At 60.8% G+C, this 54,938-nt stretch carries 58 protein-coding genes and 3 tRNA genes (2 of these 61 running past the window's edge); 27 read left to right on the top strand and 34 right to left on the bottom strand.

Annotated elements, in window-relative coordinates; all coding sequences use genetic code 11:
• Positions 1-405 carry the 5' portion of a ribonuclease P protein component gene (rnpA, locus tag F8A10_RS04875; RefSeq protein ID WP_010396877.1) on the bottom strand. Its footprint begins 33 nt before the window's first position, so 405 of the gene's 438 nt are visible here — the first part of the coding sequence; it begins with the start codon at positions 403-405; its stop codon lies beyond the left edge, outside the window.
• 29 nt (positions 406-434) lie between these two features.
• Positions 435-572 (bottom strand): 50S ribosomal protein L34, encoded by a 138-nt coding sequence (rpmH, locus tag F8A10_RS04870; RefSeq protein WP_010396879.1) that lies wholly within the window; start codon positions 570-572, stop codon positions 435-437.
• 247 nt (positions 573-819) lie between these two features.
• On the opposite strand from rpmH, the gene F8A10_RS04865 reads away from it, so the two are divergent.
• From F8A10_RS04865 to F8A10_RS04855, 3 genes are all read left to right on the top strand, one after another.
• Positions 820-2,250: a sensor histidine kinase gene (locus tag F8A10_RS04865; protein ID WP_010396882.1), complete on the top strand. Its 1,431-nt coding sequence runs from the start codon at positions 820-822 to the stop codon at positions 2,248-2,250.
• A gap of 91 nt (positions 2,251-2,341) precedes the next feature.
• Positions 2,342-2,418, top strand: a tRNA-Arg gene (locus tag F8A10_RS04860).
• Between the two features lie 340 nt (positions 2,419-2,758).
• Complete coding sequence (locus F8A10_RS04855) at positions 2,759-3,271, top strand: GNAT family N-acetyltransferase (RefSeq protein WP_010396884.1); 513 nt, start codon at positions 2,759-2,761, stop codon at positions 3,269-3,271.
• Between the two features lie 64 nt (positions 3,272-3,335).
• Here the strand turns inward: F8A10_RS04855 and F8A10_RS04850 are convergent, their stop codons facing one another.
• Positions 3,336-4,232, bottom strand: coding sequence for a LysR family transcriptional regulator (locus F8A10_RS04850; protein ID WP_010396886.1), 897 nt, complete (start codon positions 4,230-4,232; stop codon positions 3,336-3,338).
• Positions 4,233-4,395: 163 nt separating this feature from the next.
• Here F8A10_RS04850 and F8A10_RS04845 point away from each other — a divergent pair, with 163 nt between their 5' ends.
• Positions 4,396-5,937, top strand: coding sequence for an AbgT family transporter (locus F8A10_RS04845; protein WP_152366821.1), 1,542 nt, complete (start codon positions 4,396-4,398; stop codon positions 5,935-5,937).
• 15 nt (positions 5,938-5,952) lie between these two features.
• A complete protein-coding gene (locus F8A10_RS04840; protein ID WP_152366820.1) occupies positions 5,953-7,116 on the top strand; it encodes a M20 family metallopeptidase in 1,164 nt (387 codons plus the stop codon).
• A gap of 256 nt (positions 7,117-7,372) precedes the next feature.
• Here F8A10_RS04840 and F8A10_RS04835 read toward each other — a convergent pair whose 3' ends face one another.
• The 4 genes from F8A10_RS04835 to F8A10_RS21345 all read right to left on the bottom strand — a co-directional run bounded on the left by F8A10_RS04835 (position 7,373) and on the right by F8A10_RS21345 (position 10,154).
• Positions 7,373-7,756, bottom strand: a complete 384-nt coding sequence (locus F8A10_RS04835; protein ID WP_010400911.1) for an H-type lectin domain-containing protein — start codon at positions 7,754-7,756, stop codon at positions 7,373-7,375.
• 59 nt (positions 7,757-7,815) lie between these two features.
• On the bottom strand, positions 7,816-8,094 hold the full coding sequence (locus F8A10_RS04830; protein ID WP_010400914.1) for a hypothetical protein: 279 nt from the start codon (positions 8,092-8,094) through the stop codon (positions 7,816-7,818).
• A gap of 96 nt (positions 8,095-8,190) precedes the next feature.
• Positions 8,191-8,409 carry a hypothetical protein gene (locus F8A10_RS04825; RefSeq protein ID WP_152366819.1) on the bottom strand — a complete coding sequence of 73 codons (219 nt, stop codon included), beginning with the start codon at positions 8,407-8,409 and terminating at the stop codon, positions 8,191-8,193.
• A gap of 302 nt (positions 8,410-8,711) precedes the next feature.
• Positions 8,712-10,154 (bottom strand): Hint domain-containing protein, encoded by a 1,443-nt coding sequence (locus F8A10_RS21345; protein ID WP_227493419.1) that lies wholly within the window; start codon positions 10,152-10,154, stop codon positions 8,712-8,714.
• A 263-nt stretch (positions 10,155-10,417) separates the two neighbouring features.
• Here F8A10_RS21345 and F8A10_RS21805 point away from each other — a divergent pair, with 263 nt between their 5' ends.
• From F8A10_RS21805 to F8A10_RS04790, 6 genes are all read left to right on the top strand, one after another.
• Positions 10,418-11,431, top strand: coding sequence for a recombinase family protein (locus F8A10_RS21805; RefSeq protein ID WP_319805336.1), 1,014 nt, complete (start codon positions 10,418-10,420; stop codon positions 11,429-11,431).
• A gap of 280 nt (positions 11,432-11,711) precedes the next feature.
• A complete protein-coding gene (locus F8A10_RS04810; RefSeq protein WP_085502211.1) occupies positions 11,712-12,263 on the top strand; it encodes a thioredoxin family protein in 552 nt (183 codons plus the stop codon).
• Positions 12,264-12,947, top strand: a complete 684-nt coding sequence (gph, locus tag F8A10_RS04805) for a phosphoglycolate phosphatase (protein ID WP_010399119.1) — start codon at positions 12,264-12,266, stop codon at positions 12,945-12,947. It abuts the gene before it with no gap.
• A gap of 108 nt (positions 12,948-13,055) precedes the next feature.
• The gene (locus F8A10_RS04800) at positions 13,056-13,484 is read left to right on the top strand and encodes a TIGR01244 family sulfur transferase (RefSeq protein ID WP_010399121.1); all 429 of its coding nucleotides are present in this window, start codon (positions 13,056-13,058) and stop codon (positions 13,482-13,484) included.
• 249 nt (positions 13,485-13,733) lie between these two features.
• Positions 13,734-15,554 (top strand): translational GTPase TypA, encoded by a 1,821-nt coding sequence (gene typA, locus F8A10_RS04795; RefSeq protein WP_010399124.1) that lies wholly within the window; start codon positions 13,734-13,736, stop codon positions 15,552-15,554.
• 89 nt (positions 15,555-15,643) lie between these two features.
• Positions 15,644-16,279, top strand: coding sequence for a TetR/AcrR family transcriptional regulator (locus F8A10_RS04790; RefSeq protein WP_010399126.1), 636 nt, complete (start codon positions 15,644-15,646; stop codon positions 16,277-16,279).
• Positions 16,280-16,293: 14 nt separating this feature from the next.
• On the opposite strand, the gene F8A10_RS04785 is transcribed toward F8A10_RS04790, so the two are convergent.
• The 5 genes from F8A10_RS04785 to F8A10_RS04765 form a co-directional block, all read right to left on the bottom strand.
• On the bottom strand, positions 16,294-16,617 hold the full coding sequence (locus F8A10_RS04785) for a 2Fe-2S iron-sulfur cluster-binding protein (protein WP_010399129.1): 324 nt from the start codon (positions 16,615-16,617) through the stop codon (positions 16,294-16,296).
• A 165-nt stretch (positions 16,618-16,782) separates the two neighbouring features.
• Positions 16,783-17,991 (bottom strand): beta-ketoacyl-[acyl-carrier-protein] synthase family protein, encoded by a 1,209-nt coding sequence (locus tag F8A10_RS04780; protein WP_085502258.1) that lies wholly within the window; start codon positions 17,989-17,991, stop codon positions 16,783-16,785.
• 137 nt (positions 17,992-18,128) lie between these two features.
• Entirely contained in the window at positions 18,129-18,389 is a 261-nt protein-coding gene (locus F8A10_RS04775; protein WP_010399134.1) for an acyl carrier protein, read from the bottom strand.
• A 47-nt stretch (positions 18,390-18,436) separates the two neighbouring features.
• A complete protein-coding gene (lpxD, locus tag F8A10_RS04770) occupies positions 18,437-19,531 on the bottom strand; it encodes a UDP-3-O-(3-hydroxymyristoyl)glucosamine N-acyltransferase (RefSeq protein WP_152366818.1) in 1,095 nt (364 codons plus the stop codon).
• 28 nt (positions 19,532-19,559) lie between these two features.
• Positions 19,560-21,206: a L,D-transpeptidase family protein gene (locus F8A10_RS04765; protein WP_227493418.1), complete on the bottom strand. Its 1,647-nt coding sequence runs from the start codon at positions 21,204-21,206 to the stop codon at positions 19,560-19,562.
• A gap of 305 nt (positions 21,207-21,511) precedes the next feature.
• Here F8A10_RS04765 and F8A10_RS04760 point away from each other — a divergent pair, with 305 nt between their 5' ends.
• Positions 21,512-22,072, top strand: coding sequence for a YcbK family protein (locus F8A10_RS04760; RefSeq protein ID WP_010399140.1), 561 nt, complete (start codon positions 21,512-21,514; stop codon positions 22,070-22,072).
• Between the two features lie 70 nt (positions 22,073-22,142).
• Here the strand turns inward: F8A10_RS04760 and F8A10_RS04755 are convergent, their stop codons facing one another.
• Complete coding sequence (locus F8A10_RS04755) at positions 22,143-22,895, bottom strand: SseB family protein (RefSeq protein ID WP_152366817.1); 753 nt, start codon at positions 22,893-22,895, stop codon at positions 22,143-22,145.
• A complete protein-coding gene (locus F8A10_RS04750) occupies positions 22,879-23,496 on the bottom strand; it encodes a uracil-DNA glycosylase family protein (protein ID WP_010399144.1) in 618 nt (205 codons plus the stop codon). Before F8A10_RS04750 ends, F8A10_RS04755 begins: the two co-directional genes overlap by 17 nt.
• Positions 23,497-23,703: 207 nt before the next feature.
• On the opposite strand from F8A10_RS04750, the gene F8A10_RS04745 reads away from it, so the two are divergent.
• Genes F8A10_RS04745 through kdsA form a run of 3 tightly spaced genes read left to right on the top strand, consistent with a single transcriptional unit; the run spans position 23,704 to position 26,916 of the window.
• The gene (locus tag F8A10_RS04745) at positions 23,704-24,357 is read left to right on the top strand and encodes an ABC transporter ATP-binding protein (RefSeq protein ID WP_010399146.1); all 654 of its coding nucleotides are present in this window, start codon (positions 23,704-23,706) and stop codon (positions 24,355-24,357) included.
• A complete protein-coding gene (locus F8A10_RS04740) occupies positions 24,341-26,086 on the top strand; it encodes a capsule biosynthesis protein (protein ID WP_152366816.1) in 1,746 nt (581 codons plus the stop codon). The genes F8A10_RS04745 and F8A10_RS04740 overlap by 17 nt, the downstream gene beginning before the upstream one ends.
• Entirely contained in the window at positions 26,083-26,916 is an 834-nt protein-coding gene (gene kdsA, locus F8A10_RS04735) for a 3-deoxy-8-phosphooctulonate synthase (RefSeq protein WP_010399153.1), read from the top strand. Before F8A10_RS04740 ends, kdsA begins: the two co-directional genes overlap by 4 nt.
• Here the strand turns inward: kdsA and F8A10_RS04730 are convergent, their stop codons facing one another.
• Positions 26,917-28,146, bottom strand: coding sequence for a BaiN/RdsA family NAD(P)/FAD-dependent oxidoreductase (locus F8A10_RS04730; RefSeq protein WP_152366815.1), 1,230 nt, complete (start codon positions 28,144-28,146; stop codon positions 26,917-26,919).
• Between the two features lie 95 nt (positions 28,147-28,241).
• Here F8A10_RS04730 and F8A10_RS04725 point away from each other — a divergent pair.
• The 3 genes from F8A10_RS04725 to F8A10_RS04715 all read left to right on the top strand — a co-directional run bounded on the left by F8A10_RS04725 (position 28,242) and on the right by F8A10_RS04715 (position 30,038).
• A tRNA-Gln gene (locus F8A10_RS04725) sits at positions 28,242-28,316 on the top strand.
• 385 nt (positions 28,317-28,701) lie between these two features.
• Positions 28,702-29,157 carry a hypothetical protein gene (locus F8A10_RS04720; protein ID WP_010399162.1) on the top strand — a complete coding sequence of 152 codons (456 nt, stop codon included), beginning with the start codon at positions 28,702-28,704 and terminating at the stop codon, positions 29,155-29,157.
• A complete protein-coding gene (locus tag F8A10_RS04715; protein WP_152366814.1) occupies positions 29,154-30,038 on the top strand; it encodes a TerB family tellurite resistance protein in 885 nt (294 codons plus the stop codon). The genes F8A10_RS04720 and F8A10_RS04715 overlap by 4 nt, the downstream gene beginning before the upstream one ends.
• Before the next feature lie 151 nt (positions 30,039-30,189).
• Here F8A10_RS04715 and F8A10_RS04710 read toward each other — a convergent pair whose 3' ends face one another.
• The 5 genes from F8A10_RS04710 to F8A10_RS21050 form a co-directional block, all read right to left on the bottom strand.
• On the bottom strand, positions 30,190-31,713 hold the full coding sequence (locus F8A10_RS04710) for a hypothetical protein (protein WP_152366813.1): 1,524 nt from the start codon (positions 31,711-31,713) through the stop codon (positions 30,190-30,192).
• 96 nt (positions 31,714-31,809) lie between these two features.
• Complete coding sequence (locus F8A10_RS04705; RefSeq protein WP_152366812.1) at positions 31,810-32,097, bottom strand: hypothetical protein; 288 nt, start codon at positions 32,095-32,097, stop codon at positions 31,810-31,812.
• Complete coding sequence (locus tag F8A10_RS04700; RefSeq protein ID WP_011747547.1) at positions 32,090-32,278, bottom strand: hypothetical protein; 189 nt, start codon at positions 32,276-32,278, stop codon at positions 32,090-32,092. The genes F8A10_RS04705 and F8A10_RS04700 overlap by 8 nt, the downstream gene beginning before the upstream one ends.
• Entirely contained in the window at positions 32,269-33,483 is a 1,215-nt protein-coding gene (locus tag F8A10_RS04695) for a DUF6538 domain-containing protein (RefSeq protein WP_227493417.1), read from the bottom strand. The genes F8A10_RS04700 and F8A10_RS04695 overlap by 10 nt, the downstream gene beginning before the upstream one ends.
• Before the next feature lie 261 nt (positions 33,484-33,744).
• Positions 33,745-33,912 carry a hypothetical protein gene (locus tag F8A10_RS21050; protein WP_010400856.1) on the bottom strand — a complete coding sequence of 56 codons (168 nt, stop codon included), beginning with the start codon at positions 33,910-33,912 and terminating at the stop codon, positions 33,745-33,747.
• A gap of 235 nt (positions 33,913-34,147) precedes the next feature.
• Between F8A10_RS21050 and F8A10_RS04690 the strand changes: the two genes are divergently transcribed.
• On the top strand, positions 34,148-34,525 hold the full coding sequence (locus tag F8A10_RS04690; RefSeq protein ID WP_010400853.1) for a hypothetical protein: 378 nt from the start codon (positions 34,148-34,150) through the stop codon (positions 34,523-34,525).
• A gap of 486 nt (positions 34,526-35,011) precedes the next feature.
• Here F8A10_RS04690 and miaB read toward each other — a convergent pair whose 3' ends face one another.
• Entirely contained in the window at positions 35,012-36,352 is a 1,341-nt protein-coding gene (gene miaB, locus F8A10_RS04685; protein ID WP_193668158.1) for a tRNA (N6-isopentenyl adenosine(37)-C2)-methylthiotransferase MiaB, read from the bottom strand.
• A gap of 65 nt (positions 36,353-36,417) precedes the next feature.
• On the opposite strand from miaB, the gene F8A10_RS04680 reads away from it, so the two are divergent.
• Both F8A10_RS04680 and F8A10_RS04675 read left to right on the top strand, forming a co-directional pair.
• Positions 36,418-36,750, top strand: a complete 333-nt coding sequence (locus F8A10_RS04680; protein ID WP_010399661.1) for a TfoX/Sxy family protein — start codon at positions 36,418-36,420, stop codon at positions 36,748-36,750.
• A 132-nt stretch (positions 36,751-36,882) separates the two neighbouring features.
• Entirely contained in the window at positions 36,883-38,244 is a 1,362-nt protein-coding gene (locus tag F8A10_RS04675) for an aminotransferase (RefSeq protein WP_040602310.1), read from the top strand.
• Positions 38,245-38,262: 18 nt separating this feature from the next.
• Here the strand turns inward: F8A10_RS04675 and F8A10_RS04670 are convergent, their stop codons facing one another.
• Positions 38,263-38,532, bottom strand: coding sequence for a DUF3572 domain-containing protein (locus F8A10_RS04670; RefSeq protein ID WP_152366811.1), 270 nt, complete (start codon positions 38,530-38,532; stop codon positions 38,263-38,265).
• A gap of 115 nt (positions 38,533-38,647) precedes the next feature.
• Between F8A10_RS04670 and F8A10_RS04665 the strand changes: the two genes are divergently transcribed.
• The 3 genes from F8A10_RS04665 (at position 38,648) to F8A10_RS04655 (ending at position 41,298) form a co-directional block, all read left to right on the top strand.
• Positions 38,648-40,036, top strand: a complete 1,389-nt coding sequence (locus F8A10_RS04665; protein WP_152366810.1) for a diguanylate cyclase — start codon at positions 38,648-38,650, stop codon at positions 40,034-40,036.
• Between the two features lie 105 nt (positions 40,037-40,141).
• Positions 40,142-40,576 carry a DUF983 domain-containing protein gene (locus F8A10_RS04660; protein ID WP_010399669.1) on the top strand — a complete coding sequence of 145 codons (435 nt, stop codon included), beginning with the start codon at positions 40,142-40,144 and terminating at the stop codon, positions 40,574-40,576.
• Positions 40,573-41,298, top strand: a complete 726-nt coding sequence (locus tag F8A10_RS04655) for an NUDIX domain-containing protein (RefSeq protein ID WP_152366809.1) — start codon at positions 40,573-40,575, stop codon at positions 41,296-41,298. Before F8A10_RS04660 ends, F8A10_RS04655 begins: the two co-directional genes overlap by 4 nt.
• Positions 41,299-41,319: 21 nt before the next feature.
• Here F8A10_RS04655 and F8A10_RS04650 read toward each other — a convergent pair whose 3' ends face one another.
• From F8A10_RS04650 to F8A10_RS04620, 7 genes are all read right to left on the bottom strand, one after another.
• The gene (locus F8A10_RS04650; protein ID WP_010399674.1) at positions 41,320-42,090 is read right to left on the bottom strand and encodes an enoyl-CoA hydratase-related protein; all 771 of its coding nucleotides are present in this window, start codon (positions 42,088-42,090) and stop codon (positions 41,320-41,322) included.
• Positions 42,091-42,153: 63 nt separating this feature from the next.
• Positions 42,154-42,606: a cytochrome c-type biogenesis protein gene (locus tag F8A10_RS04645; protein ID WP_152366808.1), complete on the bottom strand. Its 453-nt coding sequence runs from the start codon at positions 42,604-42,606 to the stop codon at positions 42,154-42,156.
• A gap of 3 nt (positions 42,607-42,609) precedes the next feature.
• The gene (locus tag F8A10_RS04640) at positions 42,610-44,571 is read right to left on the bottom strand and encodes a heme lyase CcmF/NrfE family subunit (RefSeq protein WP_152366807.1); all 1,962 of its coding nucleotides are present in this window, start codon (positions 44,569-44,571) and stop codon (positions 42,610-42,612) included.
• Between the two features lie 88 nt (positions 44,572-44,659).
• Complete coding sequence (locus F8A10_RS04635) at positions 44,660-45,190, bottom strand: holin family protein (RefSeq protein WP_406611634.1); 531 nt, start codon at positions 45,188-45,190, stop codon at positions 44,660-44,662.
• Complete coding sequence (locus tag F8A10_RS04630) at positions 45,181-45,792, bottom strand: holin-associated N-acetylmuramidase (RefSeq protein ID WP_085502224.1); 612 nt, start codon at positions 45,790-45,792, stop codon at positions 45,181-45,183. Before F8A10_RS04630 ends, F8A10_RS04635 begins: the two co-directional genes overlap by 10 nt.
• A gap of 75 nt (positions 45,793-45,867) precedes the next feature.
• On the bottom strand, positions 45,868-46,311 hold the full coding sequence (gene ccmE / locus F8A10_RS04625; RefSeq protein WP_010399685.1) for a cytochrome c maturation protein CcmE: 444 nt from the start codon (positions 46,309-46,311) through the stop codon (positions 45,868-45,870).
• An 18-nt stretch (positions 46,312-46,329) separates the two neighbouring features.
• Complete coding sequence (locus F8A10_RS04620) at positions 46,330-47,142, bottom strand: glutamate racemase (protein WP_010399687.1); 813 nt, start codon at positions 47,140-47,142, stop codon at positions 46,330-46,332.
• A gap of 487 nt (positions 47,143-47,629) precedes the next feature.
• Here F8A10_RS04620 and F8A10_RS04615 point away from each other — a divergent pair, with 487 nt between their 5' ends.
• The 3 genes from F8A10_RS04615 to F8A10_RS21045 all read left to right on the top strand — a co-directional run bounded on the left by F8A10_RS04615 (position 47,630) and on the right by F8A10_RS21045 (position 51,864).
• Positions 47,630-48,550 (top strand): LysR family transcriptional regulator, encoded by a 921-nt coding sequence (locus F8A10_RS04615; protein WP_010399690.1) that lies wholly within the window; start codon positions 47,630-47,632, stop codon positions 48,548-48,550.
• A gap of 304 nt (positions 48,551-48,854) precedes the next feature.
• A complete protein-coding gene (purL, locus tag F8A10_RS04610; RefSeq protein ID WP_152366806.1) occupies positions 48,855-51,023 on the top strand; it encodes a phosphoribosylformylglycinamidine synthase subunit PurL in 2,169 nt (722 codons plus the stop codon).
• 682 nt (positions 51,024-51,705) lie between these two features.
• Positions 51,706-51,864, top strand: a complete 159-nt coding sequence (locus tag F8A10_RS21045) for a hypothetical protein (RefSeq protein WP_176224543.1) — start codon at positions 51,706-51,708, stop codon at positions 51,862-51,864.
• 147 nt (positions 51,865-52,011) lie between these two features.
• Here the strand turns inward: F8A10_RS21045 and F8A10_RS04605 are convergent.
• The 5 genes from F8A10_RS04605 to F8A10_RS04585 form a co-directional block, all read right to left on the bottom strand.
• Positions 52,012-52,088 (bottom strand) — tRNA-Arg (locus F8A10_RS04605).
• Between the two features lie 46 nt (positions 52,089-52,134).
• A complete protein-coding gene (locus F8A10_RS04600; protein WP_085502228.1) occupies positions 52,135-53,346 on the bottom strand; it encodes a cysteine desulfurase in 1,212 nt (403 codons plus the stop codon).
• Complete coding sequence (locus tag F8A10_RS04595; RefSeq protein WP_152366805.1) at positions 53,343-53,930, bottom strand: YIP1 family protein; 588 nt, start codon at positions 53,928-53,930, stop codon at positions 53,343-53,345. Before F8A10_RS04595 ends, F8A10_RS04600 begins: the two co-directional genes overlap by 4 nt.
• The gene (locus F8A10_RS04590) at positions 53,927-54,415 is read right to left on the bottom strand and encodes a hypothetical protein (RefSeq protein ID WP_085502230.1); all 489 of its coding nucleotides are present in this window, start codon (positions 54,413-54,415) and stop codon (positions 53,927-53,929) included. Before F8A10_RS04590 ends, F8A10_RS04595 begins: the two co-directional genes overlap by 4 nt.
• Positions 54,412-54,938, bottom strand: the 3' portion of a protein-coding gene (locus F8A10_RS04585) for a SufB/SufD family protein (RefSeq protein ID WP_010395186.1). The gene runs 820 nt beyond the window's last position; only the last 527 of its 1,347 coding nucleotides appear in the window; its start codon lies beyond the right edge, outside the window — the gene reads right to left on this strand; the stop codon is at positions 54,412-54,414. Before F8A10_RS04585 ends, F8A10_RS04590 begins: the two co-directional genes overlap by 4 nt.

The following is a 54,938-nucleotide window of genomic DNA, read 5'->3' as shown; positions in this document are numbered from 1 at the left end:
ATGAAGCAGATCCTGACGCAGATCGGCAAAGCCGCGCTCGACAGTCGCTTTAGGACGCCCGACCAGCACATAGTCCCAGCCGGGCCTGGCGGCTGTGGGCAGGATCTCTCGTGCCAGGGCGCGCAGCCGACGCTTCGCGCGGTTGCGCATCACCGCATTGCCGAGCTTTTTCGAGCAGGTGAAGCCGACCCGGATCAGCTGCCCCGCCTCTTCCCCGTCGCGGGGGCGTGCTTGCAGCAGAAAGCCTGACACCCCCTGCCGCCGGCCAGAGGCAACGCGCAGAAAATCGGCCCGCTTGCGCAGGGTTTCAAGCCTGAGGCCTGAAATGACGGAAGCCGCCCTGTCCGGTGTCGCATCAGCAACGGTCCGGTCAGCGGCGGCAGCTTCTGTGGCACTGTCCGTCACGGATAGCCCACGCCCTGCAACGCAGGAACTCAGGCGCTGAGAACTTTGCGGCCCTTGGCGCGGCGGGCGTTGATCACGCGGCGGCCGCCTTTGGTCGCCATGCGCGCGCGAAAACCGTGGCGGCGGGCGCGAACCAGGTTCGACGGCTGGTAGGTGCGTTTCGACATCTTTCAACTCCGGGTCATGGCGGGCCAGGGTATGGGCTATCGGCCCACGCAAGACGCGCCGGTCATTCGAGGCCCGCTGGATAGTCGCCCCCGCCGTCCAAGTCAACCGTCGAAGCAACGATATCGCAAGGTTTCCGGTATAGACACGAACAGCGGGGAACCGGGACCGTGTCACGCAGGTTTGAACTGCACAAAGCCAATCACTATGTGAAGCAGCGGCGAGACGAGGGGAATAACAAAGCTCATCATGTCCCTGAATACCTTATCAGGCCGGTTCGCGCTGATCACGGGCATTTTCGTGCTTTTGGCCGAGTTGCTGATCCTGCTCCCCTCAATTGCCAATTACCGGCTGGATTTTCTGGAATCGCGGCTGGAACGCGCGCAGATCGCAAGTCTTGCGCTGCTTGCGACGGATGAGTCGCTGGCCACAGATCTGGAATCAGAGCTGCTTGAGAATGCGGGGGTCTTTAACGTCGTCCTCAGGCGGAACGATGTGCGTCAGCTTGTGCTGTCTTCGCCGATTCCCGGCCCCATCTCGGCCACCTATGACCTGCGGGATCAGCCTCTGTGGACCTCGGTCCGCGATGCGATTGCCCAGATCGCTGATCCGCGCAATCAGGTGATCCGGGTGATCGGCGCGCCGGTGAACCAAGCCGGACAGCTTATCGAAATCACAACCGACACCCAAAGGCTGCGCACCGGGATGATTGACTACGGGCTGCGGATGCTCGTGATCTCAGCCGCTTTCTCGATCCTTACCGCGGTCTTTCTGAACCTCGCTGCGCAAAGACTGCTGCTGGTTCCGATCCGGCGCGTCATCAGCCACATGACCGCCTATGCTGCCTCACCTGAGGATGCCCGCGCCATCATCACGCCGAACGCTCGCCTGGCCGAACTGAACGAGGCCGAGACGGCGCTTGCAGCCATGCAGCGCACGGTGACCTCCTCGCTGAAGCAAAAGGACCGGCTGGCACAGCTGGGTCAGGCAGTGGCGCGGATCAGCCACGATCTGCGCAACATCCTGACGACAGCGCAGATCTTTGCCGACCGGCTAGAGACCAGCGCCGACCCTGCGGTTCGGCGCGCGGCGCCCAAACTGGTGAACTCGATCAGCCGGGCGGTGAACCTGTGCGAAACTACGCTGGCCTTTGGCAAGGCCGAAGAGCCGGCCCCTTCCCTGTCGCGTTTCAACCTGCTTGCGCTGGCGACCGAGGTGACCGAGGGCGAATCCATGTCCTCGGACCGTCAGGACGGCGCCGAGCCGATAGAATTTCTGACCGATATCCCCCCCAGTCTGACGGTCCGTGCCGACCGCGATCAGCTTTTCCGGGTGCTGTCGAACCTCGTACGCAACGCCCGTCAGGCGATCGAAGCGACGCGCCAGCCCGGCACAATCGAGATTGGCGCGGGCGAGGACGAATCGGAATGGTGGATACGAATCGGCGATACCGGCCCCGGACTGCCGAAAAAAGCGCGGGATTTCCTGTTCCAACCGTTCTCTGGGGGCTCGCGCAAAGGCGGCACCGGGCTTGGCCTCGCCATCGCGGCAGATCTGGTGCGCAACCACGGCGGCCGGCTGGAACTTTTGCGCAGCGATGAGGACGGGACCCAGTTCATCCTGCACCTGCCGCGCGAACTTGCAGGCATTTCCCCACAGGAAGAGGCAGCCACAACCTAAGGTTAAACAGAGTCGAGACGAAAATTTCTTCAAACGGTCATTTTTGCCCTTGCACCCCCCCGGCACTGTCTCTAAATCACCGCCTCACAGCGGACCCGTAGCTCAGCTGGATAGAGCACCAGACTACGAATCTGGGGGTCGGGCGTTCGAATCGCTCCGGGTCCGCCATTTAATATCCAGACATTATTGCGTCTTTTCACTGCTCTGCCCTTTTCCCGGGGCCGGTTTGCAAAGGCGGTGGCCGGGCTGATCTCGAAAGCCTGAATCGCGGCCCTCGAAAGCGCAGGCGTCATCACCATGTACTTCTCAAGAATACGGGTAGCCGATTGCAGCGTGTGCCCGGTGATCGACGCGATCTGAGGCACCTCGCGCCAGCCTTGGCCAACAACGTGACGGCTGTGCCTCGCAGGTCATTGAGCCGCGCGTACAAGGTCACAGACCGTCATTACCTCCTTGCGATGTTGGGCGTCATTGTCGAGGTTGTCAGGCGCGAGACAGGAGAAAACCCATGGACGATGTGCGGGTCGTAGAGCTGAAAGCCGAAGATCTGCCGATCTTTAAAAAGATCAGGCTCGAGTCGCTAAAGATGGCCCCCTCGGCCTTCGCCAACACATTCGCAGACTGGTCGTCTTTGTCCGACGAGGAATGGCAGAGCCGGATGAAGTGCCATGTCTTTGTCACGCTGAAAGGGCAAGAGCCGGTGGGAATTATGGGGCTATTGCCCCAGCTTGGGGAAAAGCGCTCTCACCGCGCAACTATCATCATGGTTTACATGCGGGAAAGCGAACGCGGCTCTGGCCTCGCGAGGCATTTGCTGCAGGTGGTCACAGATTTTGCCAGACAGATCGGGGTGCGCCAGCTTGAACTAAACGTCAACCATAGCAACGCCAGGGCCATTCGCTTTTACGAACGGCACGGCTTTGAAACGGTCGGCAGAATACCTGCAGCAACGATTGAGGACGGACATAAGGTGGACGAACTGATCATGGTGCATCAGCTAGACGAGAAAAGCCCAGGTTAGCCCGGTCGGCAGCCCATCTTGAATAGGCCATGCCCCCTGCCCTTTCCGCCCTGCACGCATCCACTCAGGCCAGCGGCTCGGTGATCCCGAAAGCGCTGGCAAGAAAGTTGCGCACCGGCTGCGGCAACTGGCGTCCCGCCATGGTCACGACCTGCAGCACGCTGCCCGAAAATACCTCATCCTCGACCGCGACCTCGGCATGGGTCTGGGTGATGCCATGCATCTGCCCACGAACCGAGGTCGAAAACATGACGCAGCCAGTCATGCAGGAAACGGTTTTCAGCATGGCCATCGAATTGGTCGAAAAGACGCGGTTCAGATTGAACCCCCGCGCCGCCAGAGCGGTCTCGATCAGCTTGCGCTGACTGCGGCTGTTGTCGGGAAAGGCAAAGTCCTGTCCACGCAGATCTTCCAGCGACACCGATGCCCGGCGTGCCAGCGGGTTGTCGCGCGGGATCAGCGCATAGATCGGCCGCACCTCGACAAGCTGGATTGTCAACCCCGGAGGCGAGCTGTGGCTATAAGTGATCCCGATATCGGCCTTGCCTGCCAGCACCCGGGCACAGATATCCTCGGAATTCCCGACCCAGGCATGAACCGTGACTTTGGGATGCTTTTCGCGGAAACGCGCCACCGCCTGGGATAGCGTTTCGATCGCGTAACCTTCGTAGCTTGCCAGCCTGATATGCCCATGATCCGCGGCCTGAAAATTCCGGATCTCGGTCAGCGCCATTTCGGTTTCCAGAGCGATGCGGCTGACATGGCGTGCCAGTTGCTGGCCCGCCTGGCTCAGCACCATACCGCGTGGATGACGCTCAAACAGCGTGGCGCTGAGGTTTTCCTCCAGCTTGATGATCTGGCGGCTGACAGCCGATGCTGAGACGTTCAGCCGTGTGGCCGCTTTGGTGATCGAGCCGGTCTCGGCCACCTCCTGAAAATAACGAAGGGCGATATGCTGCATTCCGCTTTGCGTTTAAAGCAATGATCCGTGAACTTAATGCTGCTTGTTGCACGGCTGGGGACTAAATACCAACACCCATTACACAATCACTCCTCCCGGCATGGGACCGCGCGGCAGCGTTTCCCCCTGTGCCATAACGCCGGTCGCATTTGGGTAGGTTACCATGACCAATGAAACGTTTGCGGAACCGTCCGCATCAAAAGGGCTGCAGCGCGCATTCCGCTTTTTTGCCATCGTCGAAAAAGTCGGCAACCTGCTGCCAAATCCGTTCTGGCTGTTCTGGATCCTCTCGATCCTTCTGGCGGGGATCAGCGCCCTTCTGGCCGGTGCCAGCACCACCAACCCCGCAACCGGCGAAGAAGTGACCGTGCTGAGCATGTTCACCGCCGAGGGGCTGCAGATGGTGTTGGGCACGGCAGTCAAGAACTTTGCCACTTTTCCGCCCATGGCCACGATCATCACCGTGCTGCTCGGTATTGCTGTGGCACAGAAATCTGGCCTGATCGACGCGCTGCTGCGGGGGATGGTGACCCGTGTTCCGGCCAAATACCTGACATTTGCACTGTCGATGGCGGGCATGGTCGGTCACGTCGCGGGCGACGCCGCTTATGTGACGCTGATCCCGCTGGGCGCGATGGTCTTTCTGGCAGCAGGGCGCAGCCCACTGATCGGGATCGTGGTTGCCTATGTGTCGATTGCCGCAGGCTATGACGCCTCGCCCTCGCTGACCACGACGGATGTGCTGCTGTCAGGACTGACCACGGCGGCTGCCCATACCATCGACCCGGCCTATGTCGTGACTCCGGTTGCTAACTATTACTTCGGCCTCGCCTCTTCGTTCCTGATCGCGCTGGCAATCACGGTAGTGACTGAAAAAGTGCTGGTCCGCCGTCCTGATCTGCAAGTGGATGACGATGTTGACCTGACCAACCCCGCCAAGCTTGCCACGCTTGAGACTACGCCCGCTACCCGCCGCGCAATGCGCCTGACCGGCCTTGCCGCGCTGGTGTTCGCGGCGGTGATCGTTCTTGCCTTGGTGCCTGCCAACTCGCCCCTGCGTGGTGAAGGCGGAGGCATCGTGAACTCGGTCGTGTTCAGCGGCATGGCGTTCATTCTTTGCCTGTTCTTTACCACTATTGGCCTGGTCTACGGCTTTGTCAGCGGCAGCTTTGCCAAAAGCCACGACATCATCGACGCAATGATTGATGGCGTACGTTCACTCGCCCCGATCCTTGTGCTGTTCTTTGCAATCGCGCAGTTCCTTGCCTATTTCAAATGGACCAAGATCGGCGAGGTCATGGCGATCACCAGCGCCGAATGGCTGGCAAAGATGAACGTGCCGGGCTGGGCAATCCTGCTTGGGATTGCGATCCTGATTACCTTCATGAACTTTGTCATCACCAGCGGATCTGCGCTTTGGGCGCTGGCCGCTCCGGTCTTCGTGCCGATGCTGATGCTGCTGAACATCCCGCCTGAGACGACGCAGGCCGTTTACCGGATCGCGGATTCCGTCACCAACAGCGTCACCCCGATGAGCCCGTATTTCGTCATGGCGCTTGGCTTTATGCAGCAATACCGCAAAAGCGCGGGGATCGGGACACTTGCCTCGTTCACCATCCCGATCGCCATCGTGGTCTGGATCGTCTGGATGGCCTTTTTCATGGCCTGGTATTTCACCGGCTTCCCCTTTGGCCCCGGCTATTGATCCTGAGAGCGCGCAATGAACGTTTCAACACCCTTTCCGTCAGCGGAAACCGTCCAACAGATCACAGCCGATATCATCGAGCTGGTCGAATGCGAAAGCCACAGCTACGACCGTCAAGGACTGGATGCCTGCCTGTCGCTGCTGATTGATCTGACAGAGCGACGCCTTGGCAAACCCGCCGAGATGCAGCGTTATCCCGGAGGAGAACAGGGCGATATCGTCACCCTGACCTATCCGGGCAGCGGAACCGGTCATATCGCCATCATCGGGCATTACGACACGGTCTGGCCCCGGGGCACGCTTGCCGCCTGGGGTGAGCGGTCATCGCAGGACGACACCGGGCGGCTGCGCCTTAGCGGCCCCGGGATTCTCGACATGAAAACCGGGGTCGTGCAGGGTATCTGGGCGCTGCGGCTGGCGCGCGAAAACGGTCTGCAGGTCCCGACCGTCACCTTCCTTTTCAACGGCGACGAAGAGATAGGCTCGCTCGCATCACGCAAGGTGATTGAAAACGTTACGGCACCACTTGATGCAACGCTGGTACTGGAACCCAGCCACCACGGTGCGGTCAAGACCGAACGCAAGGGCGTTGGCCTGTTCAAGGTCATCGCAACCGGGGTTGAATCGCATGCCGGTCTGAACCCGGCAGCCGGGGCCAGCGCGATCCACGCCATGGCCGAATTCATCACCGCCATCATCGCCGCTGCCGATCCCGCAAAGGGCACAACGATCAACGCCGGACTGATCGAAGGCGGTACCGGCAGCAATGTCGTCGCTGGCCGCTGTGCGGTTCAGTTTGACATCCGGGTGAGGTCTTTGGACGAGCAGGCCCGCATCGATACCGCCTTCGACGCAGTCACGGTCTCGGACCCCCGGGTCAAGATCGAGGTCAGGCATAACTGGAACCGCCCGCCAATGGAGCTGACCAAAGCTTCGCTGCCCTTGCTCGAACATGCGCGGCAGGTTGCAAGCGAACTGGGCTTTGCTTTGCAAAATGTCGCTGTGGGCGGTGCGAGCGACGCAAACTTTGTCGCTGGACTGGGCCGTCCGGTTCTCTGCGGTCTCGGCGCGGTCGGCGACGGTGCCCATGCCCGCAACGAGTTTATCTATGCAGATATGATCGGCAGGCAGACTGCACTGCTGACCGGCATCATCCAGCACCTCATCGACGGGATATGACCACCATACGGCCGCCACGCTTTCAGCACCAGCACCGGGGGGCACGCTGACCCTCGGCGTTGCCCGAAACAACTGAACCCCGTTCCCAGATCGCTGTGTGATCGGAACGGGGCTGTCTTTCGTTTCCACAAAACGGCTATGGTATCCCCGCCGCCCCAAATTGATCGGCACGAACGGGGCCGGATACACCCTTACCCCCGAGTTTTCCTGTAGTTAGGTTCCCCCCTTTTGGGGACCTTCTGTGTCGAAGGGAGGCTCAGTTACTCTGGACGGCATCGTGGCTGCCTGTTGAGGGGCCGATTGCCTGCCAGGTCACCGAGGCCCGCGCGATATGCGTGTCGCCCCAGGTCACAAACTCGACCACAAAACCAGAGCGTGTCACCTCCACCGCCTCGAGCCGGAAGCGCAGGTTCTGGTCATGCGCCGCATCAAGCCCGCTCAGCCCCAGGTTCACGCATGGAACCGCACCGAAAGGCGCGACAAATGAGGTGCTGATCCGGACACTCCGGTCACCACTGCCCGCCCACATCGGCAGCCCCGCATCAACATGGTTGAAGAGCTCGCCCGAGGCGCTGATCATCTGAAGCTCTCCGGTCCAGATCAGGTTCTGCGTAAAAGGAGAGCGCGTATCATCCAACATCTTCTGATCTCCGATCCTGATCGACCCCCGGCCGCGGCCGGGGCTTACGAAGCGCGGCTTCACAAGGACAAATCGGGTTCAGAGGCGCCGGCGGGACTGGTGCCCGCGGCCTTCTGACGCTGCCCTTCACTGAGGCAGATCTGATCCGCGGCAGCCACCGTCATATTCGCCGGGCGATCAATCGAGCGGTCCCAGGTGACGAGCGATCTGGTGTAAAGCTGGCAGGTGACCGGGCCCGAGGCCGTCTGGACCGTCACCGGCGCCGTTTCATAATCCTTGGGGTCGATCGAACAGGCCGCAAGCAGCCCCAGCGCCAGGACCGGCAGGAATTTGTTCATCTCTGGTTACCTTCTGCTACCATTACACAAGACAGGGCGCGGAACTCCCGGGCCCGCCGTTACTTCCGCCCCGCCCGACACGGGGCGGGACGGTCATCACAAACCGGTATTCCGGCCGGTCGGATCGCGGGCCTCAGCCGTCTGCGGCGCCATCAGGGCAATCATCGCACCCAGGCTGGAAACGATGCGGCGGGTTTCGCCCTCGGGCACCATCTCTGCCGTTGTCGAGAGAAGCTCCGAGACAACCTTCAGGACCGCCTGCTGCCCGTCTGCGAACCCGGCCTCGTACCAGGACCGATGACTGTCGGAATTCATCAGATACCTCCCCACCAAAGCACCCCATTGCGCATTCGGGCCAAGCAGATGCCGGCGCCCGCCTGCCAGTCGGATTGCGGGTACGTGCGACGGTTCATCCGACACGGGAGAGACCTTTACGGCGCATCATGCGACCCCGGGCCGGATGTGAAGACCGTGCACCACGCATGCCAATCATCCGGCACAAGGCCGCATCGGGCCTGCGGCCGGGCAGACAGGGCCCCGGCGCGCAGATCGGTCAGCCTGCCGCATGTGCCGGGACACGGCCCACGGGCGTGATCCCCGTCGGCATCCCCCGGCCCTTAGTGAAGGGCGCGCCCGACGGGATCATGCTCGACAAGCGGGCGGCTGTTCTGCAGATGCCGCACCCCCATCTTGCGCGCCTGACGGCCCGAGGGCAGAAACCGCGCCGGCTGCGGCACATGGGACGGATCCGCAAGCTCGGGGAAAAGCGCGCAGATCTCCTGCACCGCCTCGTCGCCGACGGATTTCAGCGCCTGCGGGCCGGTATAAAGCGACTCGGTCTCGGCCCCGTTCGAGATCACCACCTCGTGCCGGTCGAAGAGGATGTGGAAATACTCGACCTCCTGCACGTCGTCGGCGATGTCGATCCCGTCCAGCAGCACAAGCTGCTTGGCCGCGACCAGAACCTCCATCGCGCCGAACATCTTCTGCGCGATCTTCGAGCGCACCAGCACCCGATGCTGCGGCGAAACCATCAGATCGCTGGCAGGCACCCCCGGCCCCATCGCGCCGGCCCTGATGCGGACCGGACGCAGGTTCGGCATCGTCTCAAGCTCATGCGCCCAGAGCTGGCGCGAGCCGATCCAGCGCACAGGCTGAAGCCCGTGGTCCCGCGTCAGCACAAGATCCCCGACACAAAGATCCTCAACCGCAACCTCACCACGATCCGTCATGAGCAAGGTGCCGCGGACAAAACAGATGACCAGATCCTCTTTAAGATCGCCATAGCCCGAAGAAAATTTAAGCCATTTTCCGGATAGCGCATCCTCCACAAACCCCCGTCCACTTGTCGTAGCAAGGTCATTGGCAGCCTGTCTGAACACCTTAGAAGCTTCCTCAGCTTTGCTTTTTGCATAAGCAATCTTTTCCGCTTCGGTATAATAAGAGGGCGCTTCCTTATAAGCCTTGGCATAAGCATCGTCATAGACGTTCTTGCCATGCTCCCTGATTTTCATGGCAAGAGCATAAGGAATTTCAGAGGCAGGCGTATTATTGACGGAAAACTTCACTCCCCCGACTTCGCAGCTACCCGACGCCTTCATGTCATACCGGTAGAGACTTACATCAGTTACGAGATATACCTTCCCATCGGCGCCCCTGAGCACATGCCCCCTGATGGGAGGGATTACCAGAGATATCTTCACCCCTGAAGAGCCACCACCGGTCCCAGTCGCAGTGATGGCGGTGACGCCACCTGAGTTATCGCTTACGCCGATCGCCAAAGATCCGACATATTCTGCCGTAATCTTTTGCTCTCCCCCGCCAGAGATTTCACCGACCGGCTTACTTACAAGCGTTACATTTTCGCCCTTTTCAGCAATCAGCGGATCCCCGCCCGGCTTATTCTCCGCAGATATGCCATTGATATAATTGGAACCGTTACCGAAATATCTACTATTAAAGTTAAAACTGTTACTGTCCTTGTTTATTTCCCATCCATCCTTGCCTTCCCGCAAGAAGTCCTGATTCTCTTTAAGATTAAAATGGGTAACATAAGTCATTACTTTACCTCATAACCATCGGCACCGCCGTGCCGAGAAACTCGTTACGATCTTGACAAGCGCACTGCAGCCGCCAGCCGGATGAACTGGCAAACCAGCTATTTTCGAACAAACCATGTGGCGCCGTCAGAGCGAACCCCAAAAGATACCGATCGCCTGCAAGGTAAGGTCGGCATCCGTCCGCAGGCTCAACACCCGGAGCATTCATAAACGGTGGTTTTTGACAATTGGGAAAAATCAGGTGTCAGCGAAAGGAATCGCTTGTGAAAACCGAAATTTTGGCGCGCGCGACAAGGCCGCCAAAAACCACCGTTTATGTCAAGCTGCCCCCTCAATTTACATTCTTAAAATACTTAGTATTAACGATTTCCTTGCCCTTGCATGCTTTGAAGATATGCCGTGCAGTATGGAGATATTTCTCAATGATCATTGGTTATGCCCGTGTTTCGACCGACGACCAGCGCCTGGATTTGCAGCTTGCCGCGCTGAAAGAAGCGGGTTGCAAAAATATCTTCCAGGACCACGGCGCCACCGGTTCACACATGGATCGCCCGGGGCTGGAAAACGTGCTGAGAGCGCTGAAACCCGGCGATACGCTGGTGGTCTGGCGGCTCGACCGCCTTGGCCGGTCGCTGACCGATCTGGTGAAATTCGTCGAAGAGCTGGGCAGAAAAGGGTGCGAGTTCCGGTCGCTCAACGAATCCATCGACACCCGCACCTCGGGCGGGCGGCTGATCTTTCACATCATGGCCGCCTTTGCCGAGTTCGAGCGCAATCTGATCAGCGAGCGCACCCGCGCGGGCCTGGTGGCCGCCCGCCAGCGCGGCAGCCGGCTTGGCCGTCCGCGCATCGTGCTGACCGAGGCGGAAATCAACGAGGCACGGCGCGCCATCAAGGAAAAGCGGCAGACGTTGGACGAAATTGCCGCAGGTTATCAGATATCATCCACCACCCTGAGGCGGCGGCTGGAGACGGCTCTGACCCGAGAGCGTGGCAAGGATCACATCTTGGCAAAACATGCGAACAGCCCACGTATGGCGAAAAGCCGGGCTGAAAATGAGAAAGATGGATGCCGCGACCTCGAAATGAGCAAGGGCGCTATGGCAGACACGCAGCAATCCTTCGATCTCTGCACGTCTTCAGAAGACAGCCGGCAGTTGCTTGCGGACGCGAGAAAAGGCCCCCGCCTGTGCCCGGGTGACAGGTGGAGACGGCCCGCAAAACTGGATACCGGACGGACAGAGAGGACAAAGCCATGTGCTCCTCCGTCGTGCTGATCCCGTATCCCTTGGCGGTATCGGCTGCAACCGGCCACTGTTTGCAACAGCCCCGGCAATGGCCCGCATTATGGTCGATCGCAGGGACCGACCTGTGGCGGTTGTCAGTGCTGTTGCTGCCCCTTCATCCCCAATACACCGCCCGTACGAAGCTGCGGCAATAGGACGAACCGGGGACAAGCCGGGCAGCGCCCTTTCTTTCCCTGATGGCGCGGCATAGTCTGACCCGCGAATCCGCATGGGCGACAGCCCCGTCATCACCCACAAGAAAGGAGATCTCATGGCGGTCAGTCCTCCTGTCTGTGAATTTGGTGCCAAGGCGCCCGCCTTCACCCTGCCCGATCCCGATGGGCGCATGGTCTCATGGGCCGATATCGCGGGGCCGCGCGGGACGCTGGTGATGTTCATCTGCAATCACTGCCCCTATGTGCAGGCCGTCATCGACCGCATCCGGCGCGATGCAGCAGATCTGCAAAAACTGGGCGTCGGAGTCGTTGCGATCTCGGCGAATGATGTCAGCCAGTATCCCGAGGACTCGCCCGGGAAGATGAAGGCGATGGCCAAGGAGCACGGCTTTACCTTCCCCTACCTCTATGACGAAAGTCAGGAGGTTGCGCGCGCTTATGGCGCTGAATGCACCCCTGATTTCTTCGGCTACAATGCGGCCGGAGAGCTGCAATATCGCGGCCGGCTCGATGCCTCGGGCCGCAATCCTGCGCCCCCCGACGTAAGGCGCGAACTTTTTGAGGCCATGGTGCAGATTGCAGAAACCGGTCAGGGCCCGCGCGAGCAGGTCGCCTCGATGGGCTGCTCGATCAAATGGAAGGTGTGAATGAACGTTTGTCTTGCCCCCCGCCCGGTTATCTTTGACCTCGACGGCACGCTGATCGACAGTGTTCCCGACATTCATGCCTGTGTGAACGCGGTCCTGCGCCTGCATGACATCCGGCCGCTGACACTGGATCAGGTGCGCGGCTTTGTCGGCGGCGGCGTCGATCTGCTCTGGCAAAAGATCTCGGGCGCGACGGGCTTGCCGCGCGAGGCGCATCGCGACCTCGTCGCCTCATTCATGACCCGTTATCACGGCGCAACCAACCTGACCCGGCTTTATCCCCATGTGACCGAGGCGCTGGGAGTGCTGGCTGATCGCGGCTATCCTTTGGGGATCTGCACCAACAAACCGCTTGGCCCCACACAAAAGGTGCTTGACCACTTTGGCATCGCCCAGCTTTTCCGCGTGGTGATTGGCGGCGACTCGCTGCCCCAGCGCAAGCCCGACCCCGCACCGCTGCGCGCGGCATTCGCGGCGCTTGGTGCCGATTCCGAACAGCCACGCGGCGTCTATGTCGGCGACAGTGAATTCGACGAGGAATGCGCCCGCAATACCGGCGTTCCGTTCCTTTTGTTCACGCGCGGTTACCGCAAGACCCCGGTCGAGCAGATGACCCATCAGGCTGCCTTCGACGATTTCGCGACCCTGCCCCTGCTTGTCGAAGAGGCGGCCGCCATCGCCTGACATCCTGGTTCATGCGACGCTTGACAGTCGGGCGAAACAGGACGATCCGTCCTTCATGGCGCCTCGCGGCGCAACCATAGCCGCCCAATCGAAATCAGGGAGCCCCGCATGGACCTGCGTCAACTGACCCCCGATCTTGCCGTCTCGGCCCAGATCCAACCCGAGGATCTGCCCGCTCTGGCCGAGGCCGGGTTCCGTGTGCTCATCAACAACCGCCCCGATCAGGAAGTCGGACCGGACGAGGATCACGAGGCGATGCGTGCCGCAGCCGAGGCCGCAGGGCTTGCCTATCATTATAACCCCTTCGTTCCCGGCCAGATCACACCCGAAATGATCGCGGCACAGGCCGAGGCGCTGGCCACCCCCGGACCGAAACTTGCCTATTGTCGCTCGGGCAACCGCTCGACCGTCCTGTGGGCCCTGTCGCGCGCAGGCCAGGAACCAGTCGAGGATCTGCTGACCACGGCGGCCAAGGCGGGGTACGATATCTCAGGCATCCGGCCGCTGATCGAATCCCTCGCAAAACAAGAGGTCTAGGCGGCGACGGCCGGAACCTTTTTTACTTGCGGCGGGTTTTGTCAAAGACACCGTCCATCAACGGGATGGGGCATCTAACGGTCACCCAAGGGAGGGGAAACCGCCATGAACTCGATCATCTATCTTGTCGGCCTTGTCGTCGTGGTGCTGTTCATTCTCGGGCTTCTGGGACTGCGCTGACGTCGATTGGCGCTGGTGTTTTGCGGCACTCTGCGCTACCGGGGGCGCAAATTCTGACAAAGGCCCCCAATGGACATCCGCAATATCGCGATCATCGCCCACGTTGACCACGGCAAGACCACGCTGGTCGACCAGCTCCTGAAGCAGTCGGGCAGCTTCCGCGAAAATCAGGCCGTGGCCGAACGCGCGATGGACAGCAACGACATCGAGCGCGAGCGTGGCATCACCATCCTTGCCAAGGCCACTTCGGTCGAGTGGAAGGGCACGCGCATCAATATCGTCGACACCCCCGGTCACGCCGATTTCGGCGGCGAGGTCGAACGCATCCTCGGCATGGTTGACGGCGTCTGTCTGCTGGTCGACGCTGCCGAAGGCCCGATGCCGCAGACGAAATTCGTGACCTCCAAGGCGCTGGCGCTGGGGTTGCGGCCGATCGTCGTGCTGAACAAGGTCGACAAACCGGCCGCCGATCCTGACAAGGCGCTGGATGAGGTTTTTGACCTCTTCGCCAACCTCGGCGCAAGCGACGAACAACTCGACTTTCCGCATCTTTATGCCTCGGGCATCGGCGGTTGGGCGGATGAAGCCCTCGACGGGCCGCGCAAGGACATGTCGGCGCTGTTCGATCTCATCCTGCGTCATGTCCAGCCGCCCAAGCAGATCTCGCGCACGGACGAGCCGTTCCAGATGCTGGCGACGACGCTTGGCGCCGACCCGTTCATCGGCCGCATCCTGACCGGTCGGGTCGAGGCCGGCCGTGCACGTGCAGGCGACACTGTCAAGGCGCTGTCGCGCGACGGCCAGCGCATCGAACAGTTCCGCATTTCAAAGGTTCTGGCCTTCCGTGGCCTGACCCAGCAACCGATTGATGAGGCGGTCGCGGGCGATATCGTAACCATCGCCGGCATGTCCAAGGCAACCGTGGCAGACACGCTTTGCGCACCCGAGGTCGATGCCCCCCTGCCCGCCCAGCCGATCGACCCGCCGACGATCAGCGTCACCTTCGGCATCAACGACAGCCCGCTGGCTGGCCGCGATGGCAACAAGGTCCAGTCGCGCGTCATCCGCGAACGGCTGATGAAAGAGGCCGAATCAAACGTCGCAATCCGTGTCGAAGATACCCCGGGCGGCGAGGCTTTCATCGTCTCGGGCCGCGGCGAATTGCAGATGGGCGTTCTGATCGAAAACATGCGCCGCGAAGGGTTCGAGCTTTCGATCTCGCGCCCCCGCGTCATTTTCCAGGAAGAAGACGGCCAGCGGCTTGAACCGATCGAGGAAGTCATCATTGATGTTGATGACGACTACACCGGCGTCGTGATCGAAAAACTTACCGGCGACCGCAAGGGCGACATGGTCGACATGCGCCCGGCAGGCCATGGTAAGACCCGCATCGTCGCACATGTGCCGTCGCGCGGGCTTATCGGCTATCATGGCGAGTTCATGACCGACACGCGCGGCAATGGCGTACTGAACCGCATCTTCCACGGCTGGGCGCCATGGAAAGGCCCGATCCAGGGCCGCCGTCAGGGCGTGCTCGTCTCGATGGAGGACGGGGTCTCGGTCGCCTACGCGCTGTGGAACCTCGAAGAACGCGGCAAGCTCTTCATCGGCGCACAAGAACAGGTCTATCAGGGCATGGTCATCGGCGAGCATTCGCGCGACAACGACCTTGAGGTGAACCCGCTCAAGGGCAAGAAGCTCACGAACATCCGCGCCGCCGGCTCGGATGAGGCGGTGCGGCTGACGCCCCCCGTGCGGATGTCGCTCGAAGAGGCCATCGCCTATATCGACGACGACGAACTGGTTGAGGTCACGCCGAAAAGCATCCGTTTGCGCAAACGCTACCTTGATCCTCACGAGCGCAAGCGCCAGGCCCGCGCCGAAGGCTGAGAAAATAGTCTCCTGCAAAATCAGAATACAGGCTTCCGCAATAGCGGAAGTCTGTTAAGTTTCCAGATGCGTGGCGTCAGGAGTAAACGATGGAACGCCCAGGCAACCTCTATCAAAAACTGATTTTTGCAGCACAGTCATTTCTTGAAGAAACCGGCCGCATGCCTGCCGATGCAGGCGAGCTGGCCCGACACATTGATATGGATGAGGGGGAGATCCTTGAGGTCTTTCCCTCAGTTCAGGACCTGCACGAAGGTCTCGTCTACCACGCCGTGACACTGCTTAATGACCGGCAGAATCGCGACCTGGCAGACGCCAATATCACCGACCCAATCGAACAGCTGAACTGCTTTCTGCAGAGCTATCTTGACTGGGCCGACGAAAACCCGGTGTTTTTCGAGGTCATGGCCAGGGGGCTCAGCAGTCCGATCAAACCCGACGGCACGCTTCAACGTTACACCTTGTCGATGCGCGATCTCTGCCTACGCAAACTGCGCGAGGCACAGCAGCTCGGCATCCTGTCTGCGGATCTGGATATCGAAACCGCAGTGATGATGATGCACTACCTCGTCAAAGGCACAAACATGGTCTTTGCGACCCGCAGCATTGATCCATGGCTAAAATGTGACCCTCGCCCTTTCCGCGAACTGTCAGGGCACATCTTTTCCGAATTCATGCGCTACATGACCCAAGCCAACGCGCCGGCGAGTACCGAAAACGCGTAGGCCAAGGATCAATCTCAGATCTGGCGTTCGGGCAGGTTCACCACCAGCCCGTCCAGTTCAGGCGTCACCTTGATCTGGCAGGTCAGGCGCGAACGCACCGGATCAGGCTGCCAGGCAAAGTCAAGCATATCCTCTTCCATCGGATCCTTGGCCGGCAGGCGGTCTACCCATTCCGCTGCAACATAGACATGGCAGGTCGAACAGGCACAGGCCCCACCGCAATCCGCATCAATCCCCGGAACGCCATTGTCACGCGCTCCTTCCATGACAGTCATGCCGGGCTTGACGTCGATTTCATGGACGGTGCCGTTGTGCTCGATATAGGTGATCTTCGCCATGGGTGCCTTCCTTGGTTTTCCCTGCGCAAATAGGTCATCGCGCCAGCAGAGAAAAGCCCCAGATCGACGCACCCAGATGATTGAGCACAACCCCCGCTTCTTTCGTGCCCAAATATCCCGGGGGATGAGGAGCGGCAGCGACGAAGGGGGCAGAGCCCCCTTACCTCACGCCTTGCGCAGCGCGATCACCGCATTCAGCCCGCCAAAGGCAAAGGCATTCGACAACACCGCCTCAACCTTCGCCTCGCGCGCCTCGTTCGGAACCACATCCAGCGCACATTCCGGATCCGGCTCCTCATAGCCGATCGTCGGCGCGATCACCCCGTCGCGCAGCGCCATGATGCAGGCCAGCAGCTCGACCGCTCCCGTCCCGCCAATCAGATGACCATGCATCGACTTGGTCGACGAGATCATCAGCCGGTCGGCATGATGACCAAAAGCATGGGCAACCGCCGCGCATTCGGTCTTGTCATTGGCAGCAGTGCCGGTGCCATGGGCATTGATATAGCCGATCTCGTCGGGCCGTATATGCGCATCCAGCATTGCACCGGCAATGGTACGCTGCGCACCGATAGCTGAAGGCATGACGATGTCCTGCGCATCGGCCGACATAGCAAAACCCACCACTTCGGCAAGGATATCAGCACCACGCGCAACCGCGTGTTCCCAATCCTCAAAAACGAATATCCCGGCGCCTTCGCCCTGCACCATACCGTTGCGGGTGGCCGAAAAGGGCCGGCAGGCGTCCTTGGACATCACGCGCAGACCTTCCCAGGCCTTGACGCCGCCAAAGCACAGCATCGCCTCGGACCCGCCGGTCAGCATCACCGTCGCCGCACCCGAGCGCACCATGTTAAAGGCAAGCCCCATCGCGTGGTTCGAGCTGGCACAGGCAGTCGCAACAGTAAAGCTGGGCCCCAGCAGCCCGTACTCCATGCTCAGATGCGAACATGCCGCATTGTTCATCAGCTTGGGGACGACAAAGGGGTGAACGCGGTTCTTACCCTCTTCGTAAACGGTGCGGTAATTTTCGTCCCAGGTGTTCATGCCGCCCGCCGCGGTACCAAGAACCACGCCAGATTGCGTGCCCAGCTCACCCTCGAAAATCAGGCCGGACTGCGCCACCGCCTCACGCGCGGCCAGCAGCGTGAACTGGGTGAACTTATCGTAAAGAACGATCTGCTGACGGTTGAAATAGGTCTCTGGCTCCCAGTCGCGGACCTGACCGCCGATGCGGATCGCCAGCCGCTCGACATCGCGGAACTCCAACGGGCCGATGCCGCAGCGCCCTTCCCGCATGGCCTCAAGCGTTGAGGGCACGTCGCGTCCCAGCGCATTGATGGTGCCCATGCCCGTGATCGCAACGCGGCGCATCCCATTGGCATGGCGGCCCATGATGACGCGGCCCAACATGGCACGCGCCAGCTTGGTGGCGGTCTTGACCTTTCCCTTGACCTTACCGGCCTTGCGTTCGGACTTGGGCTGCTTTTCGCCCTTGATCTTTTTGGCGCTCATGCCTTTTCGGCAACCAGTTTTTCCACGGCGTCGATGATGGCGCCAAGGCTGGAAATGTCGAAGTCCGACTTTTCGGGTTCATTGGCGTTAAAAGGCACCGAGATGTCGAAGGCTTCCTCGATAGCAAAGATGGATTCGACCAGCCCAAGACTGTCGATACCGATTTCCTCCGGCGACATTTCAGGCTTCAGCTCGGACGGGTCCAGCATCGCCTGTTCTGCGATGATCTGGATGATGCGCTCGCGGATTTCTGTCATCTCGGCCTCCGTTCTGTCCCGGTCAGGGACGATTACCTGCGGAAATGCTATCCCGCGCCGCCCTTGTCGAGCAGTTTCTTAACAGTTTCACGAAGCTCGGCCACTTGCGCATAGAGTCGCGGCAAACGGCGGATGTTCTTTTGCGCCTCAACATGGGTTTCCATCTTTACCGCGGGACTGCCCAGCAGCACGCGACCGGCGGGGGCATTGGTAAAGATCTTGGTCGCTCCGCCCGCAATCACATCGTCACCGACAAAGATATTGTCCGAGACACCGACCTGCCCGCCCAAGACCACGCGGTTGCCGATCCGGGCCGAGCCCGCGATACCGACAAGGCCGCATAGCAGGCAATCCTCGCCCACGATGCAGTTATGGCCGATCTGGACAAGGTTATCGATCTTGGTGCCGCGCCCGACACGGGTCGCGCGGATAGTGCCGCGATCCACGGTCGAATTGGCCCCGATCTCGACATCATCGCCGATCTCGACCCCGCCCAGAGAATGAATGCGGGTCCAGTGCTGCTGGCGAATCTCGTTTCTCGCGCCAAGGGTCTCGCGGATTTCCTCCACCCCCGATTTCTCGGGCGTGACAAAGGAAAACCCGTCTCCGCCCAGCGAAACACCAGGGTTCAGGATCACCCGGTCGCCAAGGGTGACACCATGGGCAATACGCACACCGGGATGAATCAACACATCGCGGCCGATCACCGTATCGGCCCCGATCGAAACATGAGACGCGATGCGTGCCCCAGCGCCGATCCGCACACGTGGGCCAATCACCACAAAGGGTCCGATGGCCGCGCCTTCGCCCAGTTCGGCGGTCGGGTCGATCACCGCAGTGGGATGGATGCCGGGTGCGATCCCCGGACCGGGGTCAAAGGCGCGGGTCAGCCCGGCCATGGCAAGGCGCGGTCGCGCGACCAGAATCGCTGCGCGCAGACCCAGCGCCTCGGGGTCCGAGCAGTCGGCCAAAAGCGCCATGCCACCGGGGGCAAGCTTTGCGGCATAAGCCTCGGTCGTGGCAAGCGCGATCTGATCTTCACGCGCCTGCCCGGCCTCGGCCGCTCCACGGACGATCAGGCTTCCATCACCCCACAGGCGGGCATCAAGGGCGCGGGCCAGTTCCGAGATGGTCAGTGTCATGCGGAGACTCCCCCTTGGTTGGGTTCATCTATTCATCCATGGCAGCAGAATCCAGCCCGGCCTTGACCAGCGCCGCATGGATCAGCGCATCACGGCCATAGATGTCGGGGAAACGATGGATCTGCCCGGTTTCATCCGGGAAAGCGGTGAAATAGACCAGATGCACAGGCAACGGAGGCCTGATGTTCAGATAGGTCTCGCGCCCTGAACGCAGCGCCTTGTCAAAGACCGCCGCCGGATCGGCGACCTGTCCGCGCAGCAGTTCATGTGCAAGATCAATCGGCCGTCCGACACGGATGCAGCCATGCGAATAGGCCCGGCTCGACTGATTGAAAAGATGCCGGGTCGGGGTGTCGTGCAGGTAAATGTTCCACGGGTTGGGGAACATGAACTTGACCTGACCCAAGGCATTGTCGTCGCTGGGCTTTTGCCGCATGCGATAGGGAAAGGTCTTGGCGGTGTATTGACGGAAATCGATGCGGTCGCGCGGGATCACGTTCCCCGCCCCGTCCACCACATCAAGATGGCTGACCGCGTTACGATTCGCCTGCAACCGGGGCAGATACTCTTTGACGGTGATCGAGCGCGGAACGTTCCAGCGCGGATTGACCACCATATATTTCATCGTCTCGGTGAATTCGGGCGTCTCGAAATCAGGCTTGGCTTTGCCGATTACGACGCGGGTCTCAAAGATCTCTTGCCCGGCCTCATAGATGCGGGCGTTGAATTCGGGCAGGTTTACCCAAACGTGGCGGGCATTGAGGTCATGGCCGTACATCCAGCGCATCCGCTCAAGCGCGGCCAGGATCGGGGCCGCCTCGGCCCCCGGGCCACGGTTGATCCGCGCTACGGTCCGCGGGCCGGCCACCCCGTCAGCCGGCAAACCGGCCGCCTGCTGAAAACCGGCGACGGCTTGCGCCAAAGGGGCATCAAAGGTCAGCGGGCTGCCGGCTGGCACAGCCGCAAATCCGACCGAGGCCAGACGCACCCGCAAGGCGGCGATGGCCGGGTCGCTCATCCCCTCGCGCCACAGTCCTTCGGGCACCTGCGGCGCATCAGAAGGGGCGACCAGCCGCGATTGCTTCGCCAACGCCTTGCGCAGCGCCTCGTAACGGGGGTCTTGCGAAGGCAATGCGGCCAGCATCGCCGCCGGATCGGCGCTGGTCGCAAACTCACGCAGCAGATCGCCCGGGCGCGGACGCAGAACCTCACGCTTGATTCCCGGCTCAACCCTGGCCGGATCAAGGATACCGCCGGTGATGTCGTGGCTCCAATCGGCAAAGACACGGGCAAAGCGGATCTCTTCCTCAGCGGTATCAACCCCCTCACGGTCCAGCTGCCGCAAGAGCTGCGCCCGATAGCGCGAAGGCGGCAATCCGTGCGAGGCAGCCTCGTCAATAGCCGCGATCAGGGCCGCGCGGCGTACAGCGCCCTCCGGCCCCGAAAACAGCGGTTTCAACCCGTTCGTCCCATAGAAATCGGCCAGCCCCGGATAGGCAGCCGCCTGCCGGGCAAGCAGCATCTCTTGTTCCGAGAAGGTCAGCCGCGGCGCGGGCAACGCTGCTACGGGTGCGGTTTCCAGCGCCTGGGCAATCGCAAGACGGGGCACAGCCGTCAGAACAGCACCCAGAACGGTCGCGACAACCGTTGCGCGAATCAATCCGGAGAGACGCACCCGACACATCCTTTCCCTAGTGTTGGAAATCTTCGCACCAGCCTGTTTTACGGTCCAGCGAGCCGCGACGTTTTCCCTGATCAATGATGCAGCGCAAGCACAGCCATGCAGAAACGTGGAATCGGGTTCCATCGGGACTTTCATTCGGCGGATTCTTGCCGAGAATGGCAAGTATCCGCCGCGCCCTGAATCAAACGCTTCCCTCGGGTCGCGCGCTGGTGACATATTCTTCACAGGTTCCGGCTAAACCGGGGCAGCCGTTCAAACAGGCGGCAAAACAACGAAAGCAGGACAGGCGATCTGACATGACGTTTGAATCTATCTCGCGTCGGGGCATCCTAGGTGTCTTCGCGGCGACGACGGTGGCAGCAGCGCCGGTTATGGCCAATGCCTTCGGACTTTTGCGTGGCGCTGGCGACATCCGCCGCATCCGCATGTACTCGGGGCGTACGGGCGAAAGCCTCGACACGGTCTATTGGGTCGATGGCAAGTATATCCGGGACGCTCTCAATGAAATCAATATCTTCATGCGCGACTGGCGGACCGGTCAGGTGATCGGAATCGACCCGCGCACAGTTGATATCGCTGCAGCCTCGCACCGTCTGCTGCAAACCAACGAACCCTACATGATGTTGTCGGGCTACCGCTCGCCCAAGACCAATGCGATGCTGCGTTCGCGTTCGTCCGGCGTTGCCCGGAACTCGCTGCATATGGTCGGCAAGGCTGCAGACCTGCGGCTGAAATCGCGTTCGGTTTCCCAAATGTACAAGGCTGCTTCTGCCTGCCAGGCAGGTGGGGTTGGCAAATACTCGCGCTCAAACTTTGTCCACATGGACTGCGGCCCGATCCGCCATTGGGGCGCCTGACTCGCATCAGATCAACTTGCAGTGATCTTGCTAAGACCCGCCCCTTGGGGCGGGTTTTCGCTTTTACTCCCTACCGCAAACGAGGCGGGGCAGCAGGGTCGCGTCGCACCGGTTCAGGCGCAGGCGGGGGTGGCGGCGGCTCAATAACCAACGCGCCCGCCGGATAATCACCTTCAGAAAACCCGATATCAACGCCACCCGGCAGCTCTGGCAGAAAGGCCAGCAGTTCGGCCAGCGCCTTGGCCACAGCAGCTTCATGAGCCGAATCAACCCCACGCAAAATCAATGCGTGGCGCTGTCCATCGCCATCCCATTCGGCCGAAACCAGGGCGAGCTGCCCGACCAGCCCCGACATATCGCCCAGCCGCTGAGCCAAGGGCTCGGCCAAAAGCGCGACCGCTTCTGGTGTCGGCGCCCCCAAAGCACGCGCCGCCTCGGTCGTTGCCATGCTCGGCCGCGCCTGAAGTGCCTGCACCAGCCAGCCCAGCACCCCGGCATCAAGCATCAATTGCGAGGGATGGCCGGGATTGACCAAAAGCCCCCGCCCCTCTTCGGCCAGTGCACCGGCGAGTATCCGACCCGGCAATGCAACATAGGCAACCGGGGCGCCAATGAACCCTGCCAGCCGCTCTTCCTGATCACAGGCCAGTGCAAAGCGGCCCTCGGGCAGATCATAGATCTGCAGTTCGACATTATCCCCCACCGGCTCGGCCACCAGTGCCGCGAACAGTTCGGTGTCGGCAAGACGCGACAGGATACGGGCGCGCGCGGGGGCGTCGGCCTCGTGAAAGGGGACCTGGCAAAGCTCATCCAGCGGGGTCATCAGAACCTCTCAACAGCTTGGCAACGGCGGCGCGCAGCTCGGGCAACAGCTCGGCCTCAAACCAGGAATTGCGCCGCAACCAGCCGGTATTGCGCCAGGACGGATGAGGCAAGGGAAAGATCTGCGGCGCATGATCGCGCCATGCAGCAACAGTCCGGGTTACCCCCTGTCTCGCAGCAGCGCCCAGATGCCAGCACTGCGCGTGACCTCCGACAAGCAGAGTGAGCCGCGGACGCAGCTCAGTCATCACCTGCTTGCGCCATGTTTGCGCACATAGCGGCGGCGGCGGCAGGTCAGCCCCCCTGGCGTCATAGCCGGGAAAGCAAAACGCCATGGGCACGATGGCAATGCGGCTGCGGTCATAGAACTCGGCCTCAGAAACACCCATCCAGTCACGCAACCGATCACCCGAGCGATCTGCAAAGGGCCGCCCGGCCAGATGTACGCGCATCCCTGGTGCCTGACCGACCACAAGAAGCCGCGCCCCCGGCTGAAACCACACCACGGGCCGCGGGCTGTGCCGCGTCGCCGTTGCCGCAAAACGCGGCGCACATAGACGGCAGGCGGAAATTTCGCGGACAAGACCGGTCAGTTTCGACATGATTGGCACATAGAGAGCCAGGGGCAGCCAGAAAAGGGGGGAGCGTTCACTATATCTCAACCCTTGATCGCCATGGTGGACAGCGCAATTACCCGGACATATTGTGCCGACCGCGGCAGCCGGGCCGTTCAGGCTCGGTCAGAGACAGTGTATATAGTAGCTATTGTGAACCTGCACTGAGGCAGGCGAAGGGATCAGGCCGGCCAGATGATCGAATTCGATAACGTTTCCAAGTCGTTCTGGACTGGAACCCAGCGCAAGGTGATCCTTGACCGCGCCTCGTTCCGGATCGAGCTTGGCAAGTCTATGGGGATTCTGGCCCCGAATGGCACCGGGAAAACCACGATCATCAATATGATGTGCGGGCTGGAAAAGCCTGATGAGGGCACGATTCGTTCGGATTGTCGCGTTTCATTTCCACTGGGTTTCATGGGCGGGATCACATCAAGCCTGACAGCGACCGAAAACGCCCGCTTTATCGCCCGCATTTACGGGCTCGACCCTGACTATGTCGAAGCCTTCTGCCGCTGGCTTACCGATGTCGGCGAATATTTCGACATGCCGGTCGGCACCTATAGCGCCGGTATGCGCGCGCGCTTTACATTCTCACTGATGTTGGCGCTGGAATTTGATATCTACCTGATCGACGAGGGGATGCCCGCAACAACAGACCCGGAGTTCAACCGCAAAGCCGGATCGGTGCTATACGAACGCCTGAAATCCGCCACCGTCGTGGTCGTCTCGCACCAGGCGGAAACCATCGAGAAGTTCTGCAGTTCAGCTTCCGTCCTGCGCGACGGCAAGCTTTATCACTTTGAAACCCTCGAAGAGGCAAGGCAATATTATGACTACACCGCCTAAGGCGCGCGCCTATCGCATCAACCGCGAAGAATCGGTTCTGGCGACCGGCACGGCCTCGCGCGCAGTCGAAACGGCTCGCAAGGTACAGGTGCAGGTTCACAAGCACAATCCGCCCCCCGCGCCCGGAAAGGCGCCGGAGCAACTCTTCAGCACCAACGAGGATGGGTTTGGCGACATGCGCTTTCCCGGTGCGGAGCCGAAACCGGCCAAAGCCGTCGAGCGCCCGCCGGACGCCTTGATAGAAGAGCAGATCGCCGCAGTGCGGGCAGAAAACCTGACCGACCGCCAGCTGCGCATGGCCCGCCGCATCGCTGCCATGCACGAGATCGAGGTTCAGTCGGACTACGAGGCCGTCGTGCGTCTGCGCGAACGCGGCATCGACCCCTTTCACCGCGCCTCGGTTGGCAAACTGCTGTCCGAAGAGGGCGCACGGCTGCAAGGCCCGGACCATCCGGACAGGAAAGGCGGCTCCAATATGCCGGTCCCCGCCCCGAACGGCGGACGCCGCCGCGGGACCGAAATCGTTCCGGTACCACCCGGCGGACCCCAGCTTCCTTCCCGCGAGGCGATGACCGAGGATCGCCGCGCCGCCGAGATCCTGCGGATCCAGCAGGACATCGCCCGCCGTCGCCGACGCAAGCTGATCATGCTGTTCCTGCGCCTAGCGGCTTTCGTCGGCCTGCCGACGCTGATCGCGGGGATCTACTATTTTACCATCGCAACGCCGCTGTACTCCACGATATCGCAGTTCCAGATCCAGCAGGCTGAAAAGGCCGGATCCAGTGGTGTGGGGGGGCTGTTTGGCGGCTCGATGCTTGGCAACAACACCGATTCAGTCTCGGTGCAAAGCTATCTGACCTCACGCGATGCCATGTTGCGGCTGGACAAGGATCTGGGCTTCAAGCGCGCTTTCCAGGCTCCTGAGATTGACCCGATCCTGCGTCTGCCCCCTGATGCGACGAACGAGCAGGCCTACAAACTGTATAAAAGCCTGGTAAGAATCGGCTACGACCCCACCGAGGGCGTGATCAACATGGAGGTGATCGCCCCCAATGCGAACCTCAGCCAGGAATTTTCTATGGCCCTGATAAAATATGCCGAGGGTCAGGTAGACCAGATGACCGCCCGTCTACGCTCTGATCAGATGAAGGGCTCGATCGAAAGCTATGAGGACGCCGAAGCGAAGGTGCAGCAGGCGCAGCGCCGCGTTCAGGAATTGCAGCAAAAGCTGGGTGTACTTGATCCCGCGGCCGAGGGTTCGGTGATCATGAACCGGATTGCTGAACTTGAACGCCAGATCTCCGGGAAAAAGCTTGAGCTGGGGCAGTTGCTGTCCAACGAGCAACCCAACCAAAGCCGTGTTGCGGGGGTCAGGGGCGATATCAGCCGGCTTGAAGAGATGTTGGCCGAGACGCGCGATCAGCTGACCGAGGGCGATGACGCCCGCGGTTCTTTGGCTGCGATTTCGGGTGAAATCCGCATCGCAGAATCTGATCTGCTTACCCGGCAGGAACTGCTGGCCACCGCCGCTGCACAGATGGAAGCTGCGCGGGTCGAAGCGAACAAGCAGGTGCGTTATCTTTCCCTTTCGGTCGCACCTGTCCCCCCGGACGAGGCGACCTATCCTAAAGCACTTCAAAATACGATCGTGGCGCTCCTGATCTTTTCGGGAATTTACCTGATGCTTTCGCTGACGGCCTCGATCCTTCGCGAACAGGTATCTTCATGAAACATGTCCAGGCTGGAAACGTCACCTTTGGAAACGATCTGCCGCTGGTGTTGATTGCTGGCCCCTGCCAGCTTGAAACTCTGGATCATGCTCTGATGATTGCTGAAACCATGGCAGAGGCATGCCGCAAGGCTGGTGCGGGGTTCATCTTCAAGGCCAGCTATGACAAGGCCAACCGCACCTCTCTGAAGGGCCGGCGTGGCATTGGCATTCAAGAGGGGCTGCGCATGCTGGAAGAGGTGCGCAGCCGCATCGGCTGTCCGGTCCTGACCGATGTGCATGATATCGAGCAGGCGCAAACAGCCGGGACCGTGGTCGATGTGATCCAGATTCCGGCATTCCTGTCGCGACAGACCGATCTGCTGCTGGCAGCGGGAGAGACGGGGGCAGTGGTAAATATCAAGAAAGGCCAGTTTCTTGCCCCTTGGGACATGCCCAATGTCGCCGAAAAGGTCGCCTCTACCGGCAATGAGCGAATCCTGTTGACCGAACGCGGCGTCAGCTTTGGTTACAACACTCTGGTCGCCGATATGCGCAGTCTGCCGATCATGGCGCGCACCGGCTGGCCGGTGATCATGGACGCAACCCATTCGGTGCAGCAGCCCGGCGGCCAAGGCGGAGCGTCGGGCGGACAGCGCGAGTTTGCCCCCGTCATGGCCCGTGCCGCAGTGGCCATCGGCGTTGCCGGCGTCTTTATCGAAACGCATCAGGACCCGGACAACGCGCCCTCTGACGGACCGAATATGATCCGGCTTGAGCGGATGCCGGCGTTGATCGAATCTCTGATACGCTTTGACGCGCTGGCAAAGTCCGATCCGGTGATGGAGTAATCAGCTGGCGGCCACTACTTTGGCCGCCGCAATCGCCTTGCCTGCAGCATGAGCCGAGGCCCATGCCCATTGGAAATTATAACCACCAAGCCAGCCGGTCACATCCACGACCTCTCCAATGAAATAGAGGCCCGGGATTGATTTCACCTGCATGGTCCGGGAATCAAGCGCCCGGGTATCGACACCGCCGACGGTAACCTCGGCGGTGCGCCAGCCCTCTGAACCGACCGGGCGCAGCGTCCAGCGATTGACCCGCGCTGCCAGCCGGTCAAGCACAGCATTGTTTTGATCAGCAAGGCGCGCACCACCTGATCCGGTCTCAGCGGCAATTGCATCAGCCAGCCGGGCCGGTAACCAGCGCGCCAGCGCAGTTGCTACAGCGACGCGCCCGCTCTCACCACGAAGCGCGCGCAGCTCAGCAGCCAGATCGGTGTCCGGAGCCAGATCGACTATGATCTGCTCTCCCGCCCGCCAAAAATTCGAGATCTGCAGAATCGCCGGCCCCGACAGGCCACGATGGGTGAAAAGCAGCCCATCGCGGAACCGGCTGCGACTGCGGCCTGCCCCATGGCTGACCTCGGCCGAGACCGACAGCCCGGCCAGAGGGCGGCAGAGATCCAGATCCTGCTGAGCAAAGGTCAGAGGCACCAGCCCTGCCCTCGGCTCGATCAGCGACAGCCCAAAGCGCGTGGCGATGTCATAGCCAATGCCGGTCGCGCCCATCTTCGGGATGGATTTCCCTCCCGTCGCCACAACCACCTGCTGTGCAGTAATCACACCTTGCGAGGTCGCTATCCTGAAGCCGCCCTCCGGTTCCGGTTCGACCCCCTCTGCCGTGATCCCAAGCCGTAGCTCAGCCCCGCGCATACGATGAAGCAGCAGATCGATGATCTGCCGGGCGCTGCCGTCGCAAAACAGCTGCCCGAGGGTCTTTTCGTGCCAGGCAATTCCCGCCCGGTCAACCAGCGCGACAAAGTCGGCAGGCCTGAAACCCGCCAGCGCAGAGGCAGCAAAGCGCGGGTTGGCCGAGACAAAGCGATCCGGCGCTGTAGCAAGGTTGGTAAAATTACACCGCCCGCCGCCCGAGATGCGAATCTTTTCTCCCGGTGCACGGGCATGATCTAGGATCAGGACCCGGCCCGCCCGCTCACTCAGCAGCTCAAGAATCGTACCGGCACAGAAAAGACCTGCGGCGCCGGCGCCCAGAATGACGGTGTCGACCTGTTCCATGCGCGGCGCATAGAATGTCTGTCAGCTATCCACAAGATTTTTCCTTTTTGCCTCTTGCACCCCTCGGACAGCTTGGCTAGATACCCCCACACAGTTGGGGCGTGGCCAAGTGGTAAGGCAACGGTTTTTGGTACCGTGTACCGTAGGTTCGAATCCTACCGCCCCAGCCAATTCATCTAAGTCACTGAGAAGATGGGATTTTATGTCCTCAGGGACGCAATCTTTCCGAACCTTTTTGACGGGATAGCCTAGATCAGCTCGTGACCTGACTCGTCATGGCGGTTGGGCGACGGACGGGGTTATGCCCCAAGAGATGCCCCAGGGTTGCCCTCCTTCGGTTCGCTGTCTGGCTCCCCTCTTGGAACGAAAGAGTGATCGTCGGCATCTTCGATCTACCAAGCAATGCCGTCACGCCATTCCTTGTGCTGTCTTATTAGTCAGAACAGATAAACCTCTCTTGCAGCCAGGCAAGATACCCAGCTAAGGTTTGCTGGAGTTTCCGTCTGTTATGTTGGAAGCCTCGCAAGCCTGCCGTACTGTTGGGGAACTGCTCATATGTCTTTGCCTTTTGGAAATACCGAACCGCCACGCACCGTCGAAGAGGCAATCGAATTCTGCCAATCCGGTCCAACGCTACGGAAGATCAAGGCGTATCTCGACAGCACCAGCCTGTCGGCTGATCTCAAGGCGCTTCTCTATGATCTGGCGGGGTTCACCGTAAAGATCGGCGAGGCCGTGGTGGCGATCGGACGGAGAATTCTCGGCATGGCCATGTGGCTGGTCGATAACATGCCGAACACGCTTCTTGGGGTGGCGGTTGCGCTAGCCGTCACGACGCTGGTCGGGGCGGTGCCATGGATCGGCGGGCTACTCGCTGTCCTTCTCAGCAAACTCTTGCTCCTGATCGGGGTGACGGCTGGTGCAATCGAAGACATCCGGCAGCATGCCGCGAAGCAGGCCATGGATCGCTTCGCAGCACAGTTTGCGGTCTTCAGCACGGTGCGAGTATGACCGATCTGAGCGAAGAGGAACAACGCGCCGGTTTCGATGCCGTCAAGCGTGTCGTGGCGAATGACGTCAAATTCAAGGCACGCTTGGGGATCGGGGACGACGCCTATACAAGCCTGAAGGTGGTTAAGGGCTTCCGTAATCTGTTGGATGTTTCGGGGGCTGCTGCAAGTGGCGCGGCGGCGGCTAAGTCGAGCTTGGTCGCCACGACGTTCTTTGGCAAGACCGGGTTTGCAGCAGTGTGGGCCGCTTTGCCTTTAACAGCACCGGTCACCACGCCCATAGTCGTTGTTGCTGCCGCTGCCGTCGCCACCGGAGGGGCTTGCTACGGGGTAGCCCGGCTGTTCAGAGGATACAGCCAGTCGCGTGTGGACACCGTGCCAAGGTTCCTGAACACGCCCTTGGATCTGTTAGGCACATCGATTCTTGATCTGATAGGTGCCCTTTCGCTAAAGGTCGCCGCGATTGATGGTCATGTCGATACGCGAGAGGTTCAGGTCGTCAGGGATTACTTCGTGGAAGACTGGGGCTACGACCCCGACTATGTGGACCATGCTCTAGCCGTTCTCGGCGCTAACGATGACAAGTCGCGCCTGACCGATATGACGCGAGTACTTGCCGAGTTCGTTCATGGAAACCCGGACTGCAAGTTCGGAATCCTGCAACAAGAGATCAAACGCCTGCTGACCGAGGTCGCAGAGGCAGACGGAAGGCTGGACGAGCGCGAGGAAATGGCGATTGACCGGGTCATCCGGTCGCTCGATGAGCAGAATTCCGTGGTTGCCAGCCTGTCACGCGTAGCCAAGAGGACCAGTGCAGCGGTATCCTCTGCGACCGGATGGATCGGAAGCAAGCTCGGGCGGAACGGCAAGGCCGATCAGTAGTATCCTGCCCCTGCCCCTCAAGCAATGGCTGATACACCCAGAACTCACTGATACGTATAAGTATGGGGAAGGAAGGGAAGAAGAAGAAGAAGCATGGATAATCTCCTCGTGTATTCTCCTCCTTCTTAATTCTCTTCTTTCTTATCTTCTCTTAGAGGATGTTGAAAGGAACCACTTCTCTTCCGGTAGTATTCTCCCACTCCTTGAGTCTCGTCAGGTATCCCTCACAGCGTTCCGTCTCTCGGCATGTCTGGAAATCCAGTCGAACATAAGCAGGGTCATCCTTCCAGCTATCATGGTCCAATCCTAGAGCTTTGGCTTCCAAGGGAATTTCCCGACCGACCACCTCAACAGCAGCCTGCTTCATCGCTTCTTCTAATACTTTGCTGTGGGTATAGGGGATGATGGCACTGTCATGCACGGTCAGGACAGGCAGCCCCATGAAGGTACAGCGGTCGATCACCCGCTCCATGATCTGGGAATCGGTGAACATCAACCTGATGCCTACATCCGAGCAAAGGCTATCCGCCAGCGCCGGGACATGCTCGCTAAAGGCGTCGATGGTCTTTTGGAGGGTAGTATTCTTCAAGTGTTTCCCGGGATGTCCAGCCTTAAGCCCTTCCCGAAAGGCTGAGCAGGCAGAACGAGTATCCTTGGCATTCAGAGCCGTCAGCACCAGTTGCTTGACCAGCCTGCGTTGCTCATCAGGATCGGTATCGGGGAACTGTCCAGGGGGAAGCTCATAGGGATCAGGAGGAAGCTCCACCCCTTGCTGCGCTGCCAGAATCTGGATGTGCATGGCTTTGAAGTCGATCTCGACAGTCGGAGTGTCATTGATGAATATCTGTGATCGTAGCTTGCTATTCAGCCCCTGCCACCACGGCCCATAGAACCGCCCGTTCATCTCCCATGAACCCCGGCTGAATATTCGCCTGACAAGCTGATGGCGAGGTCCGACAGCGACCCTGATGTCCTTTCCCCTGTTGTCCTGCCGGACGACCCACGGCTGCTCCAGGGTGGGGATGTCGATGAAGGTCTGTGCCAGCAGATCGTTATAGGCCGTCAACACCTGCCTCATGCAGTGGGTGTTATCGGTGTCCTGGTATTCCACTGCACGACTATAATCCCCTTCACCCTCCTTCAGGATAATGCATTCCGAGGGGACTACCTGGATAGCTCGACCATCAACAACCAACGCCTCGAATCGTTTCTGAAGCTCCGTGCTGGCCTGTATCCTGCCCGTCCGGTTCCCCTTTGCTCCAGGGGCGGCATAGCTACCCGCCGATACTCGCACGAGACCCGCCGCCTGTAGCTGTTTCACCAGCACCACCAGATGCTTGGAAAGCCCCAAGGGGTTATAGCGGGATTGGCTATCCCATGCCCCCTCCGAGAAGGGCATACCCAAGCATAGAAGAGGATCCTCCTGCCACGCCAGATAAAGGTCCGTCACCAAGACCCGTAGCTGTTCGATATAAGGCCGTCTGGGTTTCTTGCCGCCCTTCTGCTTCTCTGCCTCCCCGGTAGCAAAGTGCTGGTTCCAGATATCCTGCACCAGGCTTACCAAGGCGGGGTCTTCCGTCCAGATCGTGGTGTTCAGAGGCCGGGAATGCTGAGGATCAAAGATCGCCTCCTGCTTCTCGTTGGCTGGCTCATCCCCTTGTAACTGTTGCTGCATCTTTCCCCCGCATCCGTGTTTGATGTTGTATTTGGGCCTCCGAACAAAAAAAGAAAAGTGGGTGATCCCCGGCGACCGAAGCCGCCGAGGAAAAGCCTACATGCAATCGATGGCATCCATCACAAGCTCAATGGCTTGTTGCTGCCACGGGGCAAGGACGGTTGATGTCAGAGGAAGCCATGCCCCACCATCGAGCCTGACCACCTCCTCCCCCTCGTTCGTGACATCATAGGCAAGGCTGCCACCATCAGGTCCAAGGAACACCACCGAGCAATCGCTGTTGAAGACCCGTGCCAAAGCTTCGGCATCGGCTTCTGGGCCGTAGGGCAGCCACCATCGCCCCTCACGCTGCACCAGCGCATAGACCTCCAGGGGTTCAGTCATTCCAACCTCCCAGACGCCCGGTGTGCAGGTAATAGGCAAGAGCCTCCCTGAACTGGGCCGCGTCCCGGAAACCCTGCTCCTGCGCCGCCCGATCCTCGGCCATGGAACGAGAAAAACCGCCATCATATTCCATGATAGCGGCCCTTTCCTCGAACTCGTCAATGTCAGGTATCAGAGGCATGGCAACCCCACCTTCTCGACGATCTCGCGCTTCTGCTCATTGCTGATCCCGGCGGAGTAGATGCCATAGGTCATCCTGTTCTCCGACCGTGCCGACTGATGCCCGACGATGGATGCCGTGAAATGCTCCGGCACCCCTGCCCGCTCGCACTGCGTCACGAACCATTTCCGGGTGGAATGGAACACGACACCGGGCCGGTCCAGCGCCAGAGCTTTCCGCATGGTGGCGAACCGCTTGGTCACGACCGAAACCGTCAGATCAGGAAACAGCCGCCCCTGCCTCGGCAGCCTTTCCAGAACCGGAGTCAGGGCTGAATGCAGCGGGATAAAGCGTTCGGCAGCATCAGTTTTCAGCGTCCTGACCGCGTTGGGCCTGACCCAGACGAACCAGCCCAGATTGCCCTTCCAGACCAAATCCTCCCTGACCAGCCCAACAGCTTCACCGGCTCGCATCCCGGTCAGCAGGCAGAACAGCAGGACGTCACCGATCCGGGAATCGTCTAAGTCCACCAGCTTCCCGACCTCGGCATCCGTCAGTGCCGCGTAGCTACGGTTTTTGCCCTTTGCCTCCACCCGCACGGTCTTGAAGGGATTCGCCACTAACTCGCCTTCGTACACCGCCCAGTCGAGAAAATGCGCGACCTGACTAACCGTCCGCCGCTGCGTCCGGGCAGAAATACGATCGCCACGGCTGGCCTGAATGAGTTGATCCAGCCCATAGCCACGGGTTCGCCACGACTTCCCGGCATGACAGCCGAGCAGCGCCACCTTCCGCACGAAGGCCACGGCATCGTCACGTGTGACGGCGCCGATCTGCCTCGTCCCATAGGCCGACACGAACAGCCCGACCGAGAATCTGACCGACTTGAACCCGCCATGCCGAAGTTGCCGCGACCGTTGATTGAGATAAGTCCGGGCAAGTTCCTTGACTGTCCTGCGCCCTACCAGCACCACGGGCGAGAACACCGGCGGCGCCACCATCACGGGCACCGGCTTCTCCACCACCTGCCCCGCCCTCGCCTTCGCCAACACCTCCTCATACTTGGCATTGACCTCGGCGGCCCGTGCCTTGGCGATGCGGGCATCCCCTGTCTTCAGCGACTGCTTCATGGCCTGCCCCAGAACAGGCTGGAGTTCCTTGGGGTAGTTCCTGCGATACAGCCAAGTTTGCTGCTTGAGATATGCGTATTTGATCCGCACAGACATGCGACCTCCATCTGGGGCATCCGCCCCATTCCTCTAGTGTTTCTGATTTTTCCGATTGGTTGCTTTGGCTTAGAGGGACTGCTGAGTTCCCAGCCATCTGGTTTTCGGGTCCAAGACCCTGGGAATCATCGGGAAGTCCGGTTCTCTGTATTCCCCGCCAGAGGACCAATGAGAGTAATCCCTGTCACATGGTCGTCCGGCACCCGCTCGGTCTGGAACAGGTATCCCGGTACGTCATCGAAGGCAGAGATAACCGCCACGTCACCGGGCTGCATCGTACCACCCCGCCTTGAGAGCTTCCGTGTAGATCGCCATGGCAAGTTCACGGCTGATGCGGGATGCCACCCACGCGATCAGCAGCAGGCTTAGCCAACGTCTGATTGCACGAAAGGTGTGCTTGACAATGCGTTGGAAGTTGTTTTTGTTCATCAAGTAAGCTCCTGTATCTACTTCTATTTCAGATACGGACCTGCCCTCGTTTTTCGCGTTTCTGGCGACCATGCAAAGCCCACGCTAGCCGGGCTCTTTGGAAAGCTGTCTAGGCGACCCCATGGGCTCGTCACTGTCGTCAATACAAATTTTGATCACGCGCCATCAAAAGGGCTTGAAATTCAGTTGACTGCTAGAGATAGACTGCCTGCACAGTTCGGTCTTGGAGGTATAGATGAAGCTGTTCCCGAACCATGCCGCCTTCCTAGTCACGATCTCCCTACTGGCCGCATGCTCGCCAGCGGTGACGATCACTAGCCGCTCAACGGGTCAACAGGGAACAGGCACCCTGGAAAACACCGCGTTCGGCAATTCAGGGAAAGCGAACCTTACTATCGGCGACGAACAATACACCGGCACATGGATGGCCGTGAGAGACACCGGCGTTCTGGGATTTTCAGGCGATGCCGGCAACGGAAACGCAATCCTCCGCTCCAACAAGGGGAGCCATATGACCTGTCAGTTCAGGTATAGCATGAAGACGTATAACGCCTTGGGAACGTGCACCAAAGACGAAAAAGAGACTTTCGATCTGCAAGCGACGCTGACCTGATATCTGCAAGACTCCTTAGCGCGGGTTAGCTCGTTTCAAGCCAGGAAAGGGCCATAGCGTCATCGGGCCATGTGCCCCACCTATCGCCCCGCCCTGCCAACGACTGGCAACATTCTGGTACCGGATCTTCCGTCTAGCAGGAATCCTACCGCCCCAGCCAAAAACTTCCTCTGAAATTTCAGTAGCTTACCGTCACAGCGGTTGCCTTTAGGTGTTGCACGTTTCCGGACCTCAAGCCCGTAACGAATGACAAAGAAGCGTTTCTCTTTGTTAGCAAGACAGGACCGCAAGCACCCCCCGGCAGGGTACGGCAGCGCCGAAACTGCTGGCCGATAGCGCCAGTAACATTCGATCTGCAGGGCCAAGAACCTATCCAGATCGCCCCCCCACAAAGCGCAGAGAGGGCCTGCACGGTTGCTCGGCCCTGAAACTAAAAAGCCCGCCATTCACCAGGCGGGCTTTGTGTTTGCGAGCCTACAGACTGCTTCAGGCAGCCAGTTCGCCAGCCAACGAGTTCGGGGCGCTGTAGGTGATGCGCACCCGGACCAGATCGCCAACCCTGGCCTCAGGCGCCTCGACAAAGACCGCATGAAGATAGTCGGACTTGCCGACCATCTGTCCCGGATTGCGGCCCGGTTTTTCGAACAGGACACCCAGTTCGCGCCCGACCATGCTTTCCTGAGCCGCACGCTGCTGGCTTGTCAGCAGGGTCTGCAACTCTTGCAATCGCGCATCGGCAACCGCGTCGTCAATGCAAGGCCGTTCATAGGCCGGTGTACCGGGGCGTGGGGAATATTTGAAACTGAAAGCCGTGCCGAAATTCACCTCGCGCACAAGCGCCAGCGTGTCACGATGGTCCTGATCAGTCTCTCCCGGAAAGCCGACGATAAAATCGCTGGTCAGCATGATGTCAGGACGGGCTTTGCGGATACGCTCGACCAGACGCAGGTACTGGTCCACGGTATGCCGCCGGTTCATCGCCTTCAGAATGCTGTTCGAACCAGATTGCACCGGCAGATGCAGATAAGGCATCAGCTTTGGCTCATCCCGATGCGCCTCGATCAGGTCATCAGCCATGTCATTGGGATGGCTGGTGGTATAGCGGATGCGGTCCAGCCCCTCGATCTCGGCAATAGCGCGGATCAGGCGGCCAAAACCCCATTCGCGGCCCTCGGGCCCCTCGCCATGCCAACCGTTGACGTTTTGCCCCAACAGCGTGATCTCGCGCACACCACGAGAGACCAGATCGCGCGCTTCGGCCAGAATGCGCGAGACGGGACGCGAGACCTCGGCCCCGCGGGTATAGGGCACCACGCAGAAGGCGCAGAACTTGTCGCAACCCTCTTGCACGGTCAGGAAGGCCGCGGGGGCGCGGCGGGTTGCGGCAGCAGGTTTGGGCAGATGCTCAAATTTGTCCTCTGCCGGGAATTCGGTATCGACGCCCCGCCCGGCACGAGCCATTGCCGGCAAGCGGTGATAGGCCTGCGGTCCGACCACCAGGTCAACGATGGGCATACGGCGCTGGATCTCTTCGCCCTCGGCCTGCGCGACGCATCCCGCGACGCCGATCTTCAGATCAGGCTTTTCCAGTTTGAGCGGTTTAAGCCGGCCAAGATCGGAATATAGCTTTTCTGCCGCTTTTTCACGGATATGGCAGGTGTTCAGCAAAACCATATCAGCTTCGGCCTGGTTCTCGGTCAGGACGTAGCCCTCGGCACCCATGGCCTCGGCCATGCGCTGGCTGTCATAGACGTTCATCTGGCAGCCATAGGTCTTGATGAAAAGTTTCTTCATCACCGGAGCGGTCTTGCTGGCTTCGTCACTCATGCCGTGCTGTCCTTGAGGTCCGCATGCTGATACAGGAATAAGCCCGGCTTGGAAAGTGTGGCGAGATGAGCGACCTGACCTCAGTCCCGAATATCGGCCCTGCGACCGCCCGCGCCCTGATCGGGGCCGGTATCCCCGATGCCGCGACCCTGCGCCGCCTCGGCGCGCATGAGGCCTATCGCACCCTGATCAACGCCGGAGAGCGGCCCCATTTCATCGGCTATTACGTCCTGCATATGGGGTTGCAAGGCAGGCCGTGGAACGATTGCCAGGGCGCAGAAAAAGCGGCGCTGCGCGCGCAATTCGATGCGCTGGTGGCCGAGACACGCGCCAACCCGCTCAGCGCCATCGAGGCTGAGCTTGACCAGATTGGCCTGCCTCGCCCGGCGGCAGTTTAACCGTCCCGGCTGGCAGTTTGCCAAAGGGCGACCCCCGCGCCCGGCACTTGGTCCAAAGGGCCACACCGCCCCATTGAACCGCCGCTGACGCCCGGATAGCCTGCAGATAAAGCGCAGATGGAGGCTGACGAGATGAACAAACCGCAAAGCTGGGAAGCCCGGGCCGAGACCTATTCGCTCTATGGTTTCACCGACATGCCTTCGCTGCATCAGCGCGGCACGGTCGTCGTGACCCATGGCGAGGGACCCTATATCGTCGATGTGAATGGCCGGCGTTATCTGGACGCCAACTCGGGCCTGTGGAACATGGTCGCGGGCTTTGACCACAAGGGGCTGATCGACGCCGCCAAGGCCCAATACGAGCGTTTTCCCGGTTATCACGCCTTTTTCGGCCGCATGTCCGATCAGACGGTAATGCTGTCGGAAAAGCTGGTCGAGGTGTCGCCCTTTGATTCGGGCCGGGTGTTCTATACAAACTCGGGGTCCGAGGCGAATGACACCATGGTCAAGATGCTATGGTTCCTGCATGCAGCCGAGGGCAAACCGCAAAAGCGCAAGATCCTGACCCGCTGGAACGCCTATCACGGCGTGACCGCCGTTTCGGCCAGCATGACCGGCAAGCCCTATAATTCGGTCTTTGGCCTGCCGCTGCCGGGCTTTGTGCATCTGACCTGCCCGCATTACTGGCGCTATGGCGAAGAGGGCGAAACCGAAGAGCAGTTCGTCGCCCGCCTCGCCCGCGAGCTGGAGGAAACGATCCAGCGCGAGGGCGCCGACACCATCGCCGGTTTCTTTGCCGAACCGGTGATGGGCGCGGGCGGCGTGATTCCCCCGGCCAAGGGGTATTTCCAGGCGATCCTGCCAATCCTGCGCAAATATGACATCCCGGTCATCTCGGACGAGGTGATCTGCGGTTTCGGACGCACCGGTAACACCTGGGGCTGCGTGACCTATGACTTTACACCCGATGCAATCATCTCGTCCAAGAATCTTACAGCGGGCTTTTTCCCCATGGGGGCGGTGATCCTTGGCCCGGAACTTTCCAAACGGCTGGAAACCGCAATCGAGGCGATCGAGGAATTCCCCCATGGCTTTACCGCCTCGGGCCATCCGGTCGGCTGTGCTATTGCGCTGAAAGCAATCGACGTGGTGATGAATGAAGGGCTGGCTGAGAACGTCCGCCGCCTTGCCCCCCGTTTCGAGGAAAGGCTGAAACATATCGCCGAGCGCCCGAACATCGGTGAATATCGCGGCATCGGCTTCATGTGGGCGCTGGAGGCTGTCAAGGACAAGGCAAGCAAGACGCCGTTCGACGGCAACCTGTCGGTCAGCGAGCGTATCGCCAATACCTGCACCGATCTGGGGCTGATTTGCCGGCCGCTTGGTCAGTCCGTCGTCCTTTGTCCGCCCTTTATCCTGACCGAGGCGCAGATGGATGAGATGTTCGATAAACTCGAAAAAGCCCTCGATAAGGTCTTTGCCGAGGTTGCCTGACCTGACTTGGGCGACCCCTTACCAGGGGTCGCCCCCACCCAGAACCACACGCGCCATCTGCACCCGCTGCGGCGCGATATGTTCGCTTTCAGCGAAATCCAGCACACGCTGATCGTACTCAAGCAGAAAATCCAGCACAAAAACCGCAAATTCCGGCCGCGCAGCCATGGCACGCAAACCAGCGGCATCGCTGCCCGATTCCATCAACAGCACCCGGACCAGTTCTGCATCCCTGGCGATATAGGCAAAGCCTGCATCTGCGATATCTCGCGCCTCTTTCGGTGTCATGCTGCTCTCACATTCTTGAACGATCAGGGCGATTTCACGCGACCCGGAAAGGATTTGTTAAACAATCTGGCGCATGATTGCGGGGCGGGAAAGCTGATAAGAAGCGAAATTGACCATGACAGGGCATATTCTTGTCGTCGACGGCGTACCGACCAATCGCATCACCATGAAGGTGCGGCTGGCTGCGGCATGTTATGAGGTCACGACCGCCACTACGGGGGTCGAGGCGCTGCAGCTCGCCCGGCAGATCCATCCGGATATCGTCCTGATCGGAGGCAGCCTGCGCGATATGGAAGGCGCCGCACTTTGCACGGCTTTGCGGTCGCTGCCCGGCGGCGCCAAGCGGCCAATCCTCGTTCAGGCAAGTGGCGGCGAGCGGGTCGAGGCTCTGCGCGCCGGCGCAGCAGGACTGATTGACCCCGGTGGGGACGATCTGACCTTGCTGGCCCGCATTCGCGGATTGATGCGGCATGAATGCGCAGCGGCCGAGGAATCGATTCCCGGCCTGGCCGAGGAACCTGCGCCATTCCTGGACGACAGCCACTCGCGCGCAGTGTTTATCGCCGACCAGCCAAGCACGGCAATGGGATGGCGCAATGCCCTGCAAAACCGGGTCGATTTCTCCATCTCGATCAGCGAAAGCGAGCGCGCCCTGGCCGAGGCCACCTCGGGGCGGGCTGCCGATCTTTATCTGATTGCGGCGGATATTCAGCAGCCTGGCGACGGGCTGCGTCTCTTGTCCGAACTGCGCTCGCGTCCGCTGTCGCGCGACGCAGGCCTCGTCGTCGCGCTGCGGCCGGATCAGGCGGTAATGATGCCGGTCGCGCTGGATCTCGGCGCGGGGGATGTACTGCCCTGGAACCTTGCCAGCCCACAGACCGCGCCCGAAGCGGCGATTCGCCTGCAAACGCAACTTGCACGCAAGCAGCTCGCCGACCACCGCCGGCAAGAGACTCAGCGCAACATGCGCTGGGCGATGACCGATCCGCTGACCGGGCTTCACAATCGGCGCTTTGCCCTGCCGCGCCTCGCAGAGCTGGCCGCCGAAGCCCGCGAAGTTCAGATAGATCTGGCCGTGATGCTGCTGGATCTCGACCGTTTCAAACAGGTCAATGACATCCACGGCCATCCCGCCGGCGACGCGGTACTCACCGAAACGGCCGCCCGCCTCGCTGCCACCCTGCCCGAACACGCCTTGCTTGCCCGCATAGGCGGAGAAGAGTTCCTGGCAGTCGTACCCGATTGCTCTGGGCAGGGGGCGCGGCGTGTGGCCGAGCAGATGCGCCACGCGGTCATGGCCAGCCCCGTCACCCTGCCCCCGGGGGGGCTCGGCAAGGAGCTGACCGTCACCGTTTCCGTCGGCGTGGTGGTCGGTCAGGGACGAGGTGACGCGCTTTCGCTTGAACCCGACGTTCTGCTTGCCAGCGCCGACCGGGCGCTTTTGAATGCCAAATCCTCGGGGCGAAACCGCATCGTCATGGCCTCGCATATAGCTTTGGCATGAACTCCGCATGCAGCCGATTGTCGCGCCCGGATCCGACTCCCGCCGTACTTTCCTTTCGGGGGCGGTTGTCCTACATAGTTTGGGAACAGGAAAGGAACGTGCCCAATGGCTCATGCCGCCTCGCCCAATGCCTATTCCGATGCCGCCCAGCCCGAGCGTCCCGTCAAGCCCGCGATCCTGCGTGGCGCTATGGGCCGCTGCCCAAGCTGTGGGCATGGCCGGCTGTTCAAAGGCTATCTGACCGTCCGCGCAGCATGCCCGCATTGCGGAGAAGAGCTGCACCACCAGCGCGCCGATGACGGGCCGGCTTACCTGACCATCCTTTTGGTCTCGCATCTCGGCGCGCCGCTGCTTTTGGCAATCTTCATGGCATATCGGCCCTCGGCCATGGCCATGCTGATCGGCTTTGGCCTTGGCGCGGTGGTTCTGTCTCTGCTGCTGCTGCCGCGGATCAAGGGCGGGATGATCGGCTTTCAATGGGCGCGCCGCATGCATGGCTTTGGCGGGAACTCAGCCAGAGTCGAGGCCGACGCGCCGTGACTACCGCAACCGGGATCCTTACCCCCAATCGCGCCACCAGAGAGCAGCCGATCCGCGATGCCGCCACCGTCATCGTGCTTGATCGCAATACGCCGGATGGGCCATCGGTCCTGATGGGCCAAAGGGGTGCTTCGGCCGCCTTCATGCCCTCAAAGTACGTCTTTCCTGGCGGCGCAGTCGACGCGGCCGACGCAGATGTGCAATTTGCTGCGGAGTTGCAGCAACAGACGGCCGCACTATTGGCGGCAAAACCACGTGAAGATGTGCAGGTGTCGCCCCGTGCACTCGCCGCCGCCGCTCTGCGCGAGCTCGCTGAGGAAACCGGGCTGATGATCGGCCCCCCCGGCCCCGCCCCAAGCGGATGGAGCCATTATGCCGACGCGGGTCTGGCCCCCGATCCCTCAACGCTGATCTATATGTTCCGCGCGATCACCCCGCCCGGCCGTCCGCGCCGTTTTGATGCACGTTTCCTGCTGCTTGACGCCGAGCGGCTGCATGGCAACCGGCATGATTTCAGCGGCGCCTGTGACGAACTCTCACATCTGCACTGGGTGCCGTTAACCGAGGCGCGGGCACTAGATCTTCCCTTCATCACCGAGGTGGTGTTGGCCGAGGTGGCAAGCCTGCTGTCCAGCGCCGGCACCGGGCCACTTGGGCCACCGCAGTCCGTACCATTCTTTGACAACCGGGCGGCGACACCACGATTTATGCGTATCGCCTGAAGCCGCCCGGCTATCTTGGCTTCACCGCCCCCTAAAGCGGGGGGCGCGTTTTTCCAGAAATGCCGTAACACCCTCGGCGAAATCGGCGGTTCGGGCCATTTCTCCCTGCAATTTCGCCTCAAGCTTCAGTTGGCTGGCCATATTGTTTCCACTTGAGGCCCGCAGAGCCTGGCGGATGGCCAGAAAGGCCGCTGTCGGCCCTTCGGCCAGCGATTTGGCGCGGGCGGCAATCACCGAATCAAACTCAGCGTCCGAAACCGCCTCCCAGATCAGGCCCCACTCTGCCGCCTTGGCAGCCGGGATACGGTCGGCGAAAAGCATCATCCCCATGGCCCGCGGCACCCCGACCGAGCGTGGCACGATATAGGTCCCGCCCGCGTCGGGGATCAGCCCGATGCGACTGAATGCCTGCACAAAACCGGCACTTTCCGCAGCGATCACCACGTCGGCTGCCAGCGCCAGATTGGCCCCCGCCCCTGCCGCGATCCCGTTTACCGCTGCAATCACCGGGACCGGAGCATCGGCGATCGCGGCCAGCATCGGCTCATATTCCTCGCGCAGGATCTCTTCGACGTTGAAGCCCGCAGTCGCATCCGTCAGATCCTGACCCGAGCAGAAACCGCGCCCGTTCCCGGTCAGCACCACACAGCGTGTGCCCTGCGGCAGGTTCATCATCGCAGAAACGATCTCGGCCCGCATGGTGCGGTTAAGCGCGTTCACAACGTCAGGCCGATTCAGCGCCAGACGTGTGATTCCGTCCTGACTCGTCAGTTCAATTGTCTGAAAGCTCATCCTCATTCCCCTCTTTCAGCCATCCTGCCGAAGAGCGGCACAGGGGGAAAGCCCGACCCAGCGTCAGTCGCGCATGATCTTGTCAAGCCGGGCCTTTTCCTCGTCGCTAAGCTCAGTCGGGCCCACTTCGGCCACATTCCGCGCCCGCAGGAAGCGCCAGCCCAGCACAAGCGCAAGCAGCGCCATGACCGGTCCGGCAAGATAAAGCAGCCAATTCACGCCCTGCGCCGGAGGTTCAAAGAGAACGTATTCACCGAAACGGTCTGCGACCGCCTGAATCGCCTGATCATTACTGTCGCCTGCGACCAGCCTCTCGCGCAGATAAAGCCGTAGGTCACGGCTGATCGGAGCGTTTGATTCGTCGATCGTCTCACCCTGACAGACTGGGCAGCGCAGCACGCGCGAGATCTCGCGCGCCCGTGCCTCAAGCGCGGGATCGGCCAGCACCTCGTCGGGCTGAACCGCAAAGGCAGGAAACGCGAATACAAGCGACAGGCAAAGAATCAGGATGCGCATGTTTCACTCGGCCGGCTGAGGGCTGGGACGGGACTGACGCGCACCGGCTGCAACGCGATAGCGGCGGTCCGACAGGCTGATGCAACCGCCAAGCGCCATCAAAGCCACACCAAGCCAGATCCAGCTGGCAAAGGGTTTGATATAGGTGCGGACCGCCCAGCCTCCGTCAGGCTGCGTATCGCCGATCACCAGATAAAGGTCGCGGAACATACCGTTCTGGATCGCCGCCTCGGTCGTTGGCATTGCCTGAACCGGATAGATCCGCTTTTCGGGATAAAGCACCGCGACCTGACGGCCATCACGGGTGACCTTCATCGTCGCAACGGTGGCCTGATAGTTCGGGCCGGGACGCTCGTCTACCTCGGTAAGGGTGATGTCATAGGCAGAGACGCGGAACGTCTCGCCAATGTGGGCGACGCGAATATCCTCGACCTGCCAGGCCATCAGAAGGCTGATGCCGATAAAGGTAACGCCCAGCCCGGCATGGGCCACCGCCTTACCCCAATCAGCGCGCGGCAGCCGCCGCAGGCGCGCAAAACCCGAACTTCCGGTGCGCAACCACAAATCCGCAACCGCGCCGCCGACCAGCCATACCCCCAGCCCGCCTCCGATCACGGCAAGCGCAGAACGCCCGGTCGAGACCGCAAAGATCAGCGCCATGACAGCCCCGGTCAGTACCAGTGCCCCGCGCAGCGGATATAGCACACGGGCAAGCCGGCCGCGTTTCCACGGCAGGATGGCCCCCAGCGGCAGAATGATCGCCAGCGCCACCATGAAGGGCGTAAAGGCCTGCTCAAAGAACGGCGCGCCAACCGATAGCTTGCGATCCCACAGCATTTCGGCAACCAGAGGCCACATCGTCCCGACAAAGACCACAAAGGCCGAGACAGCCAGCAGGATGTTGTTGAGCACCAACGCCCCTTCGCGTGATACGGGGGCGAATGCACCCCGCGCCTGCATCGCCGGGGCACGGAAGGTGAACAGCGTCAGCGCCCCACCCAGAAATACCCCAAGGATCAGCAAGATGAACACGCCGCGCTCGGGGTCGCTGGCAAAGCTGTGAACCGAGGTGATGACGCCAGAACGCACAATGAAAGTGCCGATCAGCGAAAAGCCAAAGGCCATGATCGCCAGCAGGATGGTCCAGCTTTTCAGCACTTCGCGCTTTTCGACGACAATGGCCGAATGCAGCAGCGCAGCCGCAATAAGCCAGGGCATGAAGCTGGCATTTTCGACCGGGTCCCAGAACCAGAAGCCACCCCAGCCGAGTTCGTAATAGGCCCACCACGAACCAAGGCCGATACCGATGGTCAGAAATATCCAGGCGGCCAGCGTCCAGGGCCGCACCCAACGCGCCCACGCGGCATCGACACGCCCCTCGATCAGCGCTGCGACCGCAAAGCTGAAGGCCATGCTAAGCCCGACATAGCCAAGATAAAGAAACGGCGGATGAAAGGCGAGGCCCGGGTCCTGCAGCAACGGATTCAGGTCGCGGCCATTGAAAGGCGGGCTAGCCATGCGCAGGAACGGGTTCGAGGTGAATAGAATAAAGGCAAGAAACGACATGCCAATTGCCGCCTGCACTGCCAGCACCCGCGCCCGCAGTTTCGGCGGCAGGTTGGCGTCAAAGATCGCGACCGCCGCCCCAAAAAGCGACAGGATCAACACCCACAGCAGCATCGAGCCTTCGTGGTTTCCCCAGACGCCGCTGATCTTGTAGATCATCGGCTTGGCGGTATGCGAGTTCTCATAGACCAGTGCGACCGAAAAATCCGAGGTGACAAAGGCCACGGTCAGCGCCGCAAAGGAAATGCCGATCAGGCCGAATTGCGCCAGCGCAGCGGGGCGCGCGGCCTCGATCCAGCCACTCCACCCCCGGGCGGCACCGACCATCGGCACGATGACCTGAAAGATCGCCACCGCAAGGGCGAGGATCAGGGCGAAATGGCCAAGTTCGGCGATCATAGGCTTCCTCCGGGTGGCTGGCCCGCACAATAGCGACGGCGCGGACAGCAAACCAGCCCTCCGCGCCTGCCATCTTGTCACAGCCTCGCTAGCGTGTCCCGCCAGCAGCAAGCCAATCGCTCAAGGCCGGGTTGTCGGCTACACTCTCGGCCCGATCTGCCTGTGCCGTCGCAAGAGGTTTTACCCCCATCTGTCCCGGACCTGCACTTGCCGGAATGATCGGCCGGGTACGGAAATAATGCGCCTCACGCGCACCAAAATAAAAGCTGATGACAGCACCCAGCAGCCACCACAACGGTTCGGGAACAAGGTTCAGCCCCTGCATACGCAGACCGAACCCTTCGGGATCAGCCATGGCATAGACGAACAGTCCGACCGTCCCCAGCGTCATCAGCGGTCGCGGCAGACGGTTCAGCCCGTTCATCAGGCTGTCGAACCAGTTGCAGGGCTGGATCGAGAACTCGGCCCCGTACTGGGCAATCGCGCGGGCATAGGCCTCTTCGTCCAGCTCCATGCGGCGGGTCGCGTTCTCACGAAACAGTCCCGCCATGCCGGTCGCGGCATTGGTTACGGTGGCGACAGCGGCGCCGGCACCCAGGAAACGATCCATTACCCCCATTTTGCGATCCTCTCGCGATGTTCTGTCATGGTCAGGTGATAGCGGGCCGAGATAAATTCTTCGGCACGCCGGATCCATCCGCCCTTGCCCCCCGAACGCGTACGGGCGAATTTTCGGCTGGCCGGACGGGTGTCAGCCAGCGCGTAGTAGTAATTGCGCCTCGCGATACCATAAGCGTCAGCGAAATGATCGGGCGCAGCGGCATCGGCCTGATGTGCCGCGGTGATCGTCAAAGGCCCGACGATGCCGTCATCCGCGATCAGAAACCCCATCTGAGAGATCAGCCGTTGCAGGATCTTCACTGCATTGGCCCCGGCATTGACATACATGTCAAAGACGGACGGCTGCACCGATTGAGGCAGCTCGGCAAGACGCGGCCTGCGAAAGTAATGCTCGACAAGAATGGCGTTCGCGTCAGCGCGGGTCAGTGCCTTGACATCCGCCGCATCAATCCGCCCGTCGCCGGTCTTGTCGATACCAAGCCGCCTTAACGTCGCAAGTGTGACGCCGAAATTTGTCGCCCCACCCGGATCGTCGGGATCGTTTACATATCCACCTTCGCGGGCGACGATTTCGGCCGCGATCTGTTCTACAGTCTTCATTCCAGCCCCCGGTCTGAAAGAGACCAAAAGCTGGAGAAGTCAGGTTAACGGGCGGTTACCACAGCGCGCGTTGCGTCAGGAGTTCGGATCCTCGTAAACGCCCTGTTCCTTAAGCGAATCTATCACCTCACGAGGCATATAATTCTCGTCATGCTTGGCGAGAATTTCGGTGGCGATGAAGGTGTCACCCTCCATCCGACCGGTACCGATCATGCCCTGACCTTCGGCGAAAAGGTCGGGCAGAACGCCGGTAAAGCGCACGGGAATGCTCGCGCCGCCATCCGTGACGCGAAAGCTGACCGTTTCACCCGCGCCACGGATCAGGGTGCCGTCCTCGACCAGGCCTCCAAGGCGGAAAATCTCGCCCAGAGATGGCGGATTCTCGGCCATCTGGCTGGGCGAACGGTAAAGGTTGATGCCATCACGAAACCCATATCCGATCAGCCCCACCGCCAGAACAAGGGCCACCGCAGCAGCGATGATGATCTGGATACGACGCTTTTTCTTAAGTGATTTCATGGTATAAACTTCCAAAGTTCAGGCACCTTCAAACCTGATCGAATGGCGCATGAACTGTGTTGCCTTGCCCGAAACCCGCGTGGGATCGCCGGTGGTCAGAAAACGCGAGACCGTGCCTTTCCCGACCATTTCCGGGTGGCGGCCCAGATAATCCTCAAGGCTTTCGGCAACCAGGTTGGGCTGGGAGTAAACCTTGACCTTAGGCCCCAGCGCCTTCTGGAACGCGTCCTGAACAAGAGGATAATGGGTGCAGCCAAGGATCGCCGCCTCGGGATGGGGCATCCGGCGCAGCAGCGCCTCGACATGAGAGGTCACCAGCGCCTCGGCCAGAATTTCATCACCCATCTCGATCGCATCGACGACACCGCCGCAGGGCTGCGCCTCGACGTCGACGCCAATGGCACGGAAAGCAAGCTCACGTTGAAAGGCGCGGCTGGCGACCGTCGCAGGGGTGGCAAACAGCGCCACATGCTTAACTGCAACCTCGCGCGGCGGAGAGTTGTCACCCCAGCCCCGTTCCGTCAGCGCCTCGATCATCGGGACAAAGACGCCAAGCACCCGCTTATCCGAAGGAAGCCAGGTCTCTTGCATGCGTTTCAGCGCAGCGGCCGAGGCCGTGTTGCACGCAAGGATAACCAGATCGCAACCTTCGGCCCACAGCCGTTCCACCCCGGCACAGGTCAGGTTGAAAATGTCATCGGCATCGCGCACGCCATAAGGCGCATGGGCGTTGTCGCCCAGATAGACCAGCGGCAGGTCAGGCATTCGGGCGGCTATTGCGGCCAGCACTGTCAGACCGCCCAAACCCGAATCGAATACGCCTACTGCCATGATCAGCCTCCTGCACGCGACGCGTCTTTTTAGGACGCGCGGCCTCTGATTGCCATGATTTATGTCAGGCTGCACCCGTTGGGGCAGCCATGCCCGACCAAGGCCGCAAAACACATACACCGCAAGTCCTTACGGGCCCGGTGCTGCCCTGCCGTGCGCCATGCTTGACCTGCGGCGCAAGGTCGCGCATCACGGCTTTGCCTTTAGCCCAGCTTCGTCGCATTGTCCTGAACGCCAGCCAAAGACCTTGGGCCGGGCATTGCTGTTCAAAACGGCGTGACCGCCCCTTGGGTTGAATCGCCAGCGCACATGGAATTTTTATGTGCTCTTGCAGCCCTCATCCTTGGCTTGGCCGCTCGCGCGGCAGGACAAGTCAGCAACACTGACCGAGAAACAGTTTTCCCGGCATCTTGCAGACTTGTTCCGCTAACCTACTGTGATAAGGGTTGCACAAAATGCATGGCTGATGCCGCAAGAAAGCATTGTTATGGATTGGGACAAGTTAAGAATATTCCACGCCGTCGCCGACGCGGGCAGCCTGACCCACGCGGGCGATGTGTTGCACCTGTCCCAATCTGCCGTCAGCCGTCAGATCCGTGCGCTTGAGGATTCTCTGGGCACGACCCTGTTCCACCGGCATGCCCGGGGTCTGATCCTGACCGAACAGGGCGAATTGCTGTTCGAGGCGACCTCGTCCATGGTGCGCAAGCTCGACACCACCGCTGCCCGGATCCGCGACAGCGAGGAAGGCGTTTTCGGCGAGCTGAAGGTGACGACCACCACGGGCTTTGGCACGCTGTGGCTGGTGCCGCGTCTGGCCAAGCTTTATGACCGCTATCCCGATCTCAAGATCGACCTGATGCTGGAAGAGCGCGTTCTTGATCTGCCCATGCGCGAGGCAGACGTCGCCATCCGTATGAAAGAGCCGAACCAGCAGGACCTGATCCGCCGCCGGCTGCTCAATATCCGCATGCGCCTTTATGCAACGCCGGAATACCTTGAACGGGCCGGCACCCCCGAACGGGTCGAGGATATGGGCGCGCACCGGCTGATCTGCCAGAACCCGCAGACGCCTCAGGTCAGTTCGGGGGCAGTCCTGTCGCAAATGGTCCTGGCGCAGAACATGAAATCGACGCTGATGGTGAACAACTATTTCGGCGTGCTGCAAGCGGTGCTCAGCCATGTCGGCATCGGCGTGCTGCCTGACTATCTTAGCGTGGACTTTCCAAACCTGATCCGCGTGCTGCCTGATATTCAATCAGGCGAAGTGCCGGTGTTTCTCGCCTTCCCCGAAGAGCTGCGCACCTCGCGCCGGGTCGCGGCCTTCCGTGACTTCGTGCTGGAAGAGATCCAGTCCCTGCGCCGTCAGCAGACCGAGGAGGAAATTGCCAATCCATCCGTGGATTGACCGGTAAAGCGGCAGGAATTCTGCCGTTTTGCACGAGGCATTCGCAGATTGCATATCGGCCATGTGCTGCAATGCGGAAATCAGCCTTGAACCATTCGCCAACTGCACATATTTCCGATCTCGAAGGGGATGATTTGAGGAAACTCTCATCACCTTCAACCTCCCTGTTGGACTTGAGCCGGGCTTTATGCCCGGCTTTTTTTTTCGCCCTTTCGTGACCTTGGTGCCGTCCGCACGCGCGAGCCTCTTTCCTAACCGGGCCGTGGCGCTTAAAAGGCCGCAAACCGGGGAAAAGGGCGCCAAGATGAACGAACCGCAGATCACCGAGGAACTGATCGCCGCACATGGGTTAAAGCCTGATGAGTACCAGCGCATCCTCGAGATCATCGGCCGCGAGCCGACTTTCACCGAGCTTGGCATCTTTTCAGCCATGTGGAACGAGCATTGTTCCTACAAGTCGTCCAAGAAATGGCTGCGTACCCTGCCGACCACCGGCCCGCAGGTGATCTGTGGCCCGGGCGAGAATGCAGGTGTTGTGGATATTGGCGACGGTCAGGCCGTGGTCTTCAAGATGGAGAGCCACAACCACCCAAGCTATATCGAACCCCATCAGGGTGCCGCGACCGGTGTTGGCGGCATCCTGCGCGACGTCTTTACCATGGGTGCCCGCCCCATCGCCGCCATGGACGCGCTGTCCTTTGGCCGCCCCGAGCACCCCAAGACCGCCCATCTCGTCAAGGGCGTAGTCGAGGGGATCGGCGCTTATGGCAACGCTTTCGGCGTGCCGAACGTCGGCGGCGAAGTACGCTTCCACAGCAGCTATGATGGCAACTGCCTGGTCAACGCCTTTGCCGCGGGCCTGGCTGACGCCGACAAGATCTTTTATTCGGCGGCCTCGGGCGTCGGCATGCCCGTCGTCTATCTGGGTGCCAAGACCGGCCGCGATGGCGTCGGCGGCGCGACCATGGCCTCGGCCGAATTTGACGACACCATCGAAGAAAAGCGCCCGACCGTGCAGGTCGGCGACCCCTTCACCGAAAAATGCCTGCTCGAAGCCTGCCTTGAATTGATGCAGACGGATTCGGTGATCTCGATCCAGGATATGGGCGCGGCGGGGCTGACCTGTTCGGCCGTCGAGATGGGCGACAAAGGCGGTCTTGGGATCAAGCTGGTGCTCGACAACGTGCCCCAGCGCGAAACCGGCATGACCGCCTACGAGATGATGCTCTCGGAAAGCCAGGAGCGGATGCTCATGGTCCTGAAACCCGAGAAAGAAGCCGAGGCCCGCGCGATCTTTGAGAAATGGGATCTGGATTTTGCCATCGTCGGCGAGACCATCGCCGAGGATCGTTTCCTGATCGTGCACGGAAATGAGGTCAAGGCGGATCTGCCGCTGTCGAAACTCAGCTCCAGCGCCCCTGAATATGACCGTCCCTGGGTCGAGACCCCGGCCGCGGCCGAGATGCCCTCTCTGCCCGCCATCACCCCGATCGCTGCGCTCAAGGCGCTGATCGGCAGCCCCAACCACGCCCATAAAGGCTGGGTCTGGGAACAATATGACACGCAGGTCGGTGCTGATACCGTCCGCCGCCCCGGCCTTGGCGCCGGCGTGGTGCGCGTCCATGGCACGCAAAAGGCCCTGGCCTTTACCAGCGACGTGACCCCGCGCTATGTCCGCGCCAATCCCTATGAAGGCGGCAAACAGGCCGTGGCCGAGGCCTATCGCAACCTGACCGCCTGTGGCGCCCTGCCCTTGGCTGCAACGGACAACCTGAATTTCGGTAATCCTGAAAAACCCGAGATCATGGGGCAATTCGTCGGCGCAATCCGCGGTATCGGCGAGGCATGCAAGGCGCTCGACTTCCCGATCGTTTCGGGCAACGTCTCGCTTTACAATGAAACCGACGGCAAGGGTATTCTGCCCACCCCGACCATTGGCGGCGTCGGCTTGATTGCCGATCTGGACGATCTGATCGCGGGCCTGCCGTCCGAGGGTGATCTGGCGCTGGTCATCGGAGAAACGCGTGGCCACCTTGGCCAGTCGGCGCTTGCCGCCGAGGCCTTTGGTATCGAGGCCGGGGACGCCCCCCATGTGGACCTGAGCGCCGAACGTCGGAATGGTGAATTCCTGCGCGCCGAGCGCAAGCTCGTTTCGGCCGCAACCGACCTGTCGGATGGTGGCCTGGCCCTCGCCGCCTTCGAAATGGCCGAGGCAGCTGGGCTGGGTGTCACGCTTGACAGCGCCGAAATCGCCCAGCTTTTCGGCGAAGATCAGGCCCGCTATCTCGTCGCCTGCTCGTCCGAAAACGCCGGCAAGCTGACCGAGGCCGCCCATGCCGCCGGCGTGCCGCTGGCACAGGTTGGTCGCTTTGGGGGGGAGCAGGTCAGGTTCGGTGGCGATGCAGCGCCCTTGGCCGAACTGTCGGGTCTCTACCGTACTGCCTTTGAAAAAAGCCTTAAGCTCGAAGTTTGAGGCGGCCTGCATAAGATCCGGGTGCGCCTTGCCTGAGCGCACCCCCATACCGCTTTGTCCTTGTTGGTCACTGCACCCGCCCAGAACAGCCCCTGCTCTAGCTGACCCGGTGTACAGTCTCAAACACTGATGGTCGGTTTGGCAGATGGTGGATGGCTAAGCTACATACGGGCCAAAGCCATAATGGGCCCATCGCGTCTCCCTGCCGCGCAGATGCGCAATGCGCATAGCAGCAGAAAAACACTGAAAATCAAAAGTCTATCGCATTGAGACTCTGCCATAGCGATGCGGCAGATCTGCCTGACGATCCCCCCAAAAGCGTTCGGAAAATTCTGATAGATGCCTACGAAGGTCAGAGCACTGCGCCACCGCGAACACCTGCACCCTGCCGAGCTTCACGGGCAACCGCCCATGATGTGCCCAGATCGCACCAAGGCCGATGCCAGGCTTCCGGCAGGTCGTCTTCGCCGTCGTCGACATCGTCCGGATCGTGAACGATACAGGCCGTCGCCATCCTATCGGCCTTGAAGCCATTACGGGTTAATCGTTCTCATGCACCTGCATGCATGCCCTGCACCTGATCACGCTGCAAAAGGAAGAGGGGATTGCTCCGTGAAGGCAGGTGCCTTCCGTCGGTAGAGGCTTGGATCTTACAAGCCATGGGCCAGGTTGAGGGGCGAGAATGAACGAAACCGACGAACTGATACGCGCCGAGATTGCCGCTCTCATTAGAGACACCGCACGTATCCGCGAACGACCTGTCTGGCAGCCTATGTTGGCTGGCGCCGCAATTGTTGTTCCGGGTGTCACCCTTGGCGCTGCTCTGGCTTCGCTTAGCTGAGGTGTGAACGTTGTAGCCGCTATATCTGTGGGGTGCGCGCGACACTATTGCGATCTATTCCAATGATTTATGAGGTATTCAGCCTGATCGCGAGGCAGCTTCCGTGATCAAAAAGGCAAAACTATCTGCCTTTTCTCAGTTCTGAAATGGCGCACCCGACAGGATTCGAACCTGTGACCTTCGCCTTCGGAGGGCGACACTCTATCCAGCTGAGCTACGGGTGCAGCGCCCCCGCTGCTTAGCCGCAAAAACGCGGCTCTGCAATGGGGTTCAGGCGAAAAGCTCGCGGCAAAAAACAAGCCCGTCGATCAGCGCATCGACCTCGGCTCGGGTGTTGTAAAGGGCAAAGCTGGCCCGAGCCGTAGCGCTGGCGCCAAAGAAATCCAGCAGCGGCATGGCACAATGAGTCCCCGCGCGAACCGCAATGCCGCGCTTGTCGAGGATGGTCGAAATGTCATGCGCATGCGCGCCCTGCATCGTCATCGAGAAGATGGCGCCCTTGTCCGCCGCGTCGCCCTGAACCGACAGCCAGTTCAGACTGCGCAGCCGTTCGCGCGCATAATCACGCAGGTCACGCTCATGCGCGGCAACATTCTCCATGCCCAGCGACATCAGATATTCCAGCGCCGCACCAAGTCCGATCTGATTGACGATACCGGGCGTTCCCGCCTCGAAGCGCAGAGGTGGGTCGGCATAGTCAACAGCATCCCGGGTCACCGTGCGGATCATGTCACCGCCACCCATAAAAGGCCGCATCTCGGCCTGACGCTCGGCCCGGATCCAGATCGCACCCGAGCCCGAGGGGCCATATAGCTTGTGCCCGGTGATGCAGTAGAAATCAACGCCAAGCAACGAAAGGTCCACCGGCATATGAACGGCCGCCTGGCTGCCATCTACCAGAACCGGAACCGAAGTGCTGCGTGCAATCGCCCCCACATCGACTACGGTACCCGTTACGTTCGACATATGGGTGACGGCGATCAGCCGGGTGCGCGGACCGACCGCGGCCAGCACCTTTTCTGCCGGAAGTGAACCGTCGGCCTCGGGCTCAACCCATTTCAGCTGCACGCCCTGACGTTCGCGCAAAAAATGCCAAGGCACGATATTGGCGTGGTGCTCAAGCACCGAAAGCACAATTTCATCCCCGGCCTGCAGGCGCGGCGCGGCCCAGCCGTAAGAGACAAGGTTGATCGCCTCGGTCGAGCCCGAGGCGAAGATCACCTCATCTTCACGCGGGGCGTTCAGGAAACGGGCGATGATGGCGCGGACACGCTCATAATTCTCGGTCGCGAGGTTCGACAGGAAATGCAGGCCACGATGAACATTCGCATATTCGGCCTCATAGGCACGCGTCACCGCGTCGATCACCACGCGCGGCTTTTGTGCCGAGGCGCCGTTGTCCAGATAGACCAGCGGGCGGCCATTCACCTGCCGCGACAGGATCGGGAAATCGGCACGGACCTTTTCGACGTCGAAGCTCATGGTGTCACCTCGGGGACAATGCCGAATGCAGCCGCAAAGAGCGACAGCACAAAGCCAATCAGAAAGATGCTGCCGATCAGCCCCACCACCACCTTGCCGGTGTTGGTAAACCCGTGCAGCGCCTTGGTCATGGTCACGGCAAGATAAAGGAATAGGCCAAAGGCCAGCATCGAAAGCAGCGTGGCCGTGGCGGGAAACAACGCCATCATCACCACCTGCACCGCTTGCAGGCCGACAAGCATCAGCTCGACCCAGCCGACCACCAGCAGCGCATCGGCAAAGTTGCCATGCCCACCGAAAAGCCGTCCGATCTGGGCCACGCACAGCGCCGACAGCACCATGGCGCCAAGCTGGATACCCGCCAAAGTCATCGGCTCGGAAAGCATGCGAGAGACCGGGTTGTCCACCTCGATCGGAAACAGCATCAGGGACAGCCCGGCCAGCAGCGTCGAAAGCGTCACCGCCAGTAACAGCACCATCCAGCGCGCCACCATCGGCAGATCAAGACTACGCAGTACCCGAAGGGCACTTTCGGGGTCGCGCAGCGTCAGAACCGTCAGATCGCCAAGATCACTGAACCTCATCGCCCGCCCGCCAGACTGCGCAGCCCGGCGCCCCAAATGCAAAGGAACCCAAGCCCTGCAAGCGACTGCGTCAGGGTCAACGCCCTGCCCGGCCCCACCAGACCCGCCGTCAGCCCGGCAAGCAACATGGCGGGAGCAACCGCCAACAGTGCCCAGAACAGCGCCAGCCGCGAATCCTGCGGGGCGACTGGCCATGGCGTCAGCCGCGACAGGGCCGCAACCAGCGCCGCAAGGCCATAGGCGACCAGCGGCATGATGAACATGACCGCCAGCAAGGCCCCGCCCATACGCGCACCCAAGGGGACATCGGGCTGCAATTGCGCAGCCCGGGCATGGCCCGGTGCCTGCGCGATCAGAAAGATCAGCATCGCCGTCATCAGCACGACGATCAGCACCCGGTCGGGCATGCCGCGCAAGGAAGCAACCACCCTGCCCGGCGCCCACCAGCTTTGCAGGATGCGCGGGACGATGCCAGCCTGGCTCATGCCTTGCCCTGGTTGCCCGCGCGCTGGGTCAGCCAGTCTTCCAGACGGCCGAGGATGTCGTCGCGCAGCCGCTCATCTTCGATCTCTTCCAGAGCATCGGCAAGGAAGGACAGGACCAGCAGCACGATCGCACGCTCTTTCGGCACCCCGCGCGAACGCAGGTAGAAAAGTGCCGTCTCGTCCAGCGCACCGGTAGTCGAGCCATGCGAGCATTTGACGTCATCGGCATAGATCTCAAGCTCGGGCTTGGCGAGGAACTGGCTGCCTTCGTCCAGAAGCAGCCCTTGGCTGATCTGGTAGCCGTCGGTCTTTTGTGCGCCCGGCTTGACAAGAATCTTGCCCTGGAACACGCCTTCGGCACTGTTTTTCAGCACCTTCTTGAACACCTGCCGGCTTTCGCAACGCTCAGCCCCATGGATGATAAAGACGGTGTCATCATGGTGGAAACGGCCGGTGTCGCCATCACCGAGAACGGCAGCGGCGATATGGGCGATCGCGTCATCGCCAGCGATGTCGATCACCG

The sequence above is a fragment of the Paracoccus kondratievae genome (assembly GCF_009301415.1).
GTDB lineage: Bacteria > Pseudomonadota > Alphaproteobacteria > Rhodobacterales > Rhodobacteraceae > Paracoccus > Paracoccus kondratievae.
This window is presented reverse-complemented; position numbering and strand designations above follow the sequence as displayed.

Excerpts from the sequence above, each read along its gene's own strand:
- F8A10_RS04740 (WP_152366816.1), top strand. The coding sequence starts at position 24,341 with ATGACTACACCGCCTAAGGCGCGCGCCTATCGCATCAACCGCGAAGAA.
- gph (WP_010399119.1), top strand. The coding sequence starts at position 12,264 with ATGAACGTTTGTCTTGCCCCCCGCCCGGTTATCTTTGACCTCGACGGC.
- F8A10_RS04745 (WP_010399146.1), top strand. The coding sequence starts at position 23,704 with ATGATCGAATTCGATAACGTTTCCAAGTCGTTCTGGACTGGAACCCAG.
- F8A10_RS04615 (WP_010399690.1), top strand. The coding sequence starts at position 47,630 with ATGGATTGGGACAAGTTAAGAATATTCCACGCCGTCGCCGACGCGGGC.
- F8A10_RS21045 (WP_176224543.1), top strand. The coding sequence starts at position 51,706 with ATGAACGAAACCGACGAACTGATACGCGCCGAGATTGCCGCTCTCATT.
- F8A10_RS04645 (WP_152366808.1), bottom strand. The coding sequence starts at position 42,606 with ATGCGCATCCTGATTCTTTGCCTGTCGCTTGTATTCGCGTTTCCTGCC.
- F8A10_RS04750 (WP_010399144.1), bottom strand. The coding sequence starts at position 23,496 with ATGTCGAAACTGACCGGTCTTGTCCGCGAAATTTCCGCCTGCCGTCTA.
- F8A10_RS21050 (WP_010400856.1), bottom strand. The coding sequence starts at position 33,912 with ATGAACAAAAACAACTTCCAACGCATTGTCAAGCACACCTTTCGTGCA.
- F8A10_RS04785 (WP_010399129.1), bottom strand. The coding sequence starts at position 16,617 with ATGGCGAAGATCACCTATATCGAGCACAACGGCACCGTCCATGAAATC.
- typA (WP_010399124.1), top strand. The coding sequence starts at position 13,734 with ATGGACATCCGCAATATCGCGATCATCGCCCACGTTGACCACGGCAAG.
- F8A10_RS04840 (WP_152366820.1), top strand. The coding sequence starts at position 5,953 with ATGAACGTTTCAACACCCTTTCCGTCAGCGGAAACCGTCCAACAGATC.
- miaB (WP_193668158.1), bottom strand. The coding sequence starts at position 36,352 with ATGAGTGACGAAGCCAGCAAGACCGCTCCGGTGATGAAGAAACTTTTC.
- F8A10_RS04825 (WP_152366819.1), bottom strand. The coding sequence starts at position 8,409 with ATGAATTCCGACAGTCATCGGTCCTGGTACGAGGCCGGGTTCGCAGAC.
- F8A10_RS04660 (WP_010399669.1), top strand. The coding sequence starts at position 40,142 with ATGGCTCATGCCGCCTCGCCCAATGCCTATTCCGATGCCGCCCAGCCC.
- F8A10_RS04835 (WP_010400911.1), bottom strand. The coding sequence starts at position 7,756 with ATGTTGGATGATACGCGCTCTCCTTTTACGCAGAACCTGATCTGGACC.
- F8A10_RS04675 (WP_040602310.1), top strand. The coding sequence starts at position 36,883 with ATGAACAAACCGCAAAGCTGGGAAGCCCGGGCCGAGACCTATTCGCTC.
- F8A10_RS04635 (WP_406611634.1), bottom strand. The coding sequence starts at position 45,190 with ATGGGGGTAATGGATCGTTTCCTGGGTGCCGGCGCCGCTGTCGCCACC.
- lpxD (WP_152366818.1), bottom strand. The coding sequence starts at position 19,531 with ATGACACTGACCATCTCGGAACTGGCCCGCGCCCTTGATGCCCGCCTG.
- F8A10_RS04640 (WP_152366807.1), bottom strand. The coding sequence starts at position 44,571 with ATGATCGCCGAACTTGGCCATTTCGCCCTGATCCTCGCCCTTGCGGTG.
- rpmH (WP_010396879.1), bottom strand. The coding sequence starts at position 572 with ATGTCGAAACGCACCTACCAGCCGTCGAACCTGGTTCGCGCCCGCCGC.
- F8A10_RS04600 (WP_085502228.1), bottom strand. The coding sequence starts at position 53,346 with ATGAGCTTCGACGTCGAAAAGGTCCGTGCCGATTTCCCGATCCTGTCG.
- F8A10_RS04720 (WP_010399162.1), top strand. The coding sequence starts at position 28,702 with ATGTCTTTGCCTTTTGGAAATACCGAACCGCCACGCACCGTCGAAGAG.
- F8A10_RS04780 (WP_085502258.1), bottom strand. The coding sequence starts at position 17,991 with ATGCGCCGCGTTGCGATCACGGGCATGGGCACCATCAATGCGCTGGGA.
- F8A10_RS04710 (WP_152366813.1), bottom strand. The coding sequence starts at position 31,713 with ATGCAGCAACAGTTACAAGGGGATGAGCCAGCCAACGAGAAGCAGGAG.
- F8A10_RS04665 (WP_152366810.1), top strand. The coding sequence starts at position 38,648 with ATGACAGGGCATATTCTTGTCGTCGACGGCGTACCGACCAATCGCATC.
- ccmE (WP_010399685.1), bottom strand. The coding sequence starts at position 46,311 with ATGAAATCACTTAAGAAAAAGCGTCGTATCCAGATCATCATCGCTGCT.
- F8A10_RS04850 (WP_010396886.1), bottom strand. The coding sequence starts at position 4,232 with ATGCAGCATATCGCCCTTCGTTATTTTCAGGAGGTGGCCGAGACCGGC.
- F8A10_RS04830 (WP_010400914.1), bottom strand. The coding sequence starts at position 8,094 with ATGAACAAATTCCTGCCGGTCCTGGCGCTGGGGCTGCTTGCGGCCTGT.
- F8A10_RS04695 (WP_227493417.1), bottom strand. The coding sequence starts at position 33,483 with ATGTCTGTGCGGATCAAATACGCATATCTCAAGCAGCAAACTTGGCTG.
- F8A10_RS04590 (WP_085502230.1), bottom strand. The coding sequence starts at position 54,415 with ATGAGCCAGGCTGGCATCGTCCCGCGCATCCTGCAAAGCTGGTGGGCG.
- F8A10_RS04650 (WP_010399674.1), bottom strand. The coding sequence starts at position 42,090 with ATGAGCTTTCAGACAATTGAACTGACGAGTCAGGACGGAATCACACGT.
- F8A10_RS04865 (WP_010396882.1), top strand. The coding sequence starts at position 820 with ATGTCCCTGAATACCTTATCAGGCCGGTTCGCGCTGATCACGGGCATT.
- F8A10_RS04760 (WP_010399140.1), top strand. The coding sequence starts at position 21,512 with ATGACGTTTGAATCTATCTCGCGTCGGGGCATCCTAGGTGTCTTCGCG.
- F8A10_RS04630 (WP_085502224.1), bottom strand. The coding sequence starts at position 45,792 with ATGAAGACTGTAGAACAGATCGCGGCCGAAATCGTCGCCCGCGAAGGT.
- F8A10_RS04670 (WP_152366811.1), bottom strand. The coding sequence starts at position 38,532 with ATGACACCGAAAGAGGCGCGAGATATCGCAGATGCAGGCTTTGCCTAT.
- F8A10_RS04730 (WP_152366815.1), bottom strand. The coding sequence starts at position 28,146 with ATGGAACAGGTCGACACCGTCATTCTGGGCGCCGGCGCCGCAGGTCTT.
- F8A10_RS04800 (WP_010399121.1), top strand. The coding sequence starts at position 13,056 with ATGGACCTGCGTCAACTGACCCCCGATCTTGCCGTCTCGGCCCAGATC.
- kdsA (WP_010399153.1), top strand. The coding sequence starts at position 26,083 with ATGAAACATGTCCAGGCTGGAAACGTCACCTTTGGAAACGATCTGCCG.
- F8A10_RS04700 (WP_011747547.1), bottom strand. The coding sequence starts at position 32,278 with ATGCCTCTGATACCTGACATTGACGAGTTCGAGGAAAGGGCCGCTATC.
- F8A10_RS04680 (WP_010399661.1), top strand. The coding sequence starts at position 36,418 with ATGAGCGACCTGACCTCAGTCCCGAATATCGGCCCTGCGACCGCCCGC.
- F8A10_RS04855 (WP_010396884.1), top strand. The coding sequence starts at position 2,759 with ATGGACGATGTGCGGGTCGTAGAGCTGAAAGCCGAAGATCTGCCGATC.
- F8A10_RS04690 (WP_010400853.1), top strand. The coding sequence starts at position 34,148 with ATGAAGCTGTTCCCGAACCATGCCGCCTTCCTAGTCACGATCTCCCTA.
- F8A10_RS04620 (WP_010399687.1), bottom strand. The coding sequence starts at position 47,142 with ATGGCAGTAGGCGTATTCGATTCGGGTTTGGGCGGTCTGACAGTGCTG.
- F8A10_RS04755 (WP_152366817.1), bottom strand. The coding sequence starts at position 22,895 with ATGACCCCGCTGGATGAGCTTTGCCAGGTCCCCTTTCACGAGGCCGAC.
- F8A10_RS04810 (WP_085502211.1), top strand. The coding sequence starts at position 11,712 with ATGGCGGTCAGTCCTCCTGTCTGTGAATTTGGTGCCAAGGCGCCCGCC.
- F8A10_RS04715 (WP_152366814.1), top strand. The coding sequence starts at position 29,154 with ATGACCGATCTGAGCGAAGAGGAACAACGCGCCGGTTTCGATGCCGTC.
- purL (WP_152366806.1), top strand. The coding sequence starts at position 48,855 with ATGAACGAACCGCAGATCACCGAGGAACTGATCGCCGCACATGGGTTA.
- F8A10_RS04705 (WP_152366812.1), bottom strand. The coding sequence starts at position 32,097 with ATGACTGAACCCCTGGAGGTCTATGCGCTGGTGCAGCGTGAGGGGCGA.
- F8A10_RS04845 (WP_152366821.1), top strand. The coding sequence starts at position 4,396 with ATGACCAATGAAACGTTTGCGGAACCGTCCGCATCAAAAGGGCTGCAG.
- F8A10_RS04790 (WP_010399126.1), top strand. The coding sequence starts at position 15,644 with ATGGAACGCCCAGGCAACCTCTATCAAAAACTGATTTTTGCAGCACAG.
- F8A10_RS21345 (WP_227493419.1), bottom strand. The coding sequence starts at position 10,154 with ATGACTTATGTTACCCATTTTAATCTTAAAGAGAATCAGGACTTCTTG.
- F8A10_RS04595 (WP_152366805.1), bottom strand. The coding sequence starts at position 53,930 with ATGAGGTTCAGTGATCTTGGCGATCTGACGGTTCTGACGCTGCGCGAC.
- F8A10_RS04775 (WP_010399134.1), bottom strand. The coding sequence starts at position 18,389 with ATGACAGAAATCCGCGAGCGCATCATCCAGATCATCGCAGAACAGGCG.